This window comes from Paenibacillus intestini, assembly GCF_030803945.1.
Taxonomy (GTDB): Bacteria; Bacillota; Bacilli; order Paenibacillales; family Paenibacillaceae; genus Paenibacillus; species Paenibacillus polysaccharolyticus.
Window position 1 is genome coordinate 115,344 of sequence record NZ_JAURUN010000009.1, and the last position, 54,873, is coordinate 170,216.

A 54,873-nucleotide genomic window follows, 5' to 3' on the forward strand; every position below is an offset into this window, starting at 1 on the left:
TGATTGCAGATTACGAAGAGGCCATTGAGCAACGTCAACGACGGAAAAAGGGGCGTATCCATACGGCATAACAGTTGTTAGAGCAAGGTTTTCAGTTCTCGAAGTTGCTGGATCGTATGTAGCGGGGTTGTCTCAATCTCCTCCGGCCAAGGCTGGTTCACCTTCATCCAGATTGTGCTCATGCCTGCTTTGGCCGCCCCTTGTATATCGTTCACCGGGTGATCTCCGATGTAGAGGCATTGCTCAGGTTCTAGACCAAAATGATCAAGGGCTAATTGAAATATACGCGGATCGGGCTTTTTCACTCCTGCTTCTTCCGATACAATGATGTGGTCATAATCCTCTCGAATGCCAAGGTGATCAATCTTTCCATACTGAATCGGTGTTTGGCCATTGGTGATTAAACCGATCAGGTATTGGCCTCTCAAATGCTGTACCACTTCTCTTGCCTCATCCATCAGCACTGAATTTCGCACATACTCCCGGCCGTAGAATGCCATTAGTTCTTCGTGCGGAGGATGTTCGGCCCAAGGTAATTCCTCTAATAATTCGCTGAACAGCCGAGGTTTCTCCTTATAACCATCTTCGTCGAGCTCGATGATCCGCTCCTTAATATGTTCGGTTGATTCCATGTGCCCAAAATACGTGTTGATCAAACTTTGTGTGAAACCCTCAAACGTTCTTGTCCGATTAAGAATCGTGTTGTCCAAGTCAAAAATGACAGCTTTAATACGATCCATGAAGTTTGTTCCTCCGTTCTCCTTCAGTTAATTGAGAAGTCGAAACTACTTTTTCTTTTTATGATAATGATAGCCTGAGCACAGACCTTTTTTAATCGATTTTGCAGAGCACTTGTGTCCACCGTTTTTGTCCAATCGACCAGGATGCGCATACGCCGAGGAGGATACACCGATAAGCATAACCAGCGATAAAATGAGTATAAAACCTTTTTTCATATTAAAATTCACCTTTCTTTTGACGCCCTATGCTTTAGGGCTTTCTCACTTCACTTCACTTCATTTCATTTTACATAAAAATCCACAATATGGATATCCCTTATTCCAACTAAAGTCCCTTTATATAAGCTTGTAGTGCCTCAACGCATGAGTTATTCCATCCTCACTCGCTTTCAGCGTGACGTAGTCCGCACTTTGCTTAACACGCTCTCCAGCGTTTCCCATAGCGACACCTACGCCCACATAAGTTAGTAGATCTATATCGTTCTCTCCATCCCCAAAAGCCATCGTATCCTCTCTGCGTATATTTAGGTGAGTTAGAACTTTCTGAGCCGCTACAGATTTACTGACTTCACCCGCTTCTAGCACATTGCAAACGTACGGATGGAATCGTACAAATCGTAAATAAGGAAACTGTTCTTTATATCGGTTTGTCTCCTCCTCATTTGCGTATAAACACATACAGTATATTTCCTCATCGAGCGTCATGATCTGTTCCGCATATTCCATCATTCCAAGTGTCTCTCGAAGAGCAACTATCACATGATGATCCGTCCGACCAGTTCCGTTCATGCCAAAAGACTCCGTAAAGTAGGAAAGTGCATGTCCCTGAGACTCAGCAAAATGACTGAATTCCCTAACCATGGTTGAAGAAAGAATGGATTTATGAATGATTTCACCACGGCAAGTAATCAAAGCTCCATTAGCTGAAATAACCGTATCTATGCCAAGATGCTTAAACTCTTCACATAGATGATGTGGTCTGCCTGTCACAAGGATGATATGAATTCCTTTTTGGATTAACCTGCAAATGGACTCTTCGGTACACTTGGAGAGACTGCGATCTTGTTCACTAAGCAACGTACCGTCCACATCCAAAAATACAGCTTTTATTACTTTTTTCATTAACCCTCATCCTCTTCTCCTCTACTGCTGGTCGTCTGTCGGCGCAAAATGCTTCAGGTCTGATTTCGTTTTACCGCTCTTCTGCGCCTCTTCCGAAATGCGATGGCTAAACTGAATCACATCATTATGTGCAAAATATATATACTCCACATCCGGTTCATCCTTAAACTTCACTACAGCAAGGAAGGGTGGCAGTTTTACGCTCCAGACACCTTCTACGGATTCAATCTCATCAGGAGAATAATGTTTCTGCTCCGTTAAATATGTTGTGACACGATGTGCATAGATCATTTTGTTGACTTTTACATAGATAAACGGCGTGAGAATCAATACAATGAGCGTAATGCCAATCGTCCATGATACAATCTTTTTCGTTTTACTCATTTTACTTAACGCCCCTTGTCGTTTCTACCGGATCTGTACCTCGTTGGAACGCCTCATGTACCACATCTGGAATGTGCCAGCTACATCATCCGGTATATCGTGAACATATTGATGCATGACAGGTTTGGCGCGATTTACGGTATGGATGGAAGCCAGCCCTAACTTGCGCTGCAAGGGATGACGAGTAATCTTGATTTCAATGACCTTTTCCCGTTTGGACAGAAACAGTGTCGAAGTCAGCGCACCTGAGCGAAACTGAATGAACTGATCGTTCAGTGCATAGCGCGTATGATAAAAATTGATCACCCTACACGTTGTAATCCACAAGAGCAACAGTAGCGAGATCATCCACCATGCCTGTTCCATGCCGAACAAAACCGGTTTGAAGTATGCTAGCACACCCGTGACGATGATCCACAACCAGTTTGGTTTAAGTAACCGCAACCATAACGCTTTCCGAGGCAGCTTCTGCATTTCCTCCGTCACATGGTAGGAAGGCAGCATTTCTTCAATGATGCGATAGGCCTCCCTCACAGGTAAAAAGGGATATAATGTGTTAACCTCCTGGCTAGCTTCACCCAAACTGCCTGCGGTTGTAAGTTCTACCTCGGCAAGACCCAGCAATCTTTTCATCAGGGACTGTGTAATCTTGACGGCCTGTACACGATCTTTCTGGATCGAGAACGACGTCTTCTCCAGCATGCCCTTTGTAATATAAATTCGCTTGTCATCGGACGTGATCTGAAAATCTCCATATTTCACAAAGGTACGCACAATTCCAAGCCCGATAGATACGAGGATCAAAAGCAGAATGACCAGGCTCGTCACCCACCATGATTCAAGCCAGGTTAATACAAGGCTTTCGGTTACGGTTTCGTTTGGGAAGAAATCCTTCACGGTTGAGTACAAGGAACCCAAGATCGGGATCAACACCAGAAAACTAAGTGAAGTAAACGAAGCTTTGAACACATCTTTGCGCGTAGAACGGTAGTGAACGACGTGTTCGAATGTGCCTTTAATTCCTGTGTCATTGTTATTGGCATTGGCGCTTGAGTCACTGCCTGCTTGTTCTTCAGTTTCGATATACTGCTCTGCAAGTAGACTTTTCTCATCCTTTGCATCCTGCTCATCATCCATAATTCCCTCAACCGTAGCTTGGACTTCGGATAAATGACGGGCTACCCGCTTTTCTAATTGTTCTGCTTCAGAAACCGAAACGACCTGTAGCTGAAACGTCGCATCATCACCCTTGATACCCGTTTCGAAGCGTATAGAGGTTACTCCGAACAAACGATGAACAAAGCTCGTATGTCGGCTCACATTTTGTACTTTCGTATACGGGATCGTTCTACGGGTTCGACTGAATGCTCCCGTGTAAATATGGAAAGCTTTCTCATCGGCTGAATAACGTGTTGTGAACCATTTCCAGATGATCGAGATTAGTGCTATGCAAATACCGATGTAAAAGATGATTCTCGCATAGAAGACCCATGCCTGATCTGATCCTGCACGAAATACGAATAAAAACAGAATAAAAGCAAATGTACTTTTAAGCAGATTACCCAAACTCCACAACAAGCTGAGTGCATGATGCCGTTTCATCTCCGTCATTCATCCACCTCGTTAATCCGGGCATAATCCGCAATCTGGTTACGCAGCGCATATGCCACATCTTCCGGCAAGGCCGGTATATGATGAGATGAACCCATCGTTCCGATGGACACCGAGTATAGTCCGTATTTTCTCATCAATGGCCCCTGATTAGTTGATACGGATTGCACCTTGGCCATCGGAATGACTTGGTGCACCTTGTTCAATGCCCCATGCTTCAATTGCACAAACTCTGCGTTAACGCCATAAAACCAATATCGATACAACAACACGGGCTGCAAAAATATATCCCACACAGCATAACCTGCGGATATAACCGTGACTCCCCATAAAATCCAGCCGATCCACGGCCTCCAATCATAGACGGAGTCCAGTATAAGCAACGCTGCCAACACCACAAAGCCAATGACGTTGTAAAGGATCGCGCTAACTCTCCACAAACTTATGGCATGAGGGGAAAGCTTCTGTTGCGGCGTGCTCCATTCCTCTGTTCCAGTTGTTACTGCCATATCTGTTGTTTCTGACATGTTGTTGTTCTCTCCTCTCTCATGTCTTTTTTGGTCTATATACTTTACGATGATGCGTATGTATCGATGCAGTAAGATAAAAGAAATAAAAAAAGATGACTCCTGTTCAAGTGCAGGGGGTCATCTTTTGTTTTCGTTTATTTTCCAGCAAAATCCTGCACTTCACACAACCATACCATATTTTCGCTTCCTTCACCCCAGTAGTCCTTCGTCACAACATACGGTTCTCCAAACTTCCGCCGCCACTTCTGCTGTGCAATTCGATAACCACTGTCCAGACAAAATTGGATAATCCCCCGCTTCTGTAGTTCGGTGACCAATGCCGCAATAAGCGCTGAAGCAATCCCCTGGCCCTGCAGTTCAGGTAAAACATACAGTGAGCCCAGCGTTCCAACGTGATCCAGCCGATGGTTGGTGCATTCCTGAACGACTTTCCCGCAAGGCCCATATGAGATCGTACCTACGATCTTCCCTTCTTTTAGGGCAACAAAGAAAAAGGGACTTGTCGTCGTTGGTTCAAGATCAGATTCATGTTGCAAAACAGATTGTACTATAGTCTTTTTATGTTCGATCTCTTCCTGAATTTCATCCAGAAGTGATCCGATCCCTTCCTGACGGTATGCCTCTGGAATCGTTGTCTCAAAAATATGATATGCTCCATCCACATCTGCTGCCGTCAGTGTTCCGATTGTTATCAACTTGCCTGCATCTCCATTCATCTATAAGCCTGTATTCATGTTGTTGATCTTTTCGCTCCATTTAGTCCGTACGGCGCTGAATGATTTGTCTCAGTTGATTCGCGTTCTCTAGAGGGATCGTATATCCAGTCGTCGTATCCTTTTGGTTTACAAGCAAACCTTGCGTCTTTGGATCTGCACCCAATGACAGATCGTACCGAGTGACTGCGCCATCTGCATATGTGATGTTCATCGTGTATTCAGCAGAATAATCAAGCATCCCCTGCATACGCTCGGCACTGAATATGGCTTCGGTCACGATTTGAATCTCGTCAGCGCGGTCAAATTCTACATCGCGGCACGTTTTAGAGAAGTGAGCCTGATTACAAGATAACGTGATTAACGTAGGAATCCCCTGACTCTGTTGTAGTTTCTCAGCCTCTTTGGAGCCCACATCACTCGAATTGTTGCCACCGCACGCTGCAATGAATATGACGCTGAAGAATAGAAGCAACATTCCGATATGTCTCACCTAGCGGCCTCCCATTCAGCTAATAAGTCGTTTAAACGCGGGACTGTTTTTTGGACAAAAGCTTGTACAACCTCTTCGGTAATGTAACTTGGAATAATGCCCAGTTCTTCCCCATGTAAAAAAGAAAACGTGCGATCACGCCAGCGTATGATCTCATCTGCTGTTAAACGATCTGCCATCTCGTACCCTGACGAGTTATTTAAGGCCGACCATACTTCTTCGCTCCAATTCATGGTGCGATACAGATTAAAATCAATCTGATCCGTCTCCTTGTAATATAAACGGGCCAGGTCTTCCTTGGTTCGCACGGCTCCCTCACACTGGTCTTGCTCACGAACCTGTTCCTCGAATGCGGGATACACACTTCGAAACCAGTAATAATCCGTCATCACATGCATGAAGTAACCAGTGACAAAGGAAGTCCAGCCTTCACTCTTGCGCTCGCTGATGTAATCACCATAAAACTTCTGGAGACGTCCGGTATAATTGTCTTCTTGCTCAGGATAAAAATGAGTATACTGCTTGTCGTCCCTTGTTGTGCCTTCACGCATATGAATGGCATCTGGCGCAATATTTCCGAGATAAAATGCTCCCAGGTCCAGTGGTTCAGGCAACGTATCAGCCAATCAATGGGCTACACTTAAATGCACCATAGGCAGAGGCATAGACCGATCTCCTTTTTCCATTGAAGGAATGGTTATATATAATCTCTCGTTAGCTCACCAAACCTGCCAGTCTCTCGTCCTGCATCCGGTCAAACAACTTTTCCAGATCCGTATGATACGCAGGCTGATCCTTCACCAGCAAACGGATATATTCCGATCCACACTCGTAAAATACGAGGCGGTTAAAAGGTGCTGTATCGCCATAATGATTAGGCTGCAATTCATACTTGGCTCGAATCAAATTCTCGATATACCTTGCTGCTCCTTCATTCCATTCCAGCCAGCTCCAATATTCCGCTTGCTCTTCTGTAAGAGATTGGAACAATGCCGTTCGCGCCACCTGAATTTGCTGTAAATTCTCACTTTTCAACGCAGATAGAAGAGATTCAATTCGCCCAGCAACAATCTCATCTTCGTACGGGAATTCGTAATCGATCTCCCAGGTTACACGCCTCAACTGGGTCATTTTATGTTTAATCTGCATCCGGTCAACGATTCGTTCCTCGTATTTTCCATAGACAGAACAATGCACGTATTCATGGAACAGAAAAACCTTCTGCTCTAAATCTTTGAAAACAGAAGCGGTCACAATCGCGCACATCCGATCGTTCATATGATGTACAGGCATTGCGCCGAGGCAGTCATCAGGAATATATAGGTCGTCCGGTACGGTTTTGACCCATTCGTATTGCCCGGATACAGATGAATAATCATAGATATATAACAATGATTCGTGTGCTACAACAACCGGATGGTGTTCTGCAAAAAAAGGATGCAGGCTGACCAGCTCGATCTGAAGCTCATTTAACTCGTTAATTTGCTGCAAAAATGTATCCATGTCTAACCCTCTCTCTTTGCAAAATGATACTATTATCATACTAAATCAGTATCCGTAAATCACTGAGAGAAAAATGATAATGTTGTGCGAAACTCCTCCTAGCTTTTGATATATCCCGCTTTGGACAGCACATATTTGGTGAATGGATTGATATCCGGAATCGGCTGAGTCAAGTCGAAGTACCTGAGCTCTAACCCTTCATCATCCATCACCGTTGGACTGCCCGTAATGCCGCCTGCTTCATAGATTGCCATGACATTGTATACCTCATCTCCATGTGGATAACGGTAATACATATCCTGACCCGAAAATATGGTAATCAGCTTATATGCCTCTGCTCGCAGACCAGCTTCTTCATATAGTTCACGCGCAGCAGTCTCTTCCAATGATTCACCCGGTTCAAGCGAACCGCCAATGGTACCCCAATCCAAGCTATCTGTTCGTTTCTGGAGTAGCAGGTGACCCTGCTCGTTAAACACCAGTACACATGAACCTGCCATGATCAAGGGACGTGTGCCTACCAATTTTCGTAAATCCATGATGTACCCCATGTTAGCCTCCTGAGTCCAAATGTAGTTAAAACAGCCCCCGTTTACTTAGGAACCGGATTGTTTCAATATCCCCTGATCTACCGAATCTTGTACGATTTGTTGTGTATACTTCCACAGCGTTGCTGACCCATTTGCAATTTCGGCATTACGATTTAATACCTGATCACTCGTAATGTTATATTTCTGCCATGTATCACCTTCATTCTGATGATTATGAATGATCGGCTGCAACCGATCCATGGAAGAAGCAAACCTGGCCTCCGGTGTCTCTTTGGTCTCGAACTCCATCCACAGACTTAACAGTTCTTCGGCTTGGTCTTCTGGCAACATACCAAATAATCGGTTTGCGGCTTTAAGCTCTCGTTCATGTTTATCTGTGTTTCCTTGGGTGTCATACGCAAAGGTATCACCGGCATCAATTTCAACAAGGTCATGAACAAGTAACATCTTGATTACTTTAAGCATGTCGATTTCCTTGTTAGCATGACCATGCAATATGAATGCCATCATGGCTAGATGCCAAGAATGTTCTGCATCATTCTCGAGCCGTTCGCCATGGATAATTCGTGTTCTTCGTTCAATCGTTTTCAGCTTGTCTATTTCAATCAGAAACTGGACCTGTGACTCTAGTGTCTCATCCACGCTCTTACCCCCTTCAATTACTAACGCATACACTCTGAAATGCTGTACCAATAGACCTGATAGTTAAAATCCAGAGATAAACCTGCACCTTGTGCTAAACGGATCGAACCTATGTTATCCGGAGAGCAATCCCAATAGGGACGGATGCCTCTATCGTTACATTCGTTCATATACGCTTGAGCAGCCAAGGCAGCATAATTTCGCTTACGATGACCTTCCAATGTTTCAATATCAATGGCATGTGTGTTTCCATCGACAAAAGCAGAAATACATATGCACACAATCTCTTCCTCGCGAGTAACAACATAGCCAACACCATGTTTCAAAAAAGCATCTACGTTTGTCCAGAAATGCTTGATCTTATATGTGACAAAAGAAAGATTATTCAACCTATCGTCTTTCAAAAGTACTTCGTCTATTATAATAACCTGTGTTCCCTCGACTGGTTGTATAAGCATTCTAGAGGAAGATGAGCGCTTGGCACTCTTTATTTTCTCTGTTCGCTCTATTCTTTCATCCGTTGGGTTTAGCAGATACACATGCTGTGTATCATCGTTCAGTTCACTCGGGCCAGCCATATGCTCAAGTACCGCTTCCCACCGACTATCTTCTACGCCAATCTCTACGTCAGAAATTTGTAATGATGCTAATGTGGGATAAATCTGTGTCTCCATGTACTCTCGGAGTTCACTTCGGAACACTTCATTCTGAAAATCACCAATTAGCTGATAACCGGATTGCCCCTGAACCCATACAAGCGCCGCTTGAGGATTGAGGGTATCGTCGACATAGACCCGTCCCGGGTTCATGCCTGATGCCACTGCTTTGACCTCCATATTGCGACAGGCATTGGTTAGATGTTTTATTTTGTGAAATTCAGAAGCCTCCAGCTCAGTAATCATGTACTCAATCCTTTCTTCACCTCACCGCTCTACCTTCTGCCTTGCTCGACTTTCATTTTCAGGATTTTCCACGTCCAGGCACCATACCAGATGCCAGCAGCTGGAAACAACACAAGTGCCGTCAGTAAGTTTACATAAAACTCACCATTCAGGGTTAAACTTTGTCCGCTCCACGAGGTCATCACCAAGGTATACAGAAAAGCCAAAGGCAAACCCCAGCCCAAAACGCCGCGCACCAGGATATGATGCCTTTTTCCTTGCTGTAATTGTTTCTCCCATTTGATCCGTTGTGATTCTTTCATATATCAAGTTCTCCTTTAAGCCTGCATAGCTTCTTGAATTTGTTTGAGCATATATTCGGCATAATCTCTTAAACGTGTATGTTCCACATTGACCGATTCACGTTCCCCGTTGTACTTAGCCAAACATTGGGAGATAAGTTCCTGATGTTCAGGCAATGCTTCTGCCACCGCACGCTCTCCAGCCTCTCGCTTGGAGTGAATCACTGATTCCTGAATATACAACAGCACGCGTGACAAAGTTAAAACATAATAGACCGAATTGTCTACGATTTCTTCCAAGGCTGAACTTGCATCAGATGCAATGGATTGGATGACATGCTCGCGGTTCGCCGGCTGGAACAGTTCCTTGATCGGCTTGCCATACAGCACAATACCTCGATCATAGATCACCGCCATATGTGCAACCACATCCGGGTCTTCATGACCACCGCAGAGATAATCAGGATCATTTCTGTACTTCTCCCGGTGATATGCAGAATAATGAAACTCAAAAGGTGTAGGGTATTGACCACGTGTTACAGCTGACTCTAGTACAATACTAATCTCAAACCCTTTCGGAATATGCATTTCATCTTCTATACGTATCAGTTGGTCGGCGATTCTGCGGTAACTCTCAGAGGACCTTTTCTCTCTACATACAACTAAAATATCGATATCACTCTGCAGCGGATGGAAACATCCCATCGCCATGGAGCCATGTAAATACACGCCTGTTAACGCGTCGGTTAACTCTTCCTTTAATACTTCGATGAGCCTGCTCAATATGGTCTTTTCATTCACCTTGACTCTCTCCTTCTGTCAGAACCTCAACTGTCTATTTCCACCTTCATCTCCCGAACATAAACAGCCGTGCCCTTGATTCGGACATCCATCCCCTCTTGCTCCCGGCGTACGTTCACTTGGACCTTGCCATCTCTACCAATCTCATGCCCTTGCTCTACTGTAAAATCAACCTCGTGAATCTCCTGATTCACATACGTTAAATAATAGGCTCCCATCACGCCTGAAGCGGTGCCCGTCACCGGGTCTTCCGTTGTACCTGAGTATGGCGAAGAGAAATGCCTTGCATGCATCAGAGCATCTGCATCGCGAGTTTCGAAGCAGAAGGGATGTAAGGATGACTTGGGATTTTCAGATAAAATGTCCGGGAACTGAGAAGAATCCGGTTTCATTTTAACAAATGCATCTAAACGACGAATCGGAATTAATAACGTCCACGTACCCGTACTTCCGTATACGGTAGGCATATTCATGTCCAAATCATCCGTTGTCAGATGAATAGACTTAGCAAGCTTTTCTACATCGCCTTGAAAGGGAACAAACCGTGGCTGGTCCTGCTTCATCTCCATCAACCAGGTGTCACTTTGTTGTTCAAACTGAATTGGTAATATACCTACGTTCGTTTCAATCGTGATAGAGTCTTTTCCTTGTAGTACATCACGTGTCTTAAGTCCATACATTGCCGCCATGGTCGCATGACCACACAGATTAATCTCGTGACCCGGAGTGAAATAACGCAACCGGACATCGGCTTTTTCAGACTTCAATACAAATACCGTCTCATTAAAACCGACAGCATGAGCAATCTGTTGCATTGTAACTTCACTCAGATGATCTGTTTCAAAAACAACGCCCGCCGGGTTGCCCTTGCCTGGAATGCTTGAAAAAGCTTCATAGTGGTACACTTGGATAGCACGCATCTACTCTTCATCCTCTCTTTACAAAGCAGGAGTTGCCCCGCCGTATAATTCAAGTGATTCATTTTCAACAACAACAGCCCCACCATCCGGGCACGCATATACTTTGGTTTGATAATTTTGAGCGTATTCTCTGAATGATTGCATCATCTCTTCGGAACGATCCCAATGGGGTGCAAACTCGAAATCTACAAGAGCAAGGGCCTGTAAATCGGTCAAACCGATATGATTCTCGTCTGCATCCTCACCGTATCCAGCTATTTGAATCGTAGGTGTCATCAGGATACTGCCCGCGCTAACCCCAATCAAAATACCACCGTCACTAATGTAAGAACGTAGCTGTTCAAACATATTTCGTTGCTGTAGCAAACTTAGAAAATAAAACGTATTCCCGCCAGATAGATGAATCGCGTCACATTGGAAAAGAGAGTCCAGCATGCTTTCCTCATACTCGGTATCGAGATCATAATACTGCACATCTTCCATCTCAAACTGGCGATAAAAACGCCGAGTGTGCTCGACATAAATGCGCTGTGGGTCGGAACAGGAAGGGATGTAACCGATTGAGGGCTTTTTGTGCTGAAACAAGCTTCGAATTCTCTCATTCAGTTCATCATGGGGTTCAAAATACAGATCGCTAAGCAAAACCAGTTTACGCTGTGCCATTAGATTAACCCCTCATCTTGTATTAGGACGTGTCTTAGATTACTGCTGTCTTAGTCCATTCCATGCTTCTTAAACTCGCTGTCCAAAATGGAGAAAAAACACTGGTCCGTCCACTTATTCCGCCACCATAACTCTTCCTTAAAAATGGCTTCTCTTGTCATGCCTACATGTTGCATTAAAGCCGCTGATTTTACATTCTCGGCATTACACATGCCTACGACTTTGTGTGCTTGTAACTCGTTAAATGCAAATTGCAGTAATAACCGGGTCGCCTCGCTTCCGTACCCCTGTCCTGCATATTCAGGCAGCAATGCGAAACCAATCTCCCAGCTTTTGCGAAAATCAACGTAACTCCACATCTGAACGATGCCCACTGGTGTATCACTGGCATCATTCAAGCGACGGATAACAAAATCATACGCATACGGTGTCTCGCCCTCAACGTGGAAGTGACTCCGGTACTTTTCCTTTACATCCTCTTCCTTCGTTTCCACACTCTCTTCATAATTCCACAAGCTTGTATCACATTCCAGTTTGCATATAAAATCCATATCCTGCTCGTTTAAGCTACTGATCCGAATCTGTTGTCCGACGATTTCCATACTAGTGCCTAGTTCTCCTCTCCAAGGATAGCGATATAACGTACATGATTAGAAGATTCGAATAACCTTACATGCCATAACTATTGCAATTGCCCATTAATGTATCTACGATGGTTGCTTGAAGCATCTTGTATCCACAAATCCAGTTCAACCCGGCTTACATAAAACTGATCTTGAACTTTTATAAATGGAAACATTTTCCCCTCAAAGTGGTGAAAAGCATTCAAACTGCTCTGTTCTGTTTTAATGATGCTCATCACCTGATCTTCATTCATGCCCAGATATGTAGCCGTCTCTTTCAGTGTCAACAAAACCTTATCAAGCAAGAGCGTCTGCTGTGCCGCTGTCTGATTCAGTGTTCCATTACTCGAATCTTTGTCCTGATTCATGAGCAGTACAGAGCCAATAATAAATGAGACCCCCAGAATAAAACTGGCTAATAGTATCGATAATGAAAGGGAAATGGACTTCATGTGAACCCCCCTATTGATTCAGAATGTACCGCGTGACATTTTCATCAGCAAAATGTTTGAATACACTCTCTCGGTCTGCCAAAGTTAGTTCTCCCATATACAGTCTTTGTGTCTCCATCGGCTGAAACAGGGTCATCAACCATTTCTCCTTCTCAAGCTAAACATCACGAACAGTGTAGTACCCTGCCTCTCCAAGAAAATCATCTCTGGTTAGATCATGCTCAACTAACATCATTCTGTAATTCGTGATCGTACCGTCGTGTGACACGATGAATGTATGCCCCGTCTGTTTTCTGCACCAAGCCAAGAGTTGCTCTGCTAGTCGTGTGAACTGTTGTGTATTCATCTGATTTATACTTTCTTCCCAGGCTTCTAATCCAACATCTATGTATTGCTTATCTGGGTATAGCAAGCTGAGTTCTGCCATTGAATAGATTTGATCACAGCCTAATGGAGCAAACTTCGGATCTTGAGGATACATTCTAGGGCCGACTAGAGGACTAATTACAGCCCCATTATGCTCATTCGTCATTAATAGTTCTACCGTTTCAAGAGTACGTTTAGTAGGACTTACCACAATAGTATCGTGAGGCATTATGTTGATGTTTTTACGTAAGGAAACGATTTGTTTTTTTCCCTGTTCAGTCAACCCCGGGTGTAATCGGTTAAGCTCCTTCGGATAATTCAACAAATGCTCCGCGTGACCATGACGAATAAATGTAATATCCACTCGGTACCCCTCTATTTCTGAATGAAGTGTCTTATGCTACTTGAATCACGAAGATTAACAAGTTCTTTTCGCAAAAAAACAGGATAAATCTCCATCTGCTCTGTCTCTTGGATCGGAAACCAGCGAAACGTTAATTCGCCATCTTGCTCAACACCCTTGAATTCGCGTTCATTATAGAAGGAATGCCCTCCGGGCAAAGAGATCACATAATAGAATCCCATTTCATGCATCTCCTTACCATCGTACTCATAAAAATCTTCGCAAACAAATGCCAGACTCTCTACCTGGATAGACACGCCAAGCTCCTCCATCATCTCGCGTCGAATCGCATCCTCTGTTGATTCATTCATCTCCACCCGCCCGCCAGGCAAGTTCCAGAAATCATCCTGCTTCGCCTGGTGTAAAAGAACTCTGTCCGCATCCATCACAATACCGGCAACACGAAAGTTAAATCGGCTGTTCTCTTGCAAATACGATATATTTCTGTTCACCGAATCAGTCATCGAGCCGTCCATCCTTCAACAAATCCATTCTGAAATCCGTTCACAAACGACGGAATATACAACACGACTAGTAGAAGGAGGCTTGCGCCCCCCCACCTGATGAATAATTTACGTTTACTAATCGCACCTAGGACGAACAACATTACCGTTACAACAATCAAACCTATCTCTACAAATTCCATCATCTTATATAACCTCCGTTATGTATCATTCTTAGTTGCCCTATAGTTCACCAATTACTCATAAATTTTGCCCATATACATCATCTGAGCACATCGCTTCCAAGGGTTATCAGACTTCTCATAATGCGTTAATCCGTTAACGGATTCCTGCCCCCAATCTGCCGCAGCTTCCAAAAATGATTCGATCGAATCATTTTGCCATTCATCGGCACAGGTCTGTCGATCCTTACTTAAAGCACTTAGGAAAGCAATAAAAGTGGCTTCGTCCTGCACCTCATTCACAAGTTCAAATAATCTCTTCTGCACCGCGTTCTGGACCTTCTTTCATGTTGTACTTGTTAATCGATGTCCGCAATGATCCATTTCGCAGTATCACCATCTGCTTTCCATTTCCAAAACACCATGGTGGAGCTGGACTCGATGTCGTCTTCGTCCACTTCCGTAATCATTACAACACCTTGATAGAGCTTTTTTTGTTCCGTAATCGTAATGTCACCCATGGAAGTGATTTTACGAAAAGTATAATTCGGCATGCCGGAGATCGGAGATTCCGGCGCAAAGAGGCTCATATATCCCTTTTCATCCTGTTCATATAAGTAACGCATATGCGTATTCATTAGTTTGACAATTTCCAGCTCATCACCAGAATACTTGCTCTCATCCACATATTCGGGCGGGGTAACTTCATCTTGTGGCGTAGAGACTGCTGATTCATCTTCATCCACGGTTAATTCGTCATTCGTACTTACCGAGACCTCCGGTTGTTGTGTATCCTCAGGCTCTGTTTTACTCTGACAAGCCGTTACAAGCAACAACATAACACCGAGGATCAAGGCATACTTTCGGATCATTCCACTTCACTCCCAGTTTGTTTTCAACCCATGACTTCCTGTAGATGTAAAAATTTTCTCCCAGGTACATCATAACCCATAATGTGGGATTTGCGAACGAAATAAGTCAACTTCAAGACCACATCCTTCCATCATAAAAAAACACGCTGCCTGCATGGATATACCCATGCTATATGCAAGCGCGCTAGCTTAATTATTTATTTACAAACCTATTTAATATTCCTGTACCCTTAACTTGGAGATCCTTCCCCTCCTCATCTTTCAAAAGATATCGGTGTTCCTATGCTGCATTACCATCTCATTTCGTAACTCTCCATATCATGTTAAACGCAAATCAAATACCTCTTTACCTCTTTCTTATCTATTGAGCAACCCTTCATCAAACCATACGTCCTCATAATCCTCGGCAATCAAGAACCTCCATCCGGGAGCAAGTCCGAGATATCGACTAATCTTCGCATCCCATTCATCGATATGAGCAACATGCAGCGGTACAAAGAAATCATCAGCTGCCGAATATTCCTCGGCCCAAATGTACCAGCCCGTCGTATCGCCTTCTGGCTGAATTCGCATCCCATGGATAGGCTCGCGTTTCTCCTTTACGTTCCAGGCAATCCCTACCTTCAGGTGGGGTTCACTCGGAACATAGTCTGCATGGTATTTCTCACACAGTTGCTTCTGTACGTGTATAGCACTCTCCTGCTTCACCATATCCCTCCATCCTTGGCATCAGATGCCGTAATAGCCTCTGTATCCTGATAACCATTCGTCTTTGGAAAAATCCACAAAGTCGTACGGCTCGCACTTCTTGAGATAAAGCACCTGATCATGCGCTTGTTCGCCGCCCTTTTTTTTCCAGATACACGATTGTTTCTTCAACACCTGCTCCGCAAAGCAGCTGCACATCAATGTAACTGCCTGCGTCCTGATTTTTTCGTTTGGCTTGCCAGATCAGTTCTGTGTCCTCTACGTTCCCGATAGCAAACAACATGATGCACAGCAGTTTCAATACCTCATGATCCTCTATTTTCTGATTCTCCATCTCTTGTTGCAGCAGCCTACGAATGGACTCCCGCTGTTCCTTGTCAGGCTCCATTCCGTACAATTGCAACAATTCATCTTCATTCATATCTGTTCATCTGACTTACCTCAGAATGTCGTTTAATTCTTCCGCTTTTTTCCTGCTATCCATTCTAGCATAAAAATAAAACGCAATAACATGCAACACGATTGATAGAAGCCACATTCCCGGGAACCAGGGCGCAATTAGCTCAAACATCTCTCTGGAAAACAACCAAATGATGCCCATGCCTCCGGCAATGTTACATGTAGAAGAAATAACGATGTTCCATATCGGCTTCAACGTAAGATGATTCCACAGTGCGCTGTACATCACTCCAAACAATAAAGCCGCAATAAGGGAAATGCCTGCAATGTTCCACAAATACACCATTTGAATGGGCTGATCGCGGTAGAACAGCGTCAGCAGTAGGATGACCCAAAGAGTAGTGACCGTAAATACCTGAAAAAATGATTGTTTAAGCTGATTGATCATGATAGTTTCCTCCTAAAGTTTTGAATATAAAACCGACTGACGGAGTAGCTGGAGCCATCGGTCAGATTAACCTGAATTCTGGCATGTTCGGCAGCTGAAAAGTTGCTGATATGTGTGGTGTTAATCATCGTCTGATTGTTGATTCGTACGAATGAAGTATCTTGAAAATCTTTTTCCACATATTTCAGACGTAGGTTAAGCAAATATCTCTCTCCTGTGACGACACGCACCCCGCACATGCGATCTTCCGATTCAATGGCAATGACGCTGCTAAGTTTAATCCTCACCTGACGATTGTTTTTCGCCTGAATCACGACCAGTTCCGTCTCGGATTGACCAATCGCTTCCCGAATACGATCCCACTTTGACTTCTCTGCAGGATGAGTTACTATTTTGGCCTCGTTAGGCTGCATCTCCTGATTTTCCTCAAACATAACTTTCACACGTTGTCCTCCTCTCACCACTCATATTACATATCTGAAAAGACACTTCCCACTAATTTGCGTTTTGTTGCATGAACCCGTAGTTGTGTTGCATTAAAAACAAAAAAACTACTCTTCAGAGTAGTTTTACGATCTTTTGCTCGTTTTTCTATGCCTCTGCCTTAACCTCTAAAATTAGGTCCTGATGCTGCCGTACCCACTCATTCATCGTTGTGATCGCTTGCTGTGAAGCCTGCCGATATGCTGCGTATAAATGCTCCATCTGCTGAAGCAACTGAGGGTCATGTTCCAAATCGGTTGGCGATACTTCGTGCCATGTTTCTCCGGATTTTTTGGCATCTGTTATAAGTGCTTCAATATCATCCAGTACATCAATCATCTCATTCAAATCAAAAAATTGCATGCCTTTCCTGATCCCGCTCCAGCTACGCAAATCAATGATGTTATATGCCGAGAACCAATAAAACTCTGCCAGACTTATGGTGTGATTGTGATATGAGTAAAACAGGTATAATGCTTGTTGCCCTTCGTTTAGCCGCATGTATACCTCTTTTTTGGCTTCCATACTCTGTCCGCGGACGGAGAGCAGCATCGGTTCAATACACAGCCAGCTTAGTTTTTGGGATTTTAAATCTTCTTTTCTGATCTCAGCCTTCATTACATGCTCCTCTCTTTTATCATGCTGTAGCACAAAATATGCTGAATACCGCGGCTACCCATTCGGGTCAATCCAAGGTCAAGAAAACCAGATTTTACATACAACTGATATGCAGCCTTGTTTGCCTCATTCACAGCGAGAATGATTTCGTCAATCTCAGGATGAAACTCACGTACCCAATCAGGTAGTTGCTTCATGGCATCCAGTGCATAACCTTTCCCTTGATATTGCTCCGAGATCGACAGCGCACGAATGAGTATTTTGTGATCCGATTCCGCAGGCTCCACGTATTCTGACCCTTTATGTAAAACAAAGAACCCTACAGGCACAGCCTGATGTAAAATAACGATCGGATCTTTGTCCGGATTGATCATAGCCTCTTCGATCACCTGGGCAGGCAATGCCGTAAAGTGAACTTGTTCATTTTTCAGCGTAAACTGGGTTAAATCTTGATGATATTGTTCTTCATATGGTACCAAACGAATACCTTGTCCCATCCTGTTTCCCACTTCCAGTCTCGCTAAAAATCTATATAGATTCTCTGAATTCCCTTTTTCATAGGGGAAAATCCGGTGATAAAGGCGACCGCTTCGCTTTTTCAGTTTTTTTCTGTGCTCTCCGTTAAAGTGTAAATGAATAGTTCAACTTATAGATGTTCGTAGACATGCCATTCTTTGAATCTTGTTTTCAAATTCAAGGCGGTCTTCAATATAAAAGTTGATATACTGTCCATCGTCAACACATGGAAATCATCCGCAGGCTCGTTCTCCTTGTTCATAAGGAAATCCAACTTTTCTCCCCTGTACTCGTACACCTCATGTGCTGACAGACTGCCAAACTCATATGCTTTTGCTGTCATCAACTGATCTAACCATCCGTAAGCACCGACGTATTCACGCAGGATTCTAAACTCCAGCTTTTTCACATCATGGGTGTACACACTTCGTCCATTCGGGTCAGCTTCGTAAGGTGGATAAATCTGATATGTCCACTCACGATCAGTGTATATATGGGCGATGTAACCGCATAGGTATTGCGCAAATTGGTGGTCTTGCTGCATCCGTTGTCTGTTTGATTCAATAACATGCTGAAAATCAGTATCTGTAGGAAATTCATGCTCTACAGCCATGAGGTGCGTTTTTGCCTTTTCACTGCGTATGTTCGTTCTCACATGAATGGAATCCGGTGCTAGGCTTCCCAGTAAGAATGATGGAGATGAATGCAGTACGATTTCAGATGCAACTGCAAAATGAACCATTGGCCAAGGCAAGCAAAGCCCTCCTTTTATCCAGAGATGTTATGATTTCAATGACGAAGCAGCGTAGCTTCACCTTTCATCAGGTCGATAAATACAGGTTGCTGAACCTTGTTGATGACTGACAAATCGATCTCATCCAGCTGATGAAACACAAGCTGCAGCGATTCTCTTTGTTCATCTTCAAACAAAAGCGTTCTATGATCCGCGGCCATGCGTCCAGCCAACTCTGCAGTAACATTAAACAAAAACATGACAAAAACGACTTCATTCCCGTCAGGATATGTATAGTTCATTTTTTCACCCGTGTATATCGCGGCCAATTCGTAAGAAATTACCTCCAAGCCCGTTTCCTCTTTCACTTCCCTGATCATCGTCTCTTCGATCTGTTCACCCGCTTCCATACCGCCCCCAGGTAATCCCCAATCTCCGTAATCCGATCTTCGTTGAAGCAAAATTTTCCCTGCATGGTCTCGAATAATAGCGCCGCCTGTTACGATAATACGTCTAGTCATTGTTCCCCTCTTTCAACAGATCGTTATACGCCAAAATGTATAATACAACGTCCGGTCTCTGCAGCATACTTTGTCATGACAGCAAGCTTGCTCAATTGATCTATTAAATCGGTTTTGTCATACACAAGCTTCTCATCGCATCTCTTCCCCGTCGTTACATCGATGCAATAATTCCCTGTAAGAACAATTGGGTCAGGAGCAAGGCTAAGTAACTCATTCCATGATCGTATAATTTGCTCAAGCTTCAACAGGATATCCTGCCCAACAATAACGGTTATCCCATGTACATTCAGTCCTGTATGTCTTGTATCAGTACTCGGATTCCATGTGTCTAACCAACGAAGAGTATCATGGATGTAAGATATAAATTCATCCTCAAACACAGCCTGCTCTACTACCCCAAGTCCACGTTTATATACCTTTCCATCAGAGTCCCAAGAGTAAGCATCCATCAAGTTTTCTTTGAGAACGGTTTGATCTTCAACAACAAATTGATGATTTGGCATTATGACTTCCTCCCAGTAACAGGGTCACTCATGCTGTCTCCTTGCCTCTTTCCGCACAAACAAAGAAGCAACAAGTGCAACGGAGCTGACAAGCGGTAACCATGTCATCCAGCCCATAATGATTAGTATAGGTGCCAGCATCAGAATGACACCGAAAAACACCATCAGACGCAGCCTTTTTTTAATGCCTTTGACCGTCCAGATCAGCCCCGTGCAAGAAAGTACGATTAATAAAGCAATGTAGTATCCATCCATCCTGCTTTTCCCCCTTCGAGAATAAAATCAGCATTTTGATGAACAGTAACCTCCGTTTATGACATCCGCGATCCAATCAAGTAATCAACCACCGGGTACGAGATTACGTTGCGATCCCTGTAGGCTGAAGCTACGGCATCTGAATATGTGCTAAGAACACCGTTCTGGAGCATCACGGGTCTGAATCCGCGCTCCATGGCACCATTGTATGTGAACAGGACACACTCTTCTGCGGCAAAACCGGATACGATGAGCAGTTCAACGCCTAAATCTTTGAGCGTCTGCTCCAGATTGGTTTGCCAGAATGCATTGGAACTCTCTTTGGTGATCGTAATATCTTCCCCATCCACATCAATCTCTGAAATGACCTGATATTGCTCGGGTTCTGCTCCCTCCATGCCTTCCACATCTTGAATATGCACGACCACATGGTCATTGGAGCGAAGTACGTTCGCGACATGATTGATATATTCGCAGGCATGGTCTATAGCCTTCTGATCCATCTTTTGACGCACAATGCTCTCTTGCATATCCACAATTAACAATCCTGTTTTCATCCGATCTCTCCTTCTAATATCCAATGGTTTAATTCGTATTTCTGCTTGTCGTTATCCAGTTAATCATCCCTAAACAATTCATGCAGCATTCGATCCCGATTCTCCAGAAAGCTGCGAGTAATCTGATAATGATCTGTATCCTCATACCTAATCTCGTGAATATGTCCGTCGTCAAAACTTAGAATATTGGCCCCCGGATACCCGAGCAGAATGGGCGAATGTGTCGCAATGATAAATTGCGAAGTACTCGACAAGTCATGAATAATTCGTAGCAACGAGAGCTGCCGCGCTGGAGACAAAGCGGCCTCTGGCTCGTCAAGCAGATAAATCCCCTTTGAACTGAAACGGTTGATGAACAAGTTAAGAAAAGACTCGCCATGGGATTGCTTATGCAATGAACGTCCGCCATAATATCGAAGAGATTCCGGCATCTCATCGACATGGGATGCAAATTGATAGAACGATTCCGATCGCAAGAAGAAACCGTTTGCCATTTTAGGCAACCAGGCCAGTCTTAGATAGTCTCCTAGTGAGGACTCAGATGCATGTGTTTCAAACACGTTATTCCGCCCGCCTCCGGCGGTATTAAATTCACATTGATGCGCGATGCCTTCCAGCAATGTTGATTTTCCAGATCCATTTTCACCAACAAAAAACGTAACGTTATTGCTAAACTCCAGTCGCCCCATGGAATGAATCGACGGGATACTGAAGGGATATTCCCCAGGTTGCTCGATCTTGTCTGACATTAATTCAACACTTCGAAGATACATGATCTACCTCCTGCCATAGGTTCATTCACGTTAAGCCCTATGTCCATCGTACCCTATAATCCAATATTTTGGAAACCGCTTCAATTGAAAAAGAGCGAGCTCGTTGGCTCACTCTTTATATTACTTTTCCATGTTGCTGAACACGCTTGTCATTGAGCAAGGTGCCACAATTGAGAACTAAAACGGATGCGCACGATCCTTAGGCTAATTAAAATACAAATCTTCGCTGTGCCCAGTAGCTGAACGCAAAGATTGAGATTTCCGTCAGAATTTTAGCTGCCAGTAGCGGAATGATCAGTTGTTCATTATACAAATATAACAAACCGTAGTTTAGTAATAGCACAAGCACCACAAGCGAGAAATATTTCGGTAACGACTGCTGAATCTTGGAACTCCCACCTGCGGAGAAAACATATTTGCGGTTCACAGTGTAATTGAACATGGAACTGCAAAGCCTTGCGGCAACCACCGACAGAAACAGATTATGTGTGAAATACTGCATGATAAATAATAATCCAAAATCAATCAGAGCAGATAAGACAGAAGATGTACTGAACATCAGAATGGGCATGTAGATACGAAACGAGTCTGCCAAAGGACGGAAATGGGAGGATTCATTGTGGTCCAGATAGACCGTATCAATAAATTCTTCTGTAATTTCATAATCTTCCTTATGTGCGGTTAGCAGCATGTTCATCTCATACTCAAACCGTTCTCCGGGAATTTGGCACAGCCAGTCCAGCATCGCATATGGAAAACCACGAAGTCCCGTCTGTGTATCATTCACCTTAGTGCCTGTTGTCAGCGCAAACACAGTACGGGTAACACGGTTACCGAAACGACTACGGACAGGCACCTTACCTGTAAAGCGACGACTTCCTAATACAATGCCAGGGCTTGTCTGCGCAAGCAGTGTCTCATAGATACTGCGAATATCATGCGGCAGATGCTGCCCGTCACTATCTGCACACACGACTCCGCCTTGGGGGCCATGCTCTCTTATATACTGAAAACCTGTCTTCAGCGCCCGCCCTTTGCCCCGATTGACCTCATGTGTCAGCACTGTACAACCGTACGCCTCAGCTGTCTCGAAAATTCCACGGTATTCAGCCCCGCTGCCATCATCTACGATCACAATAGGCCCAAGCTTAAATGTCTGTAACTGCATAACCAGATTCAATAAACGAACGTCAGGTTCATAGGATGGAATAAGGATTGTCATATTATTGTGCCTCCGTCAGATACAGAATGTCACTTACGCCACGCTCCTGGTTACGTCCCAAAGGATTGTTGACTACCCTGCCCATAAAATACATGGTGGAAGAACCACCGCCGTCCAGGTTATATGCCTCGGTTGCGCCCAGGTCTTTCATCGTCTGGGCAAGTTCAGCCAGCGTCATGCCCCGGCTGTCATCCTGTCTCCCATCAACCACAACGAACACATAGTGGTTTGGAGCTATCATACCGATAGCTGTTCGTGGATTCGCATCCTGAATGGAGCGATTGCCAAAGTTATTGTCGATTTTCACACGACTGAAATCACTAGTAATTTCACCGTTCTGCACCAGAATCGGCCCAAAGGATAACGTATTGGTTACCCCTTCTGCCAGCAGTTCAGCAGAGGAAATATCATTTTCGTCATACGTTTTGATCGTCCCGTCATTGAACAGGGCTAACGCATCCCTTGTCGGGCTGTCCCGATACAACACGCCATTACGGATAATGACACCATCATCACGGAATCCGTAGTAGTCACCGTTTATCGCAAAAATCGCGTTGTTTGCTTCGGCAATCTCCGATGTGTCCTCCGTGATATTGGTGCCAAAGCTATTGTCCGCCAGCGCAGTTCGCAAACTGCTCGCGTCCTTCGCCTGTACATCAGCTACATAATAGGTAATCTGATCCGAGCCGGAGCCTGTCTGCACCTTCTGAATCTGTATCTTTAGATCATCACTGCTGTAATTCCAGTCATCCGACGTTGCATGTACACCCGTTGCACTCGTTGTAGTAGAGGTTGTACTCGATGTTCCCTCAGATCCAGCATTCGCCGTTGCAGGAGTAGCTACCGTGTTATCATCAGCCACAACCACCTGTACATGCCGAATCAAATATCGGTCAGCCAGGCTGTACAGAATGCTACCTATAACAATGACAGCCACAAGGGTAAAGGTAAGCCACCTGCGTTTTTTTCGGGAAACAGGAATGCTATGTTGGTCTTTCCGATTGTTTTTTTCAAAGAGTTTGATCATGTATCATTCACCTCTCCAGATTCATTTACGTTCTAATGCCATATTAGGACCGGTAACTTAAATGAATCTGAAATGAAAGAGGTAAGATGGCTATAAGTTTATCTTTAAAATACAAAAAAGATCCTCCGTTTCCGTTAAAGGAAATCAGAAGACCTCAAAGTAGAATGGATTTATGTGAATAAAGCATCATAAGCCGGGCAAGGGCGCTTTTCCAGAAAATCCGTTAGTGCAGCGGGCTGCTGCTTATAGATATCTTTTAGCGACGTGCCACTATAAATGTTACCAATCACCACCGGATGACACAGCTCACAGATCAGAATGTCACCGTTACCATGCAAGTGTAATTGTTTCGTACCATCCACACAGTTCGAGAAATATACACCTGGCTGTTCACGCAGATTCAATTGTTCGGCAAACCGATCCATACATGTGAAATAGAGCGTCGTATCCGGATTTTTATGTTCGATTAACGCCTTGACGGATTGAACCAGTGGCTCTTTGGAGACAATCTGACTCCAGTCGGTGTGTGGCATCTTGATGCTGTTCTGAATCTCATGAATACGAACACCTAAGCCGTAGACTTTATCGCTGATCGCCTGCATATTTTCCTGATTGCCTTTGAACAGCAATGTTTCTAGCACCGTTTCCAGACCCAGCTCCGTGCACAGACGGATGTTTTGTTCCAATCTCTCATACATGCGTGGATGCACACGATAGTAGGCAGCATACGACTCCGCATCGGTGTAGTTGAAAGAAATATGAATATTGGACAAGCCGGCATCCCGTAATGCTATGATTCTTTCCTCTGTCAACAGACTGGCATTGGTGTTCAGCTGTGTATCGATGCCATGTGCTGCACAGTACGTTACAATCTCCAGACAATCCTGATATTTCAGCGTCACCTCGCCGCCTGACAGGCGTACCCGCTTGAGATGTGGAAGCTCACGAATAATTCGGATAACTTCTGCACCGCTGATACACTCCCCATCATCTCGATTGTAGGCACAGCAGTAGTCGCATTTATAATTGCAATTCGAAGTCACTCCAACCTCTAGCCCTTCCAGCTCATAGACGCCCGGGGTCTCCAGTTCAAGTGCTTTATATTTGTTTCTGATCGTCATACGCCTCCCCTGATTATCTTTCAGCCAGTTACCTCCACGTCCTGATAACCTGAAGATTATAGCGAAAGACATTCCAAGGTCGCTATGACATTATGTACGTTCCATATAAAAATGATTAACTCCTGCACCTCTATAATTTCAAACGAATAAAACCGGCGACAGCAATAACGATTACCGTATACGCTGATCTAATCTGCAATTGTGCAATGTCTGAACCATCCGTCGGTGGATGCATCAACATGATATAGAGAAAGTACAAATACACCAGAATTGAGATACCAATCACGATATTCAGCATTTTTTTTATCAAATCAGGTTTCCTTTCTTAACATGGTGCCTTGGAGTTCTGTTACTTTACGATCTTAAATGAGGAATCCTGTTCGTGTCCAATATGCTCCAGCCATTTTTCATGTTCTGAACCGTGTGAATACTCGTGTTGTCGATGGGATAAAAACTGGACGTATTGCTCCACTCCCTGTTAGCGAGCACATAATAAAGGACATTAATCACCCCACCGTGGGTCACCAGTAAAACATTCGATTGGATTCGCTTCTCTTCGAGTTGAACACAAAGATTCTCGAATGCATTTTGTATTCTTGTATAAAAATGGGTCGGACTTTCTCCGCCCGGAAAAGCAGTGTCCATCTTGAGCGTATTAAAATAAATCCCGGGGTACTTTTCCTCCGCTTCCGCATGGAGCATACCCGCCATGTCACCATTGTTCATCTCACGCCAATCAGGTGTGTGTATACCTCGAATGCCCAATGACTCTTCAATGGCTTGGCTTGTTTGCACCGCACGGGGTAGATCGCTGCTTATCACCGTATGAATATCATATTGCTCTTTATGTTCATACAGATACGATCCTAAAGCTCTGGTTTGAATAACACCTGCTTCGGTGAGTCCCCTTTGGCTCCAACCGCCGCGATAACCTTCTTCGTCTGCACCGTGTCGAACCAGGAAAATCTTCATGGCGTTCTTGTCACCTCTCACTGTCTCATCATTTAACGAACAAAAGTATTTTGCACACGTTCAGACTTGATAAAATACGGAATCCAGATCGCACAGGCAATGGCGGATCTTGCAATATCCCGAATCGAGCTTCCGTCTGCCAGTTCTCTCGCCATCGGAATCTGAGAGAGCAGCAGAGAATCCACGATGCCTACTGTAAGGCTAAGACTGTAAAAAATAATCATCAGGCGTGGAAGAATCGCTTTTTTACGATAAAAAGCAACGATGACATACACCGTGAATAATAGAAACAATATGTTGTAAATCGCCTCAAAAATAATCATTGGACCCCAAAGTGGGTGATAATAACCTGAATCTTTCGAAGTTAGAATCTCCCATGTCTCTGTGTTTAAAATGGGTAAAACAGACTGGCTAATCTGTGCAAGGAGCATCACTAATGTGAACCACAAACCAATCTGGATTAGGATCAGCCAGCCTCCGAGTCCAGACACACCCAATGGACGGTATTCTATCATTGATTCTTGAAATGGTTCTTGTCGAGGTTCTTGTTGCACTTCTAACACGTCCTTCTCTTATGCTGTTTTAACTGCCGCTATTCAATTCCATATGTATAAATACTCTATACGTTTCTTTCCTATTCTTACTTGAAAACTATTTAGTTCCTCCCATAAAAATTTACACAACTTCCTTATTGTACTACAGTGAAGAAATGAGGCATACTCATTTTTTCTACCTCCTATTATCAGGTTCGTTATACTTACACCATGTTCCGTCCCGTCCGCTCATGTCATAATTCAACTTAACAACAGCAGCCTACGATGCTGCTTACGATTACTTATAATAAGGAGGATTTAGCCATGCCTGATCCAAAATTAACGTTACTGCCTTTTGCAGATATCTCCGTTTATACCGAAGGTTTCGATATCGTCTCCGTACAGTGGGGACACGATGGCCTTGCATATATACTACTTATCAATCAAGTCCCTGAACGAAGAAAAGGTATGTTCGTGCAAACCAAACTAAAGGAGCCATACACGTACAAAGTGCTGATTGTATCGGATCAATATGTCCAGGAAGTTGTCATCGGGGGACAACAATTTCACTATCATTATGTACAGCCTTTACAAGAACATCTTCTGCTCGTTGGTGCGCGCTGCACCTATTATGGAAACGATCAATTTGATCTGAACGCCAAAGTATGTGATATGGAAGGCACGACGATTCGAGAATTTTTGCTCGGGGATGGGATTCAGAGTGTACAGGTGACGAAGCATGGAACGATCTGGACGAGTTACTTCGATGAAGGTATCTTTGGTAACTATGGCTGGGATCAGCCCGTTGGGGCGAGTGGATTGCTCGCTTGGGATGCATACGGGAATGTGCTCTATAAAAATAACAGTGCAGACATTGCAGATTGTTATGCACTCAATGTGGTGAACGAGGAAGAAGTCTGGTTCTACTATTATAGTGACTTTTCACTTGGCTGTATTTCGGGAGGATTCAAACCGGAGTCTACTCGAGTGAACTTCCTGAATCCGAATATATCAGGTTCCTCCGGTTTCTGTACGGATGGATATCACTTCCTGTTTGATGCCGGGTACGGGAAGCATGGAACATTTATTTTCAAGAAAATGCAGAAGTCTGGCAGCCTCACCAAAGGAACGAAGTTCCAATTGCTGAACGAGAAAAAACGTCCCTTCCAACAGGCGCGACAGGATTTTCGTCAGGATCGCCTGCTACTGAGTGAGGGTGACTTGCTGTATCAAGTCACGATGGAAGAACTGTTATCTGTTATAGAGTAGCTTCCAAAGGAGCTGAGGAATGAGGAAACGATCAAAAAAGCTTGAAATCAAAGATTAAAGTCATACCTTAAAGGACAATCCCTCTTCCTCCAGCGATTTACGCAGTATAGGCATGGACGATGGCCCTATACCGTGCAGTTTCAGAATTTCTTTTTCCGTATATTCAGCAAGTTTTGGTAATGTCGTAATATCTTCTGCTTCCAGTGCGCGTCTTACCGGAGCAGACAGTAGACTCATAAATCCCTCTTTCGGTTTACGTTCCGCCTCACATTTGGGACAAGTCGAACAATCACTCTTTTTAAGAAATGTATGTCCCTTCTCGCATGTTCGCCGTGTTCCTTTATTGATTGTCATTTGGGCTTTCCTCCTTAGAGATTGTATAATACGTTTGATAATAAGTTTACTAGAATGAAATTTAAATTGCAGGAGTGTGTTTAAATGAATTTAAAAGAAAAACTGATGTACATACGAGAAAATCAATATCAAGCACAGTCAGACGCCTTCGTCCTGATCCAAGAAATGTTACATAACATAGGTACGGTGGACGCACAATTGCGTGATGAGTTGATCTATACCACCCTATCTCACTGGATTCCTGGCCTTTCTCTGACTACATCCAAATTAGAACACATTTTAACCACCGTTTTAGATCGTGACCATCTGCTTTATGGACTGGGGGAAACCCATTCCGACTCCGTATTCACACGTTCCTTTTCCATGCTGGTTATCCCTCTTCTTTTCATGAGACACGCAGCATCGCCCTTCCTGTCAAGTGAGCGCATTCATCAGATTAAGGATGTAGTCTTTCACAATGTACGAGAAGAAAAGGATTACCGTGGATATGATGAAACTAAGGGTTGGGCTCACGCTGTAGCTCATGCTGCTGATGTGTTGGAAGATTTGGCTCAATATAATGAATTAGATGAGGCTGATTTATCAACGATGCTGGATCTGGTGTACGAGAAAATGACGATCAGCGAACGGGTCTACTCCGATGGCGAAGACGAACGAATGATAACACCAGTCATGTGTATTCTGGATAGAAACATCCTTAGTCAGGCGTCCGTTCAACAATGGATTCAACGTTTTGGCACGGTGGAGAATGAATCCGAATTTTTGCCTGCCTTCAGGCAAAAAAACAACATTAAAAACTTTCTCAAAAGTCTTTATTTTAGAATCAAATTTCATGGAGTGTATGATGCTGACTTATGTCCAACGATTGAACAAACGTTATATAAAGTAGAACCGGTCTACTATTCATCCTGAAGGATGTGTTAGAGTCCATACGATGCAAAAATAGCGGCATACTTCTTCTCAAAAATCGTCCATCGCTTTTGGGCTCCATATTTAGCGTGTAGCTGTTGTAGATATTTCTGAACAGTCGTAGTATCGCCATTTTGCAGTAGATAATGAAAGGTTTCTTCGCTTAAATGTAGTGCGGTTATGTTCATATAATACTCCACAATATCCCTGGCGCTGGTTATGTTCTCCATGTATTCAACGGCCTTTTCCAGATGGGAGAACAGTTCTTTAGAAAAGGTGACCAGGTCGGTGTCAGGTGTCAAAGAGTAGCGGTCTGGAGCAGCAGGAACTATTTTGTCAATTCTGCAGATAAAATGAGCCTGCTCCTCCAGTACTGCACCACTTGGTGTAACGATCTGTAGCTCCGCAAGCTCGGAGGAATGAATCATACCATTGATATAAAACCGAACCAGGCTTACGGTATTATATTTTGCTTTTTGAAAGTTGAATGTGTATACAAGATTTCCATCTACTTTACGAAAGTTAAGACCCTTCTTAGTATAACCGTGACGGACTAATAAAGGTTTCACTTCATTTTTGATCATCTCTTTAAAAAGTTCCTGCAACAGAGCTCTCTCCCCTCTATACCTGTTCGATTTTATAGAAATACGGCCCGCATATTGATTCATGCGTATGCACATATGTCCATGTAAACACCTTGTCAAAAATATAGATATCCTGTTGTTCATCAAAATCAGCTGCGACGACAGCACTTGCGCTCTCATAGATCTGGACAAACGGCGTATGTTGATACATCACATATAAGTCGGTCTTCTCTTCGGCATCGAAGGCTGCTCGTGCTGCTTCCCCTTCCAAACACTCCTGCTGTTTGTAACTGAACATATGCCATTTGTACTGGCTGTAATAGATCGTTTCTTTCGAAACATCATCCAAGTTATGGGCAAACACCTCATCCCAGCGCTGAACAATCTCCTCCGATTCCTCGCACAACTCGGTCACTTGTACTCCCTTGTCCGCGATCATTTTCTCATACATATATTTGCGGTACACCATTTCAACTCGTGAGTATGCCACGTTAAGTTCACTTTCCGGCAACACATCCAGCATCCGATTAATCTCTTCCCGAATCATGGGTGAACCTCCTTTATGTAGATACGTTTGTCGATACTTTACAAAACCATACTTCAAAACGGCAACAATACCTTGCGTCTACATCAGCCTTTTTCTGCTTGTCGCAGCACATAGGCCAGTTCGTACAGCTCGGCAATATCATGCCGATTCTGATCCCGGAAGCGCCGTACGGCTTCATCGATCTCTACGATCTCAACCGACACCACCTGCTCCCCATCCTCGGGATTAAGCGGCTCACCAACCAACTCCACATCTCCGTAACCAATCACCCTGACAAAATGCGGATGCGGAATATGCGGGCGATACGGCTCAAGTGAACTGGAGGTGCAGTAGAATTGCCCAAAAACCTGATAACTACGCAGCTCCCCGCCTAGTTCTTCCATCAGTTCACGTTTCAATCCGTCCATGTAATGCTCTCCTGCTTCCAACGTTCCTCCGGGCAGTTCCCACAGTCCGTTATCCAGTTGAAACACGACACACTGTTCTCCGACAAACGGAATAATACTCACATTACTCACCAATGTCTCGTCTATTTGCTCGCCTAGCCTAAACTCCGCCTCAATGATTCCCCAGTGGATCGACGTGCTCAGTGCCGGAAATTGTTGTGCATCTATGCTGTTCATTCGCATCCAATCCTCTCCCAATGAAATTCATGATGTACTGTCATCCATTCGTAGCCTGAATCTTTACCTCAACGTACACGCCATTCCCTTCCAATTATAGTCGAAAACACAAAAAAAAGGCCACCTCTCCCACAGGAGCTGTGACCCTCTCATCGCACTGAAACTAACCGTTAAGCGTATTTCTCATCAACTTATTTCTTCGAAAAGCAAATTCACAATCCTCTAACGTGCTACTAGCTTTCCCTTTTCCAAAAAAAGAACCCGGCTACAGAGCGGCAAAATCCGCTCATCATGCGTAACCATCACTGCACTCTTGCCCTGCTCCTTCACGAGCCGTGCAATCGTGCCTACAATATCCAGCCCGCGCTCCGCATCGAGGTTAGCCGTCGGTTCATCCGCCAATAGCACAGCCGGATCATTCATCAGCGCCCGCGCAATGGCAACGCGCTGGCGTTCTCCGCCGGACAGCTTGTCAGTATATGCTTTGCGCCGGTGAGACAGTCCCACCGTCTCCAGCAGTTCACCTGCACGGCGCTCGGCTTTACTTTTGTCCATACCTGCAAGCTTCGCTACTACTAATAACTGCTCCTCCACCTTCAGGTAAGGAATCAGATTCGCACTTTGAAATATAAATCCGAGCTGGCGCAGCCGCACATCCGAGATGTCCGTTTTACTTTTGCCCATGATCGAAGAGCCATCCAGTAGTACCTCCCCATCCGTGGGTTCGAGCAACGCACCTGCAATGGACAGAAATGTACTTTTACCAGAACCCGAAGGTCCCATCACCGCGACAAGTTCCCCTTCTGCAACCTGTAGATCAAGCTGATCCAGAATGGTGCGCTGACTGCCACCGTCATCAAATGTCTGTGTAATCCCTTGTAATTCCAGTCGGTTTCTCATGCTGCCGTCCTCCCAATCGCATCAAGCGCATCAATTTTGGTAACCTTCCACACCGAGAACAACGAACCCGCCATCGACATCAGGATGAATAACACACAGGTCAATGCAAGGGTGGATATTCCTAATTGAAAAGGCATAGTTGCTGGAAGAACAGATTCGAACAGCCGCACAAGCAATACGCTAATCACCAGACTACCGATGGACAACAGCAACACCTGTAGCGACACACTTCCTGCGAGATAACCGTTTCGTGTTCCAATCGCTTTTAAAATGCCAAATTGACTGGTTTTCTGAATCGTAATGACGTAGAAAAATACCGCCAGTACAAATGCCGAGATGACGTACAGGAAAGCAATCATCATCAATAATGAGCCCTGTTCCTCCTTATAACCTGGAATAGCGGATACCGCATCCGATTTGGTGATGATCTCTGTCTTTGGTAAGGCGGCACTCAGCTTGCTTACCTGTTCATCCGTACCTTTGACCGCGATTGCATTGTAGACTGGTGTGCTCGGTGAAACAGATGGAGTCGATGTACCCATTACAGCTTCAGCGCTCTTTTCAGTGCCAGTAGCGTCAGTATTCGCTTTAGCAATCGCGCTTGTTCCAGTGCCAGTGCCGGTGTCTACGCGACCTATTGCAGAAGTTGCCTGCACAGTACGTGATCCGGCTTGCAATGTAAGCCATTCCTGCTCATTCATAAACACCACCGGCGCGTGACTGAACGATTCATTTTGCACAAAACCACTCACTGTCCACTCCGTCCCCGAAGCTTGATCCACCAGAACCGTGCCAATCGTGACGCCGGATTTCGCCAGCTTCTGATCGACCACAACCTGTCCCGCGGACTGATCGTTGATCGCTTTGCCTTCGGTAACCGTTGGCGCCAGCCAGCTTCCCGGGTTCACCATGAATAGGGTGACATCGACCTTTTTGGTATCGTCCGCCGGGCTGACGGTCGTCATTCGAACCCCAAGCGGCTCGGCATTATCCTGTCCAACGACAGCACGGGCCTCATCCAGCTCCTGCTGGCCCACCTGTGAACGAGTAAATCGATGATTCGAATCCTGTTCGAGTATAAAATGGGTTGCTGCCATATTTTTAATCGAAGCCGCGTTATCATACGACAGCCCCTGCGCAAGTCCGGTTACAAACAACACCAGAAACAAAACCAGCACCATGATGGTGGCAATCAATGCGTATCGTCCTTTTGCAAACCTCATTTCCCGTATAGCCAAGTACATATGCTCTGACCTCCCTCTTGATAATTCAAGTATAGGAGGTGAAAATGAACGGAAAATGAATAACACATTACATCTGCGGAAGCGTTACGGTAAAGAGCGTGCCTTCAGCTGAACTGGACACCTCAATGGTGCCATGATGGAGACGAATAATTTTCTGCACAATCGCAAGGCCCAGGCCGGTCCCGCCAGATGAACGTTCACGCGCATGATCTGCCCGATAGAATCGGTCAAACAGAAACGGCAGATGTTCGGCTGCAATTCCGTCTCCAGTATCCTGAATATACACGACACACGCTTTATCCAACTGCTCTGCCCGAATCTCAATGCTGCGGCCTTTCGGCAGATGTTGCACCGCATTACCAAGCAAGTTCATCCAAACCTGCATCAGTAACACTTCATTGCCTGTAATCTTTATGGATTCCGGTACAGACATGCGCAGGGATAACTCTTTCTCCTCCAATTGCCATTGCAACACTTGAACCGCCTGACGGAATTGGCTTCTTAGCGCGAAGGTAGCTTGGGTTTGCGTCATATCTTCATGACCCTGTTCCAAGGAAGACAGGAGTAATAATTGTTTACTGAGCAACGAGAGATGCCGGCTTTCTTTTTCAATAATGGATGCGTAATGCGCCCGTTCTTGCTCCGGTAATTCCCGATCCGCTACCAATTGCGCAAATCCCTGAATGGAGGTTAAAGGTGACTGAATCTCATGGGATACGTTGGACACGAACTGTTGCCGGGCCTGGTCCACCCGTTCCAATTCACGGCTCATCGTCATAAAATGCTGGGCGAGTTGCCCGATCTCGTCACGCCTTGCTGTATTTAATTTCAGATTATAATTGCCTTGCGCAATACGTTTTGTCGCTTCGGACAGCCGTTCAATCGGATTGACCAGATAACGCGTACTAAACAGGAAAATCAGGACACTGATACCCACCGTCAATGCCCCAATGAGCGCAAAGAAAATCCGCAGTTCTCCAAATTGCAAAATAACATCGGGACGCATGAACATGGCGTAACGAACCTCGCCCACCTGTAGTGGAACCCCCACCGTATTGCTTAATTGGTTGTCAAAAAATCCGGTAATAAACGGTTGGCTCGGAAACTCGGCCACGCCATGATACACATCGCCGCCTAGAACCAGACGAACAGCCTGCTTGTCCAACTCCTTTTCGCGGAATTCACGGCCGTAAAACTGATCATCGCCTTGACCATCGGTGACATAGATTTCGTATCCTAATGCCGCTGCATTGTGAAGATATCGCTGAACCGTACTCGGCTCAGGCTGCTCTTCGGCAAACTTTTTCATGTCCATGGCGATACCAACCAACTTCTCATCATTAAAGTCTTTGAGTTTAGCGTGATAGTAGATGTTGGAGAAAAAGAATCCGAGCAAACTACTGACGATAATCACCGCCACCGTAATGAGAAGTATGCGAACGTATAACGATCTCAATGCGATTTCACCTCGATTTTGTATCCAATGCCCCGCACCGTCTGAATCACAAAATCATCGGTATAATCCGCAAAGCGGTCACGCAACCGCTTGATATGTACGTCGACCGTTCGGTCGTCCCCTTCATAATCCGCCCCCCAGACAAGACGAATCAATTCATCACGCGAGAACAGGCGCCCCGGAAACTGCGCAAGCTGAGACAGTAGTTCAAACTCTTTCATCGGTAAAAAAAGAATCGACTGTCCATCGCTTACTTCCACATTGTTGCGGTCAATCACGATCCGGTTCATGCGAATGATATCGCTGGAAGTTCGGTGATATCGGCGAAACAACGCTTTGACCCTGTACACCAGTTCCTCAGGTTCAAACGGCTTGGTCACATACTCATCCGTGCCCCGTAAATATCCTTCTTTCTTGTCTGCCAGCTGATCCCTTGCGGTCAGCAATATAATAGGAATGTCGTAATGCTGACGTATGTAATCACACAGTTCAAGTCCGTCCATGCCTGGCATCATCACATCCAGGATCGCAAGATCGATGGGTGTCTCCTGTATCATTTTGACTGCCTCCACACCATCCTGTGCTTCATGTACCCGGTATCCCTCCTTCGTCATTACATGGCGCAACAGCGCACGAATATTCGCATCATCGTCTGCTAGCAGCAGATGTTTCATCTCGTAGTCCGCCCTTCTATAGTGATCCTGCCCCGATGGTAGCACAAAAACGAATCCATTAGCCAGTACTGTTAAGTGGTGCAGTTGACAGTACATCTGTCTGTGTGGATGCATGTTTATATTTTCGCAAATCTGGTTGACACTACTATGAGGCCGAATTATAATAAGTTTACAAAATATGAGTAATTGCTCATATGTTCATATAAACAGGAGTGAACCGTATTACAAAAATGATCAGCAACACATCCACAAGTAACACGTAACGCTATATGATCACGCAACATACATAACAGAGGATCGTTCCAAAGGAGAGGATTACAATGTCAGGACAACAACATGGGCACAATCATACCCACGATCATGGACACAATCACGCGCACGGCACGAATAATAAAAAAGTACTGCTCTTTTCCTTCATTATCATTACCTTCTACATGATCGTAGAAGCCTTCGGGGGATTCATTACGAACAGTCTTGCACTCATCTCCGATGCGGGTCATATGCTCTCCGACTCCATTGCACTCGGGATTGCTCTGCTGGCATTTACATATGGAGCCAAAGCCGTCAATACGGGAAAAACCTACGGTTACAGACGCTTTGAAATTCTGGCAGCCACCCTTAACGGTATTACGTTAATTGCCATTGCGCTTTACATTTTCTACGAAGCAATTGGCCGCTTTATCCACCCGCCTGAAGTGGCAACCATGGGTATGCTGATTATCAGTACGATCGGATTGCTCGTGAACATTCTCGTTGCCTGGATTATGATGCGTGGCAGCGATACCGAGGGCAACCTGAACATGCGCGGGGCTTATCTGCACGTAATCAGTGACATGTTGGGGTCTATCGGCGCGATTGCTGCTGCTCTGCTGATGATGTTCTTCGGCTGGGGCTGGGCAGATCCGCTCGCAAGTGTCATTGTTGCGGTGCTGGTATTACGCAGTGGATATTATGTCACCAAATCCTCGCTACACATTCTCATGGAAGGCACACCCGCAAACGTCGATGTGAACGATTTGGTTCAGACGATTCAACAGGTGGATGGCGTCAAAGGTGTACACGATGTTCACGTCTGGTCGATCACCAGCAACCTGAACGCACTGACCGCCCATATCGTAGTGGATGGAACGATGGATGTATATGCGTCAGAGTTGCTTGTACAGAAGATCGAACATCTGCTGGAACACAAAGAGATCAAACACGTCACGTTGCAGGTTGAGTCTGAAAAGCATCTTCACGACACTTCCGTCCTCTGCACCGTCAAAGGTGACGCACCTGATGCACATGCGCATCACCATCATTGATTTTAGTGCAGGCTGACCGACACTTGTGGCGATTCGATGAGACAAAACAGTACGATTCCCGTTAAGGGATCGCCCTGTTTTTTGCTGTTATAACTTTAGCATCAGCGCTACGTTGGCACAGTATGCATAGCGTTGGCATTAGTGTTCACTTTGGCGCTAGCACTGGAACAATCATTAGCATCGGCATCGGCATCGGCATCGGCATTGGAACTAAAGCTTGCTCTGTGCCGTTCGGTTAATGCTACCGTTTATACTGCAATAAATTCCAGAAACTCCAGCCGATTCCCAAAGGGATCATTTAAATAGAAACGCCTTACTCCCTCATCTGCTCTTGCTTCATCATCTACAACTTGGATACCGTGCTTGTGCAGGTGTTCGCGTAACTGCTCCAGCTTCTGTACATGAAAGGCCGGATGGGCTTTGGAAGCGGGTACAAAATCATGTTGCACACCGATATGAACCTGATGCTCCCCGCATTGAAACCACACACCGCCGCGTTTTTGCAGCAGTGCAGGCTTTGGAATTTCTGTCCATCCCAGAATTTGATTAAAAAAATCTCTAGCTTCTTTCTCGCAGCCTTCAGGAGCAGCCAGCTGAACATGATCAATGCCGTTGAAATGAAAGTTCATGTTATTCCTCCCCCTACCGAGTTTCATTTAGTGAAACTAAGTTTCGTTTTATACTTCCATTTTATAGATATAATTACAATAAGTCCAGAGTGTTTTTCGGCGAACTACATCGTTATGTATGCAAGCCCGTTGTTACCGCCTAAATATCTATTTCATCCCAATTCAGAATTACATATCCTAATTGACACAGCAGAATAACAATATAACTGATATTAATGATCATACTTCTCTTCAAATTTCTACTCTGCTTCTCATGTTCTTCTGAGTCAATTGCTCCGCGTCCCGCCCTCCATCCTATCCTCTGTTTCTGTTTCCGCAACATCACAAATTCCAGCACCCCGAAGGCTCCCCAGACCAATGTAAATAGTAACGACATGGCATTGACCACCGACAGTAACATGAGTGAACCCATATCCCAACCTTGTTCTATCCCCCATTTAAAAATCAAATTCACCATGATTGTCAAAGCAATCAGTCCAAAACCAATATAGCTTAAATAAGGTGTAACCCCCGTTTCACGCATGTCTCGCATTTCTCTTTCTCTCCTTAAGTTTCAATTTAATTCACCTGTAGTACATCAGCTTTTGCGCTTCCATCGTCAGCCCGAATGAAATGAGCCGATCTTTCATCGCTCGATATACATCAGGATCATCGAACCCTTGTGCCTGACTGTCCCGGATTAAACTAAACAGACCCACCTGATCTGCGCTCGATATATAGGATTTTAACTGCTGCTCCTGATCGTGTGGGATCTCTTTCTCATGCCAAGGATGAGGCACTGCTTTCTTAGGATCACTCACTAAATCTTTCCCTAACGCAACACCAAGTCCATCAAGTGTATCGATAATGACTTGCCCGCGTCTGATCTGCTGTGCTTCCTGAATGTAAGAGTATCCGTCCGGGATCGGCTGAAGATCAAATCGCTGCATAGCCAAATCTCGAACCTTATTTTTTTCAAGGTCCCAACGTTTCCCGTCAAAGTACTCACTTTGACTCACTTCCTCCGTCTGTTCTTTCACAAAGTTCAGGTACTGTTGTTTCGATTCAAATTCATTGAGTAGGAGATCCTCATGACCTGAAAAACTAAGCGCAAAAAAATCCCGGATATTGCTGGCCACAATCCTCGCATAATGTCCAAAAGCCATCGGGTCTACACAAATTATAGGCGCTAAATTCAAATCAGAAACATGTCCAAAATCCGTCAAAAATGAATAATGAATGCCACCCATGCCTGTATTGGCAAATACGATCGCATCCGCAGGAGAACTCAAATAACCCCCATGATCATCAGGATCGAATTGTAGAAAATAACCCGTCGGTGTCTCCAGATAAGATACTTCATGCTTGATTTCCTGCTCCCAATCCATCATATCTTGCAACAATTCAGGAATCTTATAAGTGCTCGTCATTACACTTCCTCCTCCGTAATACATCATGTACAATTTAGGTTGTTGAATGAGACGATGCTATTGAATACTTACTCAACTTAAACGCTAACGATCACCAGAAGCCTTATATGGCCTGTTTCGCAGTTTTTTATATTCTAACGATCACCAGTGACGTTATTTATCCAATTTTGCGCCAATACGGCATATTTTTCAAGTTTTTGGATGAAATAAGCTTCCTGGAGATCGTTAGAATTCTGGCACCCTCATTTCAGGGGAAATAAGCTTCGTGGGGATCGTTAGAATTCTGACACTCTCATTTCAGAGCTGGAGTACTACTTGAATCGTAGCGATACCCATAGGCGTGCATATAGATTCTTTTATTGAATACTGAAAAATGACAAGAGCCCCGGCTGTAAGCCAGAGCCCTCTCATTATACTCATCGAATTATATTCATCGAAACATTTCTACGATCCCTTTTATCCCACCAGCAATCCAGCCTCCGAAATCCGATCATTGACCGGTGCTTTCAGGGCTTTCAAGGCTTTCAAGGCTTTCAAAAAAAATCACTCATCTCCCGACGACCTTTGCAACGTAAAATAAAATCTGACCCCCTTCGGCGTATTTGCTACACCATAGGACTGCTGATGCAGTTGTACAATCTCCTTCACGATAGATAACCCCAGCCCGGTTCCACCGGCCTGACGACTGCGCGCATCTTCCTCGCGGTAGAATCGATCCCATATTCGTGTCAGCTCATGCTCTGCAATGGAAGGCCCTTCATTTTCTACAACAATACACACTTGTTCATGCTCACGATCATGCTGGATATCTATCCGTATGCTACTTCCTTCATCCCCGTTGCGAATCGCATTACTCACATAATTCAGCAGAACCTGCTGCATCTTCTCTGCATCGGCCCAGACATGTACATCGCGGTCACCCTGCACCTCGAACTTCATCTGCTTTGCCTTGGCGAGTTGTCTCATCTTCTCCACACATTCAGCTACAAGTTGATCCGCCGTAAACGATTCCATACGTAGCTTCACCGCGCCAGCCTCCAGCCTAGTCAACTCCAGCATATCGAGCACCAGCTTTTCCATCCGATCGGCTTCTCGCAAAATGGTACGAATATAACGCTCTCGTTTATTTTCGGCGATCTGATCCAGAAGTCCTTCCGCATATCCCTTCACCACACTGATGGGTGTCTTTAATTCATGCGAAGCATCCGACACAAAACGTTTCTGCAACTGCTCCATCCGGCTTTTATATTCCATCTCCAGCACCAGTTTCTCGTTCGTGAGTTGAAGCTCCTTCAGCGTACGATCCAGATTGGAAGAAAGACTGACGAGACTTTCGGACAGACTACCCAGCTCATCCTTACTCCGAATTGGGGCCATGACCGTGAAATCCAGATTTGCCATGCGGGCCGCATCACGATTCAATTGTAATAACGGACGTGAAACGATTTTGGAGAAGAAAAATGACAGAACCACCATCAGCAGTAGCCCTCCGGCAATACTGAAAAAGGCATAATACACCTCCAGCGCGCCAAATGCCTCCCCAAGCTGCGTCAAGGGCGTTAGAGCAAACAGATACTCCACGACCTTACCATCACGAACAATCGGTTGCACAAACACCAGATTATGTACACCGCTCACAGGTTCCTTCCATTCGGTATGAAATGCTTCTCCCCGATCCAACTGCTCCCGCTCTGCTTCCGGCAAAGGAAACCACACGCGCAGCGCGGCCGCCATAATACCTTCCCGGTTATTCCACTGACCCGGCGCAGGCAACAATACCGAGTTTACGGTGCCACTAATCTCAATGACGCCTTCCCGATCGGCGTTGTGAGGAAGCACCCCAACCGCCGGTGACCCTTCTCTACGAATGACATAAGGCGAGAACAGCGCGTTTCCCTGCTCCATGTAATAAGCACCTTGCACCGTCACGCGATCACCAGGCTGCAAGCCATACGAAGTCAGAGCCGAGATGTCTGGAAAAAAGGAAACGGCCACAGGTAGCGATTGTCCCTTATCCGTGTTCAGTTGAATTCGAAACGGGTTATCGTAGCGAACCTCACCCTCTTTACTTAGAACCGCCATTTGCACATGATTTTGTGTTATGAAACTGCCCATCACCATGGGTGTTTTCTCCTCAGGCCATTTATGCCGGGCATAGTCCATAGCAAAGGATGCTAGCTTTTTACCCAAATCACTGGCTCGCTCATGCTGATAGAATCGTTCAAAGAACCAGAAATGTCCTGCCACAACCGTTGCAAAGAAGACGATATAAAATACAAGATTGGCAGCAAAAAGCTTAAATACGATCCCTCTCGTTTTCACGATTCAACCTCAAACTTGTATCCGATGCGAAACACCGTACGAATATATCCGGCATCTTCACCTAATTTTTTACGCAGATTTTTGATATGAGTATCCACCACGCGAGGGTCGCCAAAATAGTCCACACCCCACACTTGATTTAACAAATGTTCACGCGTCAAAGGGAAATTTCGATGCCTGAGCAGGTGCAGCAACACATCATATTCCTTATAGGACAGCTCAACGGGTTGCCCCCCTGACTCCACTAAGCGTTTTCTCTCATACACCTTTATATTGCCAAAAGAAATGATCGGATCTTCCTGTCCCACTGTATTGTCCACACGCTTCATTAATGTCTCCGCGCGGGCAACCAGCACACGCGGGCTGAACGGTTTCGTCACATAATCGTCGGCACCTAGCTCAAAGCCCAGCAGCTTATTCTCTTCTTCCGATTTTGCGGTAAGGATAATGATGGGCACGGTAGACTGAGATCGAATCTGCCGGCACACATTCCAGCCACTCACTTTGGGAATCATCAGATCTACAATCACCAAGTCTGGCGGACAGGAATTGAACAGTTCAAGTGCTTCTTCCCCGTTAGCTGCTTCAATGACTTGCCAAGCGGATTGCGTGAAGTAATCCGTGACCAGCTCACGAATGGATTCTTCATCTTCTATTAATAAAACGGAACGTCTCACAATTTTCCTCCTAAACACACATGAATCACACAACTGTTATGTATTATATCAACAATGATAATCATTTTCATTAAAAACGAAAAGGGGATGAACGTAATCCGGCATGTTTCTTTCATTTCATAATTCATCTCGTGCTTCTGCCGTACGAAAACATCTAGGCCTGTCGAAGCCCATCTGGATCGGCCTGACATTACTTATCCTGCTTGTTGCAGGCGCATATCTGGCCATGATCTTTCATCTGCAACCCAGTCGCAAGGAACCGATCCTGTTCAACTGGTTCGCCTGGACGGACAACGAATCCCTGATTCGCTCGGTAACCACGATTAGACTGCCCCGAATTCTCGCTGCGGTACTTGTTGGTGCCGGACTCGGTATTGCGGGATGTCTGCTTCAGTCTTTAACATCGAATGATCTGGCAGACCCGGAGGTTATGGGCATTAATCAGGGGGCCAATATGATGATTGCTGCACTGATGGTGCTGATGCAATTCCAAACATTCCGTTTTTTCACCGTAACAGCTTCCATGTTGGGAACAGCACTCAGCGGCATCCTCATTTATGTGCTCAGTGTACGGAGCCGCTTCAGTTCAAGCAGTGTAGTGCTCACGGGACTGGTGAACAGTCTGTTTTTCAGTTCAATGACCACCACGCTGATCATATTCCATGATACCGACCTGTATCAGCTGCTACGCTGGATGGCTGGCGATCTGTCGGGCATGTCCTGGGAAGATGTCATGTTCTCGCTATTCACGCTTGCTCCCGTCAGTATCCTTTGTTGCTTGTTTGCGTCCCAGTTAAATGTATTGTCTATGGGTGAGGATACAGCTATATCTGTTGGACAACGGTTAACCATGGTACGGAGCGGAATCATGGTAGCCATCATTGTGCTCGTTGGCGCAGCAACGGCGGTATGCGGACCCATCGGGTTCATTGGCTTAATGGCAGTACATATTATTCGGACGTTAACAGGTATCGATTATCGGGTGATTGTACCACTCGCTGCGCTGACAGGCAGTGTGCTTCTCGTGTATGCCGATCTGATCGGACTCCTGCTTTTCTATCCGCTGGAAGCACCGGTTGGACTTATTACTGCGTTTATTGGAGCACCATTCTTCATCGTGCTCATGCGTATGCGCGGGAGGAAACGTTCATGACACGTTTAAAGAATCCGTCCTCCCGATCCAACTGGAGCTTTGCTGCACTGATGACCGCAGTCTTATTCTTGATAGCGCTAGTATTCATCCTGTCGCTTCGTTTCGGGGCAACCCCCGTGACGTTCCATGAAATCATCGCCCAGTTTCAAACGCAATCCGGCACGATCTATGAGCTTCGGTTGCCTCGTGTTCTCTGCGCCATGCTTGTAGGCATTGCTGCATCTGTCGCAGGTGCCATCCTGCAAACTGTCCTGCGTAATCCTCTGGCTTCACCTGATGTCATCGGGGCTACAGCAGGTGGCGGGCTGGTGACCGTAGTCATTATTTTACTTGCGCCGTTAACACCCGCAATCTGGCTGCCTTTCTATTCGATGGCAGGTTCGGCAGCGGCAAGTCTAATCATTTTCTTGCTCGCTTATCACCGCCAGGGCACATCCATGATCCGTCTCGCTCTTGTGGGTATAGCCGTTAGTTCTGCATTACAGGCCATCATCAAAATGCTTATCGTTAAATATGCCATGAGTTCCAGTCAGGCACTGGTCTGGCTTAAAGGCAGCTTATATGCACGCAGCTTGCAACATGTGGAGATGTTATGGCCGTGGACCGCAGCAGGATTGTTAGCCGCCATGTTGCTTGTAAGGTACTTAAATGTCTTGAAGCTTGATGAAGCCGTGCTGGTGTCCTTAGGCACCCGGGTTCGCATGGTGCGGACGATGTTGTTGATTGTGGCTCTGGCTTTATCGGCAAGCTCAGCCAGCATATCAGGTAATCTCAGCTTTGTTGGACTTATTATTCCGCATCTGTCCCACAAGCTGGTTGGAGAGAACTTCATGCGTTCCCTGCCATTTACCGCGGCGCTCGGCGCGCTGCTTGTCATGCTGGGCGATATGATTGGCCGCATTCTGATCCCTCCAATGGAGATTCCCGTTGGCATCATTACATCGTTAATCGGCGCGCCCTATTTTGTATACCTGATCATCAAGCAAGGACAGAAAAAATAATTTTCAATATGGAGGGTTCATTCCCAATGAAACGAACATCACTATTTATGGTAATTATATTAACTCTTGTGCTGGTTCTCACCGCTTGTGGCGGAGGAACGGCTGGCAACACCGCTGGTGTTACATCGGACAAGGAGTCAGCGGCTTCTGCTAATGGCACGAGTAAAACGGATAGTGGTAATGCGTCCACTTCCTCCACTGCAACATCATCTTCAGACCAAGGTTCAAATGAAGCCAATACAACAACGGCTCCTTCAATTACCTCTAATTCAGACGGTTCATTTGTTGTAAAGAACGCCTGGGGAGAAACCAAACTCCCTGCCTCGCCCAAAAAAATCGTTACCCTGCATTTCTCCTTCACGGATGAGCTCGTCTCCCTTGGTGTAATGCCAGCCGGGATTGCAGGCTCTTATAAAGCGGAAGTGCTTGGTTACCTGAAAGATCAGGTGAAGGACTATACTTTTGTTGGAAATCACCAGCAGCCTAATCTGGAAGTCATCTCTTCCCTCAAGCCCGATCTGATTATCGCCAATGCCGATGTGCACGGAGCCATACGTGAGGATCTGGAGAAAATTGCACCGACCATCGCGCTCTATACCAATGGTTACGGAGACATGGAGCAAAACTTCGCTATGCTGGGAACCTTGCTTGGCAAAGAAAAAGAACATGATCAGGTCATGAATGAACTGAACCAAAACATCGAAAAGACTCACGCGCAAATCCAGGGCACACCTAAAGTTATCGTCGTGAAAGCACTGGAGAAAAACTTCTACATCTGGATGAAAACCTCATATATCGCAACTCTGCTGGAGAAAATCGGCGCGGAATACAGCTTCGATGAGAACAAGTCCAGTCAGCAACAGACGCCAGGCAAGATTGACGTAGCCGATGTAGATCTGGAAACCCTTGTACAGGAAAACCCGGACTATCTGGTCATCTATGGGGCGAAGGCTGACCTGGATAAATGGATGAATAACAGCACCTTCCAATCGATTAAAGCGGTGAAAGATAAACATGTGCTCGTTGTTAATGATGAAATATGGGCACTGGGTAAGGGGCCTCTGTCGGGTGAAGAAATTCTAAAAGAGGCTATTCCATTCTTCACAAAATAATATGGTTTTCCTTAATGCAAAAGTAAAGCCAACCTTCCAAGCGAAGGTTGGCTTTATGTTATATACCGTTTCCACAAATTCCACGCTTCGAGATACTCTGGCAAGTCCTGCGGATGATGTTTGTTACTTAGCCCGATCCGGCAGTATAGATGAACCAGTGCTTCTTCCATCAATCTGAACTTATCCATAGTCACCTGCTCAAGATGACCGAATACATCCCATAACAATATCGGGTCGAGGTCATCGGGGGAGGAACAAAAAGCATAGAGAAAATCATAGAGAACCGGGCCGACCATCGGAGATGGGTCAATGACCCCAATCAGTTCCTTTTGCTCAAACACAATATTATGAACACCCGCATCCCCGTGCAAAAGAAATCTCTCCGACTCATCCTCATGAAACAGACGATTAACTGTAGATTGAACCAGATTGTAGTCTTCCGCTGTAAGCACATCACCAAGATTCTCTCTCGCCTCATCAATACTAATCTGATTGAATCCCCTCCATGTCTCGCGTGGATACCCCATTCTTCCCCATAGCCTTGTATCCGGCAAACGTACATATGTATTCAACAGCTCGTTCACCAGCCGGGTTAACCATTCTTTCTTCGCTCCCCGATGGTTATGAGTCACACCTTCCATAAAGCTGTATGCAAAATAAGTGTTGTCCGAACTCGTAAAAAGAACCTTTGGCAACAGCATCACTTCACTGTATGTATTCAGAAACTGACATGTAACACGAATGTCCTCAGGATCATCCCATTTCAAAATGTACCGTTCGCCCGAGCTCGCAAGTAGCCTGAACACCCGCCCCGCCGTCGTTCCCGACAGCTGCTTTACTTCCACGATGTGTTCGTGAATGCTATGCTTTTGCAAGAGCTCGTTGATCTCCTTGGTGCTTGGGTTGCTGTTCGTCATATCCTTCTCCTTTTCCTTTTTCCTTTCTCCTGTGTTTTATCTCATTTTCGCAAGCCACTTCTCGTTTAATCCTCAAATGGATTATCTGCACTGGTTACTTCCTGTATAATGACAATCGGATCAGAGATCAAACCAAGCTCCCCTTATACACTGAACATTTACTCATTCAAATTGCCAATAATCCAATGCACTGCCTCCAAAATATCTGCTGCAATATAATCCGGCCCCGTCTGAGCCCACTTATCTCTGAACTTCGTTAATGAGGATTCGCCCCAGCCTGTTCTCACCATGATCTTAGTCGCGCCTACAGCGTGTGCAGCAAGCATGTCTGTCTCGCCTACGTCTCCGATAACGATGCACTTGGTCAAATCCAAATTGTACTGCTCCGCGGCCTGAAGTAACATGCCGGGTTTAGGCTTTCGGCAGCCGCATTCTTCTTCATGTGAGCAAATGTAGGCCTGATCGAATCCGTATTCCTGAAACTGCTGTTCAAACTCCTGAACCGTTGCTTGTCCGCGTGAAATTCGGTGTTGATTGGTGAGTGCAAAAACCTTCATTCCGTTTTGCTTTAAGAGCGTAATCGCTTCCTGTGCATTCGGATATAACTCAAAGTCTCTCGGATGAATAAAATGTCCTGTACCTCCGATTGTGCCATCTCTGTCGATAAAGATAGCCTGAACGTTTTGAATTGAAGTCATAAGGTTTGTTCACTCCCGATTTAAGTTATTGTATTAATCACTATTCACTAACTTAAAGGTCTCACCGCTTCACACAGCTATTACACTTTTTCATCGATAAAATGTTTATTATCCTCCTGCTCTTTTGCATGTTGAAGCCGTCTGACTTCTACGCGCAGATCACGTACTTCCTTCATCAGTAGATCAAGTTTCCTTGATGTTTTGGACGAATCCACGGCATAACGCACAACCGCTGCAACAATAAGCACAACAATAATGCATACAAAAACGGAAATTAACGCTGTAAATAACTCCATAGTCGTGTACATCTCCTTGGTGTCTATGAACTTATGTGCCTGACAAAAGCATAATCGAATTCATATTATTAATAAATATTCAATTTAATTGTAACATTTTTCAACTCCACCCGTTGTCTTAAATGAAGGAGGATGAAATCTGGAATGAGGAGTGATTTATATGCCGAACTATTCAAACAGTACCAATCCTCCCTGCATCTCTATCTCTACCGGATGTGTGGATCACAAGAAACGGCTGAGGAGTTAGTTCAAGAAACATTTTACAGAGCTATGGTATCCATGAAAACCGAACATGCCGACTATGCCAGAGCATGGCTGTACAAAGTAGCCCGACATTTATTTATCGATTGGTACCGAAAAAATCGCGGGGAAATGGAAATGAGCCGGGAACTGGAGAAACAAAGTGTAGAGAATACATATCGTACTCCTGAGGAAGTGCTCGCTGCTCGTGAACGGATAAAGCTCATTCAACAGGTCATGAAAAAACTGCCTGAACAATACCGGACTGTGCTGCTACTTCGCGAGATGAATGAACTGTCTTACAAGGAACTGTGTGAGGTTCTGGATATGAATATGAGCCAAGTCAAAGTTACCCTGTTTCGTGCCAGAGCACGATTTAAAGAAGAGATGTTACAGATGAAAGGAGAGAATGAATGATGTCCAAGCCAACGGAACCAGATGATCTGCATGTACTCCATGCAGATGATTTTGAACCTCAACGCCCGGAATGGAGTCATAAGCAATTTAGACGAATGGTATGGAAAACACGTTGGAAAATTTTCCTGAACGCAGGTGGAGTTCTATTTTTAATATTTATACTCTATCATGTCTATCTTACGGCTCTGCATATGTATTTCGATCAATCCAAAGTGCGTAATGAATTCATGCGTTCCATTATTTCGGTGGTGGAGATGCATGGTGACGGATTGCGCGTCGAAAAAAGTCCCCATCAGACGTTTGAAGTCACTCCCTTTTTAACACAAAAGGCCAATCTGAAAGTATATCGCCTCGTCGGTTCATCCGAAGTGATCACTGGTAAGGTTCAAGCCGAACGAAGTATTACCGGTAAATTCAGTTACAAGATGAATAGCACAGGTGCTTATTTAAATGGTAACGAGCCCGGTCCATTTTACCTTCCGTATGACTTGGTTGACGGCCAACCTTCCCATGAGGACACGGAGGAAAACAGCAGTTCCAAGCGACTTCGTAAAATAGATGACGGACATGTCGCCGAGATGTCGGTCTCATTGAAAAATCTAAAATCGCCCGAGCAATTGATGCAGTTGCTCTCTAAATATGATGTCCGAGTAACCGCGATGCCGATCTATTCAGGAGAAATGCAAGAAAAAAATCTTTCCTATTCGAGAGCAGGAATGTTTGACTATTTTGTTCCTCATCTGACGCTTAAACCGCTCTATGAAATGGAAGACGGCGGAGGTCGATGGTTTAATTATTTTCCTAGAGACACTAAAGATCAGAATCTGGCCCAGTCAGAAGGAACGATGCAGGAACAAATCCAAGCCATGATGTCTGATCTGGAATGGATGACCAGCAACCTCAGTTATAACGGTGTTGATTGGGATCAACGAAGACTTAACTATCTGAAAAAGAATGGCATACAAGTATATGGAGCTGTTATAACAGGTCCCGTACGTGAATTGCAGAAGATTAGCGAGAATCCGGAATTCCAGCATGTGCATCTGAACCGGGTAGAGATATGGAATTGGGATTAGAAATGTAGGCTTATTGTTAAAAAAGAGATCATGCCTTGGTGTGAACAGGGGATGATCTCTTTTTTTATATGCAAGATTCACAAATCTTGTGGCCGAATCAAGAAAGGTAAACACCGCGCTACGTAGATTTATTTTCATCTGATCCAAACTCTCACTGTATTCCTGCAATACGAAAAGTGTTAAGGATCGCATGTTCATAGTTCTCCCACTCAAAATAAAATGGACCCACCTGAAGTTTTTGATCATTTAGCATAAATTCTTTCCAAATGACGATATCATCTTCACGATCGATCTTCACTGAAACATACCCACATTCCTCATCGCCACACCCAGGGCATACAAGGATGGGATAGCGATAATACATAAATTCATGCGGCTTTCTAAGCAAAAAATAATCAAGCAACAGTAGCTGATATTCATCACTCCCCCACCCCAAACAGGGAACCAGATTATGCTTTTTTCGCATCCTATAGAAGACTGATCGTCCATCAATAATAATATCAGCGAACTCTGTATTTTTGTTGCCATCTTGTTCAGGATCAAGCTCATCAAATCTTGTACTTAATCTGGTTTCAATCGTGCTAGTTCTCAAATGTTCCCGTCCCCCATCCTCTCATTCGTAGAAACAAATTCTTTAACAAAGCAGCCTATCATTTTTAACTGTATTGTAACATGTACATAATAGACATATTTCAAAAAATGATATTACAATCTCAAAAGTCCATTGAACTAATCTGTTCGGCTATTTATGATAAGCAAAGTACAAATGAGAATAAATATCAGTGGGAGAAGTGAACATGATGGCATATCATAAAAAAGGCTTATCTATATTTAGCATGATGATTGTACTTAGCTTGGTGCTTGTTGCATGCGGCGAAGCGGGAAAAGTGAGAGAAGATGCAAATGCAAGTGAGGTCCAACAGGAACCTGCTACTTCCTCTGCCCAAAATCAAACAACAGGAACACGAACCGTCCAGCATATCCTCGGCAAAATTGAAATCCCGGAGCATCCTAAGAGGGTCATTGGATTATTCGTTGAAGATGAGATGAGTGCGCTTGGCGTCAAACCTATAATGCAATACTCCAGTGGCACCTATTACCAGACTTATCTTGAAGACTACTTAAAAGATGTGCCAAAACTGGATACAGCCGCTTTTAATTTTGAGGCCATTATGGCAGCACAGCCGGATCTCATTATCCTTGGCTTTCAGGGTTGGGCAGAAGAAGGTACCTACGAGAAGTTATCCAAAATTGCACCAACCTATGTATTCACCGGAAGTGAAATTCAGTATCCGCAGAACTGGAAAAAGAACCTGCTGCTTGTTGCTGACCTGCTTGGTAAAAAAGAACAAGCGGACGCTGTTATTCAGAAACGCGAAGCGGAAACAAAGCTTGCCAAGCAACAATTACAGGCCGCGTCTAAAGGAAAGACAACTGCAATGGTCCGCATTCATGCCAGCAAAGAAATCCGATTATATGGTGGTCCTGGTGGTCAAGTAGGGACTGCCCTATACGGTGATTTTGGACTGGAGCCCGCACCTATTGTCCGGAAGCTGGCGTGGGGTGAAGATAAGGATATTCAGACCATTTCAATGGAAACTATTCCTCAGATCGATGCCGATTATATTTTCCTCGCCGTAGATGAAGGCCGAGCGGAACAGGCCAAGGAACTTCAAGAAAGCACACTATGGAAACGACTCCCGGCTGTTCAACAAGGTCATGTCTATGAGGTTCGCGGCGACGTATGGATTACGAATGGTCCTCTCGCATACGAGAAGAAACTCGAAGACGTCAGGAAGGCAATTATTGCTGCAAATTGATACAGAAGAAGCTGGTCTGCCGAATGGTTGACTAGCTTCTTTTTTGTCTTTAGAATAGTGATAATAATTCTCATTTATGCAGGAGGAATTCGAACCTTCATGATCAACAACTCTACGAGCAGTCGCACCCAGCAGTCCACTGCCTTCCATTCCTGCTTTTTCAGATTAATTGATATTGTATCCCTGGAGACTAACCACCATCTCGAAATACCTCTAAACGTCAGTCTGAGCTACAGGATAATCGTTGTATCTGAGGGATCGGGCAAAATTCACATCGATGATCGTTCTTATAAGCTCACGACTGGGAGCAGCTACTCCATTGCACCTGGTAGCAAACCGGTCATTATTTCAGCTGGAGAAGATCAGAAACCCTTGCACTACCTATGTATGACCTTTGACATCATTGGCGCAGAGCCGGGTAACGACCTTCTGCCCCGTTTCAATAATAGGGAACTGATGATTGAGCCCATTCGTCGTACGATTTCAACCATGCGGAAGCTGATTACGATGAAAGATGCTGTAAGCGAGGAAGAACAGGTTGCCTATCATTTTCGTTTTCAGAAACTGATGTACGCACTGCTGAAGCAAAATAAGGTTGTATCTGAAACCGTCACCGCCATGCAAGCCGTGGAACAGAGTATTTCTTTTTTGATGGATCATTATCACGAAGAGATCAGCACGAAGCAGTTAGCCGAACAGACTGGTATAGGCATCAAGCATTACATCCGTTTATTCAAAAAAGTAACTGGTTCAACGCCTCATGAATACGTGTCTTCTCTACGAATAGGCAAAGCCAAAGAACTGCTCCTTGTTTCCAGAAAATCACTTGCTGAAATCGCCGAGCAGGTGGGCTATCGCGACAGTTATTACTTTAATCGGCGTTTCAAACAGATAACCGGTGTCCCGCCACGCGTATATGTAAATACACGCCAGTACAAGATCATGTCCATGAGCTATGTATGCACGTTGCTCGCTCTTGGTGTTCAACCCATCGGGGCACCTGCCTATCATCTGGGTTATTATGCTCAACAACTGGCAGATAACATCACGAGTATCGGAGACAAATCCACATTCTATTATGACAAGATGCATGCGCTGAAACCTGATCTTATTATCAGTTGTGATATGCTTGATCTGGAACATCAGCAACAACTGGAACGCATCGCTCCCTTGGTAACCGTTCCTTGGATGGGTCTGCATGCTACTGAGCATTTACAAGCGATTGGTGATCTGCTTGGGATGGAGAAGCAGGCACAGAACTGGATTAACGAATATGAGTTGAAACGAGAGTACGCCCAGCGCCGGATTAAACCTCATATAAATACCCATGAGACCGTAGGCCTCATGGTCATTGAAGGGAACGAATTATTCGTGCTTGGAGATCGCAATGTGGGTGAAATTATGTATGGTTCCTTTGGTTTACAGCCGCCTCCACTTGTTCGTAACCTGCTGGTAGAGCACCCTAACCAGTACGGAAGACAAGTAACGGTTGAACAGCTCTGGCAATATGAGGCCGATCGTTTATTTGTCATCGTATATGGTGCGGAAGCTGCGCTAACGTATAATCAACTGCAGCGCAATCCGATATGGAGACAGTTAACCGCCGTTCGTCAAGGCAAAGTGCAGATGATCGATCCCGACAAATGGATTTTCTACGATGTACTTTCGCTTTCCGGCCAACTGGATGACGGGATGAATCTACTCGCCAACGGATGATGTGCATCTGTTGGCTCGGTGTCATTCTAGCGTTTCGGCAACAATATCGGCACAACGTACAATCAATTCAGGCATGGGTTCTCCATCCAAAAGAACATGCAGTTCGTACCCGTTATTGATCCGGTACAGCTCCTGGTACAGCCAGTGACTGCCAACGATCTCACCTTCTTGCTTAACAATTTCAGGTGCCGTAAGCGTGAGTTTATTGATATCAGTGAAGCCACCTCGGTTGTCTAAATTGATAACCAGATTATCGGCGTGCAATAGGTCAGTCACCTTGCAATCATGAAACTGCACCCGGCGGTGAACATCATCTGCAATATTCTGGTTCAACATCGCTTCTCTATGGGCATGTCCAATACGTTCGATCTCTTGGGTACTCTCTGCACTCTTTTTCTTAAGCTGCTGCATAACTTCGCTTGTGCAATACCCCAGTGCAAACACACGGATGTCTGCAACTTGTTTTAAGATGTCAGCAGGTAGTTTCTTAGCACGGTATTGGAAATTCCACTCCATCGCTTCTTTATACTTGTCTTTACATTGCTTCTCATCAAAAGCAGGACGGACATCATATTCGGCAATCAACTTCTCAATATGTGCTCGTTCTTCCGGCGGCATGTGGTACACCATCTGATCTTCTTCCTTCACTTCTTCTCCGCTAAAAGCCTTATCTGCACGGGTCAGCACCTGACCATCATGCTCCAACATGAATCGAGGATCAGTATCATACAACTCACGTTCTTGCTTTACATGCTCTTTTTCCTTCCGTTTGTACAATCGCTGAAAAAGAGTCTCATCCATCAACGCCGCGCCTTTATGTACTCTCAATCCAAAGTGAAGCCCGGTCTGCTGGCACGTTTCGTACCACTCTTTGGTTAGATATTTCATAGGCATCTCTCCTGTTCGTACAGCTTTTTAATCTGTGGTTCAGCCGTGACATTTTTATACCAATCGCTGGTTAGAAATTGTTCTATGGTTTTCATCGCTACTCCTCCAGATTATCCAGCCTCAGTGTCCTCGTAAAAATCACAGCCGTGCTAGTCTACATCCAGGTTTGAAAAAATTTGTGTTTGATTTCTTTGTCGTTCCGCGCCGCCCACTCACGAACAGCTTCAACGCCTGCGGCCTCTTGATCTCCCTTAAAATAAAAGCATAAATCCATCGGCACAATCCGTTTTCCATAGCGTTTAAACCCGATTCGTCTATAATTCATATAAATACACTCAATCTGAGAGGCATCGTATTTCTGTAGTTGGGTAGAAATCACATGATCGCTTTCCAGCGTAATGCTAGGTTTGGTAAACGACAAACGATAGATTAGAAAGATGATATATCCTAAAATAAAGGTCAATATCACGATCAAGGCATACTTCAGGATACTATTTTTGTCGAATATAACATTCCTAATAAACATCATTTCAATGACCAGCATACATACCAGGTTCAATACAGCTCTTGGATAAATCGTTTTGAATGTAATGAGTCATACCTCCTATTCATTCTCTATATTCATTTTCAACCACTTGGAAGGTGTTTTTCTGGCAAAATGCTTTTCTACAAAATCCAGAATATCATCAATTCCAGGCAATGCTGCGTTGTGTTTGGCTTCGTCAAACGTCATCCATCGGTAATCGCTATGCTCATGATTCAACTGGACAGACTGATCCTCGTGCACATAACCTACAAATACGGGAGCCATATAGATATAATCCTCTGCCTGTGAATAGAACTGTTCGAACTGATTAGACGTGTATAAACGAATATCCGTGATGCCCGTTTCCTCACGAATCTCTCGAATCGCGGCCTCCCATGCCTTTTCCCTTGGCTCAATACCACCGCCGATATAACACCACTCACCATGCAGCATTCGACCAGCCCGTTTCAGCATCAGCACATGAAATTCATTCAGATATTTCTTCAAGAGTACTACAGCAACCCCTTCACAGCGGATCGGCACAGTCTGTTTGGGTAGATCGATTAAATCGGTTGAGTTGGCCGGAGTATCCTTCGTGGACTGCTTAGCTTGTGTAGCCCTATTGGCTTGTGTGTTTTGGTCGGAATGACTTAATTGACCCGTTTGGTTCACTCGGCTTACTCCTTGCGCATCCGTTGTATGTTTCACCGATTCTCTCCCCTGCCCTTCACATTTCCTGGAATTAAAAATCCTCCAACACCTTCGACTTATCGCCGTAAACCTTATCCAAATGCTCTTCTCCCCAATAACACAGAAGATCCAACGCAGGCTTAAGTCCCAATCCATACGTTGTCAGCTCATACTCCACTCGCGGAGGAACCTCGGAGTATACCTTACGCTGCACAATTTCGTCCTTTTCCAGTGCTCGGAGCTGTGTGGTCAGCATTTTCTGCGTAATTTCGGGGATTAACCGTTTCAGCTCCGACGTTCTTTTGCAACCTGTAAACAAATGATAAATAATGAGCGGCTTCCACTTGCCACCCATCACTTCCAGCGCCGCTTCAACACCAACTCTATATTTCTTGGGAGCTTCAGTATTTGTCTTGCCTTGTTCCATCTTGATCTTCCTCCGATATCTTTCTGAGCCTCATGTCGGTACATTTAAGTTTCACGTTCAAATTTCATGTTCCCAGGGTACTTTCATCTCCCTATAGAACAATAAAGTGCGTACTTCCAGATGTTTTCAACTCTGTTTATAATAGCATCAGCAGAGGAGCTATGGCTACCGAACCAAGCTCCAGAAAGGTTGTGATAGATAATGAACGTATTAGTAGTGGTATCTCATTCGCGCAAAGATTCCCTGACCTTTCAGGTCACAGGTCGTTTCGTTCAAGGTCTGACAGAAGCAGGTCATCAAGCCGAAATCGTGGATTTGCACGAGATTGGTTTTGATCCGATCCTGCGAGCAGAGGATGAACCAGATTATACGCAAGATAATCAGCGCTTCTCCCCTCAGATTGAGA

The 54,873-nt window shown here is 44.9% G+C and carries 76 protein-coding genes (2 of these 76 running past the window's edge); 12 read left to right on the forward strand and 64 right to left on the reverse strand.

What is annotated here, in order from left to right:
• A protein-coding gene (locus tag J2T16_RS21520) for a glycosyltransferase family 4 protein (RefSeq protein WP_499019218.1) crosses the window boundary here: on the forward strand, positions 1–71 show its final stretch. It extends 1,087 nt beyond the left edge of the window; 71 of the gene's 1,158 nt are visible here — the last part of the coding sequence; its start codon lies off the left edge, out of view; the stop codon is at positions 69–71.
• 6 nt (positions 72–77) lie between these two features.
• On the opposite strand, the gene J2T16_RS21525 is transcribed toward J2T16_RS21520, so the two are convergent.
• The 43 genes from J2T16_RS21525 to J2T16_RS21735 form a co-directional block, all read right to left on the reverse strand.
• Positions 78–740 carry an HAD family hydrolase gene (locus J2T16_RS21525; protein ID WP_499019219.1) on the reverse strand — a complete coding sequence of 221 codons (663 nt, stop codon included), beginning with the start codon at positions 738–740 and terminating at the stop codon, positions 78–80.
• Between the two features lie 45 nt (positions 741–785).
• Entirely contained in the window at positions 786–956 is a 171-nt protein-coding gene (locus tag J2T16_RS21530) for a YHYH domain-containing protein (RefSeq protein ID WP_499019220.1), read from the reverse strand.
• Between the two features lie 120 nt (positions 957–1,076).
• Positions 1,077–1,862 (reverse strand): Cof-type HAD-IIB family hydrolase, encoded by a 786-nt coding sequence (locus J2T16_RS21535; RefSeq protein ID WP_499019221.1) that lies wholly within the window; start codon positions 1,860–1,862, stop codon positions 1,077–1,079.
• Positions 1,863–1,883: 21 nt separating this feature from the next.
• Complete coding sequence (locus J2T16_RS21540; protein ID WP_090922073.1) at positions 1,884–2,246, reverse strand: DUF3139 domain-containing protein; 363 nt, start codon at positions 2,244–2,246, stop codon at positions 1,884–1,886.
• 24 nt (positions 2,247–2,270) lie between these two features.
• Positions 2,271–3,857 (reverse strand): PH domain-containing protein, encoded by a 1,587-nt coding sequence (locus J2T16_RS21545; RefSeq protein WP_499019222.1) that lies wholly within the window; start codon positions 3,855–3,857, stop codon positions 2,271–2,273.
• Positions 3,854–4,384 carry a PH domain-containing protein gene (locus J2T16_RS21550; protein WP_260510688.1) on the reverse strand — a complete coding sequence of 177 codons (531 nt, stop codon included), beginning with the start codon at positions 4,382–4,384 and terminating at the stop codon, positions 3,854–3,856. The genes J2T16_RS21545 and J2T16_RS21550 overlap by 4 nt, the downstream gene beginning before the upstream one ends.
• A gap of 137 nt (positions 4,385–4,521) precedes the next feature.
• Positions 4,522–5,103 (reverse strand): GNAT family N-acetyltransferase, encoded by a 582-nt coding sequence (locus tag J2T16_RS21555; protein ID WP_499019223.1) that lies wholly within the window; start codon positions 5,101–5,103, stop codon positions 4,522–4,524.
• A 40-nt stretch (positions 5,104–5,143) separates the two neighbouring features.
• Entirely contained in the window at positions 5,144–5,593 is a 450-nt protein-coding gene (locus J2T16_RS21560; protein WP_221786904.1) for a YhfM domain-containing protein, read from the reverse strand.
• On the reverse strand, positions 5,590–6,219 hold the full coding sequence (locus J2T16_RS21565) for a hypothetical protein (RefSeq protein ID WP_221786907.1): 630 nt from the start codon (positions 6,217–6,219) through the stop codon (positions 5,590–5,592). The genes J2T16_RS21560 and J2T16_RS21565 overlap by 4 nt, the downstream gene beginning before the upstream one ends.
• Before the next feature lie 88 nt (positions 6,220–6,307).
• A complete protein-coding gene (locus J2T16_RS21570; RefSeq protein WP_221786909.1) occupies positions 6,308–7,096 on the reverse strand; it encodes a hypothetical protein in 789 nt (262 codons plus the stop codon).
• A 98-nt stretch (positions 7,097–7,194) separates the two neighbouring features.
• A complete protein-coding gene (locus tag J2T16_RS21575; protein ID WP_154982947.1) occupies positions 7,195–7,647 on the reverse strand; it encodes an NUDIX hydrolase in 453 nt (150 codons plus the stop codon).
• A 45-nt stretch (positions 7,648–7,692) separates the two neighbouring features.
• The gene (locus J2T16_RS21580; protein ID WP_221786911.1) at positions 7,693–8,289 is read right to left on the reverse strand and encodes an HD domain-containing protein; all 597 of its coding nucleotides are present in this window, start codon (positions 8,287–8,289) and stop codon (positions 7,693–7,695) included.
• A 20-nt stretch (positions 8,290–8,309) separates the two neighbouring features.
• Entirely contained in the window at positions 8,310–9,191 is an 882-nt protein-coding gene (locus tag J2T16_RS21585; protein WP_154982946.1) for a GNAT family N-acetyltransferase, read from the reverse strand.
• A 29-nt stretch (positions 9,192–9,220) separates the two neighbouring features.
• Entirely contained in the window at positions 9,221–9,493 is a 273-nt protein-coding gene (locus J2T16_RS21590) for a hypothetical protein (protein ID WP_145328782.1), read from the reverse strand.
• Positions 9,494–9,508: 15 nt separating this feature from the next.
• Complete coding sequence (locus J2T16_RS21595; RefSeq protein ID WP_221786913.1) at positions 9,509–10,273, reverse strand: aminoglycoside adenylyltransferase domain-containing protein; 765 nt, start codon at positions 10,271–10,273, stop codon at positions 9,509–9,511.
• A gap of 26 nt (positions 10,274–10,299) precedes the next feature.
• Positions 10,300–11,193 carry a PhzF family phenazine biosynthesis isomerase gene (locus J2T16_RS21600; RefSeq protein WP_221786922.1) on the reverse strand — a complete coding sequence of 298 codons (894 nt, stop codon included), beginning with the start codon at positions 11,191–11,193 and terminating at the stop codon, positions 10,300–10,302.
• 18 nt (positions 11,194–11,211) lie between these two features.
• Entirely contained in the window at positions 11,212–11,856 is a 645-nt protein-coding gene (locus tag J2T16_RS21605; RefSeq protein WP_499019224.1) for a Type 1 glutamine amidotransferase-like domain-containing protein, read from the reverse strand.
• A gap of 50 nt (positions 11,857–11,906) precedes the next feature.
• Entirely contained in the window at positions 11,907–12,458 is a 552-nt protein-coding gene (locus J2T16_RS21610; protein ID WP_499019225.1) for a GNAT family N-acetyltransferase, read from the reverse strand.
• Positions 12,459–12,538: 80 nt separating this feature from the next.
• Positions 12,539–12,931 carry a hypothetical protein gene (locus J2T16_RS21615; protein ID WP_308722158.1) on the reverse strand — a complete coding sequence of 131 codons (393 nt, stop codon included), beginning with the start codon at positions 12,929–12,931 and terminating at the stop codon, positions 12,539–12,541.
• A 10-nt stretch (positions 12,932–12,941) separates the two neighbouring features.
• Positions 12,942–13,067 (reverse strand): hypothetical protein, encoded by a 126-nt coding sequence (locus J2T16_RS21620; RefSeq protein WP_499019226.1) that lies wholly within the window; start codon positions 13,065–13,067, stop codon positions 12,942–12,944.
• A 21-nt stretch (positions 13,068–13,088) separates the two neighbouring features.
• Complete coding sequence (locus tag J2T16_RS21625) at positions 13,089–13,661, reverse strand: histidine phosphatase family protein (protein WP_336122138.1); 573 nt, start codon at positions 13,659–13,661, stop codon at positions 13,089–13,091.
• 11 nt (positions 13,662–13,672) lie between these two features.
• Positions 13,673–14,164 carry an NUDIX hydrolase gene (locus J2T16_RS21630; RefSeq protein ID WP_336122137.1) on the reverse strand — a complete coding sequence of 164 codons (492 nt, stop codon included), beginning with the start codon at positions 14,162–14,164 and terminating at the stop codon, positions 13,673–13,675.
• On the reverse strand, positions 14,161–14,349 hold the full coding sequence (locus tag J2T16_RS21635) for a hypothetical protein (protein WP_336122136.1): 189 nt from the start codon (positions 14,347–14,349) through the stop codon (positions 14,161–14,163). The genes J2T16_RS21630 and J2T16_RS21635 overlap by 4 nt, the downstream gene beginning before the upstream one ends.
• A 51-nt stretch (positions 14,350–14,400) precedes the next feature.
• Entirely contained in the window at positions 14,401–14,652 is a 252-nt protein-coding gene (locus J2T16_RS21640) for a DUF7660 family protein (protein ID WP_336122135.1), read from the reverse strand.
• A gap of 32 nt (positions 14,653–14,684) precedes the next feature.
• Positions 14,685–15,197 carry a hypothetical protein gene (locus J2T16_RS21645; protein ID WP_336122134.1) on the reverse strand — a complete coding sequence of 171 codons (513 nt, stop codon included), beginning with the start codon at positions 15,195–15,197 and terminating at the stop codon, positions 14,685–14,687.
• Positions 15,198–15,554: 357 nt separating this feature from the next.
• On the reverse strand, positions 15,555–15,908 hold the full coding sequence (locus tag J2T16_RS21650) for an immunity protein Imm33 domain-containing protein (RefSeq protein ID WP_261769181.1): 354 nt from the start codon (positions 15,906–15,908) through the stop codon (positions 15,555–15,557).
• A 115-nt stretch (positions 15,909–16,023) separates the two neighbouring features.
• A complete protein-coding gene (locus J2T16_RS21655) occupies positions 16,024–16,326 on the reverse strand; it encodes a hypothetical protein (RefSeq protein ID WP_336122133.1) in 303 nt (100 codons plus the stop codon).
• Positions 16,327–16,341: 15 nt separating this feature from the next.
• Positions 16,342–16,752 carry a hypothetical protein gene (locus J2T16_RS21660; RefSeq protein ID WP_090922029.1) on the reverse strand — a complete coding sequence of 137 codons (411 nt, stop codon included), beginning with the start codon at positions 16,750–16,752 and terminating at the stop codon, positions 16,342–16,344.
• Positions 16,749–17,186 (reverse strand): LytTR family DNA-binding domain-containing protein, encoded by a 438-nt coding sequence (locus tag J2T16_RS21665; protein ID WP_261769206.1) that lies wholly within the window; start codon positions 17,184–17,186, stop codon positions 16,749–16,751. Before J2T16_RS21665 ends, J2T16_RS21660 begins: the two co-directional genes overlap by 4 nt.
• 157 nt (positions 17,187–17,343) lie before the next feature.
• Positions 17,344–17,853: a hypothetical protein gene (locus tag J2T16_RS21670; RefSeq protein ID WP_336122132.1), complete on the reverse strand. Its 510-nt coding sequence runs from the start codon at positions 17,851–17,853 to the stop codon at positions 17,344–17,346.
• A complete protein-coding gene (locus J2T16_RS21675; RefSeq protein WP_499019229.1) occupies positions 17,853–18,350 on the reverse strand; it encodes a GNAT family N-acetyltransferase in 498 nt (165 codons plus the stop codon). The genes J2T16_RS21670 and J2T16_RS21675 overlap by 1 nt, the downstream gene beginning before the upstream one ends.
• A 149-nt stretch (positions 18,351–18,499) precedes the next feature.
• Positions 18,500–19,123 carry a hypothetical protein gene (locus J2T16_RS21680; protein ID WP_339837012.1) on the reverse strand — a complete coding sequence of 208 codons (624 nt, stop codon included), beginning with the start codon at positions 19,121–19,123 and terminating at the stop codon, positions 18,500–18,502.
• A 35-nt stretch (positions 19,124–19,158) separates the two neighbouring features.
• Positions 19,159–19,623 carry an NUDIX domain-containing protein gene (locus tag J2T16_RS21685; protein ID WP_336122131.1) on the reverse strand — a complete coding sequence of 155 codons (465 nt, stop codon included), beginning with the start codon at positions 19,621–19,623 and terminating at the stop codon, positions 19,159–19,161.
• 23 nt (positions 19,624–19,646) lie between these two features.
• Complete coding sequence (locus tag J2T16_RS21690) at positions 19,647–20,129, reverse strand: hypothetical protein (RefSeq protein WP_154887076.1); 483 nt, start codon at positions 20,127–20,129, stop codon at positions 19,647–19,649.
• Positions 20,130–20,153: 24 nt separating this feature from the next.
• Positions 20,154–20,384: a hypothetical protein gene (locus J2T16_RS21695; protein ID WP_221786958.1), complete on the reverse strand. Its 231-nt coding sequence runs from the start codon at positions 20,382–20,384 to the stop codon at positions 20,154–20,156.
• A gap of 56 nt (positions 20,385–20,440) precedes the next feature.
• Positions 20,441–20,941: a cysteine hydrolase family protein gene (locus J2T16_RS21700; protein WP_308722163.1), complete on the reverse strand. Its 501-nt coding sequence runs from the start codon at positions 20,939–20,941 to the stop codon at positions 20,441–20,443.
• A 59-nt stretch (positions 20,942–21,000) separates the two neighbouring features.
• Positions 21,001–21,714, reverse strand: a complete 714-nt coding sequence (locus J2T16_RS21705; RefSeq protein ID WP_336122129.1) for an AAA family ATPase — start codon at positions 21,712–21,714, stop codon at positions 21,001–21,003.
• 208 nt (positions 21,715–21,922) lie between these two features.
• Positions 21,923–22,936, reverse strand: coding sequence for a GtrA family protein (locus J2T16_RS21710; RefSeq protein ID WP_499019230.1), 1,014 nt, complete (start codon positions 22,934–22,936; stop codon positions 21,923–21,925).
• 1 nt (position 22,937) lies between these two features.
• Positions 22,938–23,963, reverse strand: coding sequence for a phosphodiester glycosidase family protein (locus tag J2T16_RS21715; protein ID WP_499019231.1), 1,026 nt, complete (start codon positions 23,961–23,963; stop codon positions 22,938–22,940).
• A gap of 170 nt (positions 23,964–24,133) precedes the next feature.
• Positions 24,134–25,084, reverse strand: a complete 951-nt coding sequence (locus J2T16_RS21720) for a radical SAM protein (RefSeq protein ID WP_499019232.1) — start codon at positions 25,082–25,084, stop codon at positions 24,134–24,136.
• A 130-nt stretch (positions 25,085–25,214) separates the two neighbouring features.
• Entirely contained in the window at positions 25,215–25,382 is a 168-nt protein-coding gene (locus J2T16_RS21725; RefSeq protein WP_186812210.1) for a hypothetical protein, read from the reverse strand.
• Between the two features lie 56 nt (positions 25,383–25,438).
• Positions 25,439–26,056 (reverse strand): histidine phosphatase family protein, encoded by a 618-nt coding sequence (locus J2T16_RS21730; protein WP_221786963.1) that lies wholly within the window; start codon positions 26,054–26,056, stop codon positions 25,439–25,441.
• Positions 26,057–26,088: 32 nt separating this feature from the next.
• Complete coding sequence (locus tag J2T16_RS21735) at positions 26,089–26,619, reverse strand: DUF2569 domain-containing protein (RefSeq protein ID WP_499019233.1); 531 nt, start codon at positions 26,617–26,619, stop codon at positions 26,089–26,091.
• Positions 26,620–26,913: 294 nt separating this feature from the next.
• Between J2T16_RS21735 and J2T16_RS21740 the strand changes: the two genes are divergently transcribed.
• Complete coding sequence (locus J2T16_RS21740) at positions 26,914–27,858, forward strand: YxiH-YxzG fusion protein (RefSeq protein WP_154982921.1); 945 nt, start codon at positions 26,914–26,916, stop codon at positions 27,856–27,858.
• A gap of 60 nt (positions 27,859–27,918) precedes the next feature.
• On the opposite strand, the gene J2T16_RS21745 is transcribed toward J2T16_RS21740, so the two are convergent.
• Positions 27,919–28,212 (reverse strand): RNA polymerase alpha subunit C-terminal domain-containing protein, encoded by a 294-nt coding sequence (locus J2T16_RS21745; RefSeq protein WP_154958348.1) that lies wholly within the window; start codon positions 28,210–28,212, stop codon positions 27,919–27,921.
• An 84-nt stretch (positions 28,213–28,296) separates the two neighbouring features.
• On the opposite strand from J2T16_RS21745, the gene J2T16_RS21750 reads away from it, so the two are divergent.
• A complete protein-coding gene (locus J2T16_RS21750) occupies positions 28,297–29,124 on the forward strand; it encodes a DUF2785 domain-containing protein (RefSeq protein WP_336122125.1) in 828 nt (275 codons plus the stop codon).
• An 8-nt stretch (positions 29,125–29,132) separates the two neighbouring features.
• Here J2T16_RS21750 and J2T16_RS21755 read toward each other — a convergent pair whose 3' ends face one another.
• The 7 genes from J2T16_RS21755 to J2T16_RS21785 all read right to left on the reverse strand — a co-directional run bounded on the left by J2T16_RS21755 (position 29,133) and on the right by J2T16_RS21785 (position 35,149).
• A complete protein-coding gene (locus J2T16_RS21755; RefSeq protein WP_336122124.1) occupies positions 29,133–29,705 on the reverse strand; it encodes a DUF4304 domain-containing protein in 573 nt (190 codons plus the stop codon).
• A gap of 37 nt (positions 29,706–29,742) precedes the next feature.
• Complete coding sequence (locus J2T16_RS21760; protein ID WP_154958351.1) at positions 29,743–30,252, reverse strand: DUF4275 family protein; 510 nt, start codon at positions 30,250–30,252, stop codon at positions 29,743–29,745.
• Positions 30,253–30,335: 83 nt separating this feature from the next.
• Positions 30,336–30,881 (reverse strand): NUDIX hydrolase, encoded by a 546-nt coding sequence (locus tag J2T16_RS21765; protein WP_154958352.1) that lies wholly within the window; start codon positions 30,879–30,881, stop codon positions 30,336–30,338.
• Positions 30,882–31,097: 216 nt separating this feature from the next.
• Positions 31,098–31,775 (reverse strand): ABC transporter ATP-binding protein, encoded by a 678-nt coding sequence (locus J2T16_RS21770; protein WP_499019234.1) that lies wholly within the window; start codon positions 31,773–31,775, stop codon positions 31,098–31,100.
• Entirely contained in the window at positions 31,772–33,019 is a 1,248-nt protein-coding gene (locus J2T16_RS21775) for an ABC transporter permease (RefSeq protein ID WP_336122122.1), read from the reverse strand. The genes J2T16_RS21770 and J2T16_RS21775 overlap by 4 nt, the downstream gene beginning before the upstream one ends.
• 67 nt (positions 33,020–33,086) lie before the next feature.
• On the reverse strand, positions 33,087–34,475 hold the full coding sequence (locus J2T16_RS21780) for a sensor histidine kinase (protein WP_499019236.1): 1,389 nt from the start codon (positions 34,473–34,475) through the stop codon (positions 33,087–33,089).
• Positions 34,472–35,149 carry a response regulator transcription factor gene (locus tag J2T16_RS21785; protein ID WP_336122120.1) on the reverse strand — a complete coding sequence of 226 codons (678 nt, stop codon included), beginning with the start codon at positions 35,147–35,149 and terminating at the stop codon, positions 34,472–34,474. Before J2T16_RS21785 ends, J2T16_RS21780 begins: the two co-directional genes overlap by 4 nt.
• A gap of 320 nt (positions 35,150–35,469) precedes the next feature.
• Between J2T16_RS21785 and J2T16_RS21790 the strand changes: the two genes are divergently transcribed.
• Entirely contained in the window at positions 35,470–36,453 is a 984-nt protein-coding gene (locus tag J2T16_RS21790; protein ID WP_221786988.1) for a cation diffusion facilitator family transporter, read from the forward strand.
• Between the two features lie 248 nt (positions 36,454–36,701).
• On the opposite strand, the gene J2T16_RS21795 is transcribed toward J2T16_RS21790, so the two are convergent.
• The 5 genes from J2T16_RS21795 to J2T16_RS21815 form a co-directional block, all read right to left on the reverse strand.
• The gene (locus J2T16_RS21795) at positions 36,702–37,082 is read right to left on the reverse strand and encodes a VOC family protein (RefSeq protein ID WP_499019238.1); all 381 of its coding nucleotides are present in this window, start codon (positions 37,080–37,082) and stop codon (positions 36,702–36,704) included.
• A 139-nt stretch (positions 37,083–37,221) separates the two neighbouring features.
• Positions 37,222–37,614: a hypothetical protein gene (locus J2T16_RS21800; RefSeq protein ID WP_499019239.1), complete on the reverse strand. Its 393-nt coding sequence runs from the start codon at positions 37,612–37,614 to the stop codon at positions 37,222–37,224.
• Between the two features lie 31 nt (positions 37,615–37,645).
• A complete protein-coding gene (locus tag J2T16_RS21805) occupies positions 37,646–38,491 on the reverse strand; it encodes a hypothetical protein (RefSeq protein ID WP_499019240.1) in 846 nt (281 codons plus the stop codon).
• Between the two features lie 543 nt (positions 38,492–39,034).
• The gene (locus J2T16_RS21810; RefSeq protein ID WP_499019241.1) at positions 39,035–40,813 is read right to left on the reverse strand and encodes a sensor histidine kinase; all 1,779 of its coding nucleotides are present in this window, start codon (positions 40,811–40,813) and stop codon (positions 39,035–39,037) included.
• The gene (locus J2T16_RS21815) at positions 40,810–41,490 is read right to left on the reverse strand and encodes a response regulator transcription factor (protein ID WP_336122118.1); all 681 of its coding nucleotides are present in this window, start codon (positions 41,488–41,490) and stop codon (positions 40,810–40,812) included. Before J2T16_RS21815 ends, J2T16_RS21810 begins: the two co-directional genes overlap by 4 nt.
• A gap of 103 nt (positions 41,491–41,593) precedes the next feature.
• Between J2T16_RS21815 and J2T16_RS21820 the strand changes: the two genes are divergently transcribed.
• The 3 genes from J2T16_RS21820 to J2T16_RS21830 are packed head-to-tail and all read left to right on the forward strand — an operon-like array spanning position 41,594 to position 44,756.
• Positions 41,594–42,643 carry a FecCD family ABC transporter permease gene (locus tag J2T16_RS21820; protein WP_336122117.1) on the forward strand — a complete coding sequence of 350 codons (1,050 nt, stop codon included), beginning with the start codon at positions 41,594–41,596 and terminating at the stop codon, positions 42,641–42,643.
• Entirely contained in the window at positions 42,640–43,644 is a 1,005-nt protein-coding gene (locus tag J2T16_RS21825) for a FecCD family ABC transporter permease (RefSeq protein ID WP_499019242.1), read from the forward strand. Before J2T16_RS21820 ends, J2T16_RS21825 begins: the two co-directional genes overlap by 4 nt.
• A gap of 26 nt (positions 43,645–43,670) precedes the next feature.
• On the forward strand, positions 43,671–44,756 hold the full coding sequence (locus tag J2T16_RS21830) for an ABC transporter substrate-binding protein (RefSeq protein WP_499019243.1): 1,086 nt from the start codon (positions 43,671–43,673) through the stop codon (positions 44,754–44,756).
• A gap of 53 nt (positions 44,757–44,809) precedes the next feature.
• On the opposite strand, the gene J2T16_RS21835 is transcribed toward J2T16_RS21830, so the two are convergent.
• From J2T16_RS21835 to J2T16_RS21845, 3 genes are all read right to left on the reverse strand, one after another.
• Positions 44,810–45,673, reverse strand: a complete 864-nt coding sequence (locus J2T16_RS21835; RefSeq protein ID WP_336122114.1) for a phosphotransferase — start codon at positions 45,671–45,673, stop codon at positions 44,810–44,812.
• Between the two features lie 158 nt (positions 45,674–45,831).
• On the reverse strand, positions 45,832–46,371 hold the full coding sequence (locus J2T16_RS21840; protein WP_336122113.1) for an HAD-IIIA family hydrolase: 540 nt from the start codon (positions 46,369–46,371) through the stop codon (positions 45,832–45,834).
• Positions 46,372–46,451: 80 nt separating this feature from the next.
• Positions 46,452–46,667, reverse strand: a complete 216-nt coding sequence (locus J2T16_RS21845; RefSeq protein ID WP_336122112.1) for a hypothetical protein — start codon at positions 46,665–46,667, stop codon at positions 46,452–46,454.
• A 144-nt stretch (positions 46,668–46,811) separates the two neighbouring features.
• Between J2T16_RS21845 and J2T16_RS21850 the strand changes: the two genes are divergently transcribed.
• Positions 46,812–47,324 carry an RNA polymerase sigma factor gene (locus tag J2T16_RS21850; protein ID WP_336122111.1) on the forward strand — a complete coding sequence of 171 codons (513 nt, stop codon included), beginning with the start codon at positions 46,812–46,814 and terminating at the stop codon, positions 47,322–47,324.
• Positions 47,324–48,400 (forward strand): anti sigma factor C-terminal domain-containing protein, encoded by a 1,077-nt coding sequence (locus J2T16_RS21855; protein ID WP_499019245.1) that lies wholly within the window; start codon positions 47,324–47,326, stop codon positions 48,398–48,400. The genes J2T16_RS21850 and J2T16_RS21855 overlap by 1 nt, the downstream gene beginning before the upstream one ends.
• Before the next feature lie 151 nt (positions 48,401–48,551).
• Here J2T16_RS21855 and J2T16_RS21860 read toward each other — a convergent pair whose 3' ends face one another.
• A complete protein-coding gene (locus tag J2T16_RS21860; protein WP_336122109.1) occupies positions 48,552–48,992 on the reverse strand; it encodes an oxidoreductase in 441 nt (146 codons plus the stop codon).
• Positions 48,993–49,197: 205 nt separating this feature from the next.
• Between J2T16_RS21860 and J2T16_RS21865 the strand changes: the two genes are divergently transcribed.
• Positions 49,198–50,220: an ABC transporter substrate-binding protein gene (locus J2T16_RS21865; RefSeq protein ID WP_336122108.1), complete on the forward strand. Its 1,023-nt coding sequence runs from the start codon at positions 49,198–49,200 to the stop codon at positions 50,218–50,220.
• A 99-nt stretch (positions 50,221–50,319) separates the two neighbouring features.
• Positions 50,320–51,936: a helix-turn-helix domain-containing protein gene (locus tag J2T16_RS21870; RefSeq protein ID WP_499019247.1), complete on the forward strand. Its 1,617-nt coding sequence runs from the start codon at positions 50,320–50,322 to the stop codon at positions 51,934–51,936.
• 21 nt (positions 51,937–51,957) lie between these two features.
• On the opposite strand, the gene J2T16_RS21875 is transcribed toward J2T16_RS21870, so the two are convergent.
• The 4 genes from J2T16_RS21875 to J2T16_RS21890 all read right to left on the reverse strand — a co-directional run bounded on the left by J2T16_RS21875 (position 51,958) and on the right by J2T16_RS21890 (position 54,467).
• The gene (locus tag J2T16_RS21875; protein ID WP_336122106.1) at positions 51,958–52,824 is read right to left on the reverse strand and encodes a DUF4085 family protein; all 867 of its coding nucleotides are present in this window, start codon (positions 52,822–52,824) and stop codon (positions 51,958–51,960) included.
• Positions 52,825–52,978: 154 nt separating this feature from the next.
• Complete coding sequence (locus J2T16_RS21880) at positions 52,979–53,353, reverse strand: hypothetical protein (RefSeq protein ID WP_499019248.1); 375 nt, start codon at positions 53,351–53,353, stop codon at positions 52,979–52,981.
• 75 nt (positions 53,354–53,428) lie between these two features.
• Positions 53,429–54,058, reverse strand: a complete 630-nt coding sequence (locus J2T16_RS21885; protein ID WP_336122104.1) for an NUDIX hydrolase — start codon at positions 54,056–54,058, stop codon at positions 53,429–53,431.
• A 34-nt stretch (positions 54,059–54,092) separates the two neighbouring features.
• Positions 54,093–54,467 carry a winged helix-turn-helix transcriptional regulator gene (locus tag J2T16_RS21890; RefSeq protein WP_336122103.1) on the reverse strand — a complete coding sequence of 125 codons (375 nt, stop codon included), beginning with the start codon at positions 54,465–54,467 and terminating at the stop codon, positions 54,093–54,095.
• A 201-nt stretch (positions 54,468–54,668) separates the two neighbouring features.
• Between J2T16_RS21890 and J2T16_RS21895 the strand changes: the two genes are divergently transcribed.
• On the forward strand, positions 54,669–54,873 hold the beginning of the coding sequence (locus J2T16_RS21895; RefSeq protein ID WP_336122102.1) for an NAD(P)H oxidoreductase. It continues 392 nt past the right edge of the window; the window shows 205 of its 597 coding nt (coding positions 1–205); the start codon lies at positions 54,669–54,671; its stop codon lies beyond the right edge, outside the window.

Bases quoted from the DNA above. Each gene is read 5' to 3' on its own strand.
- J2T16_RS21525 (WP_499019219.1), bottom strand. From the start codon at position 740: ATGGATCGTATTAAAGCTGTCATTTTTGACTTGGACAACACGATTCTT.
- J2T16_RS21530 (WP_499019220.1), bottom strand. From the start codon at position 956: ATGAAAAAAGGTTTTATACTCATTTTATCGCTGGTTATGCTTATCGGT.
- J2T16_RS21535 (WP_499019221.1), bottom strand. From the start codon at position 1,862: ATGAAAAAAGTAATAAAAGCTGTATTTTTGGATGTGGACGGTACGTTG.
- J2T16_RS21540 (WP_090922073.1), bottom strand. From the start codon at position 2,246: ATGAGTAAAACGAAAAAGATTGTATCATGGACGATTGGCATTACGCTC.
- J2T16_RS21545 (WP_499019222.1), bottom strand. From the start codon at position 3,857: ATGACGGAGATGAAACGGCATCATGCACTCAGCTTGTTGTGGAGTTTG.
- J2T16_RS21550 (WP_260510688.1), bottom strand. From the start codon at position 4,384: ATGTCAGAAACAACAGATATGGCAGTAACAACTGGAACAGAGGAATGG.
- J2T16_RS21555 (WP_499019223.1), bottom strand. From the start codon at position 5,103: ATGAATGGAGATGCAGGCAAGTTGATAACAATCGGAACACTGACGGCA.
- J2T16_RS21570 (WP_221786909.1), bottom strand. From the start codon at position 7,096: ATGGATACATTTTTGCAGCAAATTAACGAGTTAAATGAGCTTCAGATC.
- J2T16_RS21575 (WP_154982947.1), bottom strand. From the start codon at position 7,647: ATGGGGTACATCATGGATTTACGAAAATTGGTAGGCACACGTCCCTTG.
- J2T16_RS21585 (WP_154982946.1), bottom strand. From the start codon at position 9,191: ATGATTACTGAGCTGGAGGCTTCTGAATTTCACAAAATAAAACATCTA.
- J2T16_RS21590 (WP_145328782.1), bottom strand. From the start codon at position 9,493: ATGAAAGAATCACAACGGATCAAATGGGAGAAACAATTACAGCAAGGA.
- J2T16_RS21600 (WP_221786922.1), bottom strand. From the start codon at position 11,193: ATGCGTGCTATCCAAGTGTACCACTATGAAGCTTTTTCAAGCATTCCA.
- J2T16_RS21605 (WP_499019224.1), bottom strand. From the start codon at position 11,856: ATGGCACAGCGTAAACTGGTTTTGCTTAGCGATCTGTATTTTGAACCC.
- J2T16_RS21610 (WP_499019225.1), bottom strand. From the start codon at position 12,458: ATGGAAATCGTCGGACAACAGATTCGGATCAGTAGCTTAAACGAGCAG.
- J2T16_RS21615 (WP_308722158.1), bottom strand. From the start codon at position 12,931: ATGAAGTCCATTTCCCTTTCATTATCGATACTATTAGCCAGTTTTATT.
- J2T16_RS21620 (WP_499019226.1), bottom strand. From the start codon at position 13,067: ATGACCCTGTTTCAGCCGATGGAGACACAAAGACTGTATATGGGAGAA.
- J2T16_RS21630 (WP_336122137.1), bottom strand. From the start codon at position 14,164: ATGACTGATTCGGTGAACAGAAATATATCGTATTTGCAAGAGAACAGC.
- J2T16_RS21635 (WP_336122136.1), bottom strand. From the start codon at position 14,349: ATGATGGAATTTGTAGAGATAGGTTTGATTGTTGTAACGGTAATGTTG.
- J2T16_RS21645 (WP_336122134.1), bottom strand. From the start codon at position 15,197: ATGATCCGAAAGTATGCCTTGATCCTCGGTGTTATGTTGTTGCTTGTA.
- J2T16_RS21650 (WP_261769181.1), bottom strand. From the start codon at position 15,908: ATGGTGAAGCAGGAGAGTGCTATACACGTACAGAAGCAACTGTGTGAG.
- J2T16_RS21655 (WP_336122133.1), bottom strand. From the start codon at position 16,326: ATGAATGAAGATGAATTGTTGCAATTGTACGGAATGGAGCCTGACAAG.
- J2T16_RS21660 (WP_090922029.1), bottom strand. From the start codon at position 16,752: ATGATCAATCAGCTTAAACAATCATTTTTTCAGGTATTTACGGTCACT.
- J2T16_RS21665 (WP_261769206.1), bottom strand. From the start codon at position 17,186: ATGTTTGAGGAAAATCAGGAGATGCAGCCTAACGAGGCCAAAATAGTA.
- J2T16_RS21670 (WP_336122132.1), bottom strand. From the start codon at position 17,853: ATGAAGGCTGAGATCAGAAAAGAAGATTTAAAATCCCAAAAACTAAGC.
- J2T16_RS21675 (WP_499019229.1), bottom strand. From the start codon at position 18,350: ATGGGACAAGGTATTCGTTTGGTACCATATGAAGAACAATATCATCAA.
- J2T16_RS21685 (WP_336122131.1), bottom strand. From the start codon at position 19,623: ATGACTAGACGTATTATCGTAACAGGCGGCGCTATTATTCGAGACCAT.
- J2T16_RS21690 (WP_154887076.1), bottom strand. From the start codon at position 20,129: ATGCCAAATCATCAATTTGTTGTTGAAGATCAAACCGTTCTCAAAGAA.
- J2T16_RS21695 (WP_221786958.1), bottom strand. From the start codon at position 20,384: ATGGATGGATACTACATTGCTTTATTAATCGTACTTTCTTGCACGGGG.
- J2T16_RS21700 (WP_308722163.1), bottom strand. From the start codon at position 20,941: ATGAAAACAGGATTGTTAATTGTGGATATGCAAGAGAGCATTGTGCGT.
- J2T16_RS21705 (WP_336122129.1), bottom strand. From the start codon at position 21,714: ATGTATCTTCGAAGTGTTGAATTAATGTCAGACAAGATCGAGCAACCT.
- J2T16_RS21710 (WP_499019230.1), bottom strand. From the start codon at position 22,936: ATGACAATCCTTATTCCATCCTATGAACCTGACGTTCGTTTATTGAAT.
- J2T16_RS21715 (WP_499019231.1), bottom strand. From the start codon at position 23,963: ATGATCAAACTCTTTGAAAAAAACAATCGGAAAGACCAACATAGCATT.
- J2T16_RS21720 (WP_499019232.1), bottom strand. From the start codon at position 25,084: ATGACGATCAGAAACAAATATAAAGCACTTGAACTGGAGACCCCGGGC.
- J2T16_RS21725 (WP_186812210.1), bottom strand. From the start codon at position 25,382: ATGCTGAATATCGTGATTGGTATCTCAATTCTGGTGTATTTGTACTTT.
- J2T16_RS21730 (WP_221786963.1), bottom strand. From the start codon at position 26,056: ATGAAGATTTTCCTGGTTCGACACGGTGCAGACGAAGAAGGTTATCGC.
- J2T16_RS21740 (WP_154982921.1), top strand. From the start codon at position 26,914: ATGCCTGATCCAAAATTAACGTTACTGCCTTTTGCAGATATCTCCGTT.
- J2T16_RS21745 (WP_154958348.1), bottom strand. From the start codon at position 28,212: ATGACAATCAATAAAGGAACACGGCGAACATGCGAGAAGGGACATACA.
- J2T16_RS21750 (WP_336122125.1), top strand. From the start codon at position 28,297: ATGAATTTAAAAGAAAAACTGATGTACATACGAGAAAATCAATATCAA.
- J2T16_RS21755 (WP_336122124.1), bottom strand. From the start codon at position 29,705: ATGATCAAAAATGAAGTGAAACCTTTATTAGTCCGTCACGGTTATACT.
- J2T16_RS21760 (WP_154958351.1), bottom strand. From the start codon at position 30,252: ATGATTCGGGAAGAGATTAATCGGATGCTGGATGTGTTGCCGGAAAGT.
- J2T16_RS21765 (WP_154958352.1), bottom strand. From the start codon at position 30,881: ATGCGAATGAACAGCATAGATGCACAACAATTTCCGGCACTGAGCACG.
- J2T16_RS21770 (WP_499019234.1), bottom strand. From the start codon at position 31,775: ATGAGAAACCGACTGGAATTACAAGGGATTACACAGACATTTGATGAC.
- J2T16_RS21775 (WP_336122122.1), bottom strand. From the start codon at position 33,019: ATGTACTTGGCTATACGGGAAATGAGGTTTGCAAAAGGACGATACGCA.
- J2T16_RS21785 (WP_336122120.1), bottom strand. From the start codon at position 35,149: ATGAAACATCTGCTGCTAGCAGACGATGATGCGAATATTCGTGCGCTG.
- J2T16_RS21790 (WP_221786988.1), top strand. From the start codon at position 35,470: ATGTCAGGACAACAACATGGGCACAATCATACCCACGATCATGGACAC.
- J2T16_RS21795 (WP_499019238.1), bottom strand. From the start codon at position 37,082: ATGAACTTTCATTTCAACGGCATTGATCATGTTCAGCTGGCTGCTCCT.
- J2T16_RS21800 (WP_499019239.1), bottom strand. From the start codon at position 37,614: ATGCGAGACATGCGTGAAACGGGGGTTACACCTTATTTAAGCTATATT.
- J2T16_RS21805 (WP_499019240.1), bottom strand. From the start codon at position 38,491: ATGACGAGCACTTATAAGATTCCTGAATTGTTGCAAGATATGATGGAT.
- J2T16_RS21820 (WP_336122117.1), top strand. From the start codon at position 41,594: ATGTTTCTTTCATTTCATAATTCATCTCGTGCTTCTGCCGTACGAAAA.
- J2T16_RS21825 (WP_499019242.1), top strand. From the start codon at position 42,640: ATGACACGTTTAAAGAATCCGTCCTCCCGATCCAACTGGAGCTTTGCT.
- J2T16_RS21830 (WP_499019243.1), top strand. From the start codon at position 43,671: ATGAAACGAACATCACTATTTATGGTAATTATATTAACTCTTGTGCTG.
- J2T16_RS21835 (WP_336122114.1), bottom strand. From the start codon at position 45,673: ATGACGAACAGCAACCCAAGCACCAAGGAGATCAACGAGCTCTTGCAA.
- J2T16_RS21840 (WP_336122113.1), bottom strand. From the start codon at position 46,371: ATGACTTCAATTCAAAACGTTCAGGCTATCTTTATCGACAGAGATGGC.
- J2T16_RS21845 (WP_336122112.1), bottom strand. From the start codon at position 46,667: ATGGAGTTATTTACAGCGTTAATTTCCGTTTTTGTATGCATTATTGTT.
- J2T16_RS21850 (WP_336122111.1), top strand. From the start codon at position 46,812: ATGAGGAGTGATTTATATGCCGAACTATTCAAACAGTACCAATCCTCC.
- J2T16_RS21855 (WP_499019245.1), top strand. From the start codon at position 47,324: ATGTCCAAGCCAACGGAACCAGATGATCTGCATGTACTCCATGCAGAT.
- J2T16_RS21865 (WP_336122108.1), top strand. From the start codon at position 49,198: ATGATGGCATATCATAAAAAAGGCTTATCTATATTTAGCATGATGATT.
- J2T16_RS21870 (WP_499019247.1), top strand. From the start codon at position 50,320: ATGATCAACAACTCTACGAGCAGTCGCACCCAGCAGTCCACTGCCTTC.
- J2T16_RS21875 (WP_336122106.1), bottom strand. From the start codon at position 52,824: ATGAAATATCTAACCAAAGAGTGGTACGAAACGTGCCAGCAGACCGGG.
- J2T16_RS21880 (WP_499019248.1), bottom strand. From the start codon at position 53,353: ATGATGTTTATTAGGAATGTTATATTCGACAAAAATAGTATCCTGAAG.
- J2T16_RS21890 (WP_336122103.1), bottom strand. From the start codon at position 54,467: ATGGAACAAGGCAAGACAAATACTGAAGCTCCCAAGAAATATAGAGTT.